This is a genomic window from Kitasatospora sp. NPDC088134, from assembly GCF_044741705.1.
Classification (GTDB): Bacteria; Actinomycetota; Actinomycetes; order Streptomycetales; family Streptomycetaceae; genus Kitasatospora.
This window is the reverse complement of the sequence record NZ_JBIUTD010000012.1, coordinates 1-57,671: the sequence shown is the minus strand read 5'-3', so window position 1 is coordinate 57,671 and position 57,671 is coordinate 1. Positions and strand designations below refer to the sequence as shown.

Genomic DNA, 57,671 nt, shown 5'->3' with positions numbered 1-57,671 from the left:
GACGGCGGAGGCCAGCGCCTCGGCGGAGACGTCGGCGTAGGCGCCGCCGTCGAGCAGGACCTGCGCCTCGACCTTGACCAGCCGGCCCTCGGCGTCGGCGTGGTGGCGGTAGCGCAGCAGCGCGGGGTGCCGGGTCGGGTGGGCCTGGAAGGACTCGGCGCGGGTCAGCACCATCTTGACCGGCCGGCCGGTGCGCAGCGCGAGCAGCGCCAGGGTGACCTGGAAGGACAGGTCCTCGCGGTCGCCGGTGGCGCCGGGCACGCCGGTGACCACCAGCCGGACCCGGTCGGGGTCGAGGCCGAGGCAGGCGGCGGTGCGGTCGCGGTCGCCGTGCGGGTCGGTGGAGGACAGGTGCAGTTCGACGCCGCCGTCGGGGCGGGGCACGGCGAGTCCGGCCTCGGCGCCGATCGGGGCCGGGTCCTGCCGGCCGACCTGGTAGAGGCCCTCGACCACGACGGCGCCGACCGCGTCGGGGTCGCCGGTGCGCAGCGGGAGGTGGCGCAGCAGGTTGCCGTCGGGGTGCAGCGGCGGGGCGTGGAAGGCGGCCTCGGGGTCGGTGACGGGCTCCAGCACCTCGTACTCGACCAGGATCGCGGCGGCGGCCAGCCGGGCGGTGTCGGGGTGGTCGGCGGCGACGGCGGCGACGGGTTCGCCGTGGTGGCGCACCACGCCGGCGGCGAGCACCGGCCGGTCGGGGACGACGCTGCCGGAGGGCGCGCCGTCGGGGGTGCCGTCCGGGCCGGGCGGCAGGTCGGCGGCGGTGACGACGGCGTGCACGCCGGGGACGGCGAGCGCGGCGGAGGTGTCGACCGAGACGATCCGGGCGTGCGGGTGCGGGGAGCGCAGCACGGCGCCCCAGAGCAGCCCCTCGGCCCACAGGTCGGCGGCGTAGGGGTAGATGCCGAGCGCCTTGGGCAGGGCGTCGCTGCGCAGCGGGGAGCTGCCGAGGCCGGTGGCGGAGTCCTCGTCGTCCGCGGGGGCGGCCGCCGGGAGCTCGGTGGCGGAGGTCATGCGTTCTCGTCCTCGGGGAGCCGGATGCCGTGGGCGGGGGTGGCGTCGTACCCGGCAGGGGCGTCGTACCCGGCAGGGGCGCCGTAGCCGACCGGGGCGCCGTACCCGGCGGGGTGGTCGTAGCCGGGGTACTGCGGGTACGGGTGGCCGTCGGTGGCGTAGACGGTGCCGTCGTAGGGGCCGGCGTCCTGGTGGGGGGTGCCGTGCGGCGGGGTGGGGAGGTACGGGGTGCCGTGGGCGGGGGTGCCGTGGGCGTCGGCGCCGGCGGTGCCGTGCGCGGGGGTGGGCTCCCAGCCGCCGGCCGGGGCGGCGGTGCCGTGCGGCGGGGTGGGCGGGTAGGCGTAGCCGCCGGCCCGGGCGGTGGCCTCGCCCTGCTGCTGGGCGGGGATCAACTGGTCGGCCTCGTGCCAGAGTTCGGCGTCGGCGTAGAGCGGGAGCTCGCCGGCCAGCGCGAGGTCGGCGAAGGACTGCTCGGTGGGCCGGGCCGGGACGGGCGCGGCGGCGGTGGGCGCGGGGGTCTCGCCGGCGGCCTGCTCGGCGGCGGCGAGCTCGGCCTCCAGGGCGGCCTCGCGGGCGTCGGCGACGGTCTGGACGGCGTTCAGCGCGGCCCGGTAGCCGGTGCAGCGGCAGAGGTTGCCGCAGAGCGCCTGGCGGGCCTCGACCTCGCTGGGGCGGTGGTTGCGCTGCAGCAGGTCGTGCACGGCCATCGCCATGCCGGGGGTGCAGTAGCCGCACTGGACGGCGCCGGAGTCGGCGAGCGCCCGCTGGACGTCGCTGGCGCCGCCGGGGCCGGACAGTCCCTCGACGGTGGCGATCTCGCTGTCGGCGGCGAGCGCGGCGGGCACCAGGCAGCCGTTGACCAGCTGGCCGTCGACCTGGATCGAGCAGGCCCCGCACTCGCCCTGCTCGCAGCCGTCCTTGGCGCCGGCCAGGCCGAGCCGCTCGCGCAGCACGTACAGCAGGCTCTCGCCGATCCAGGCGTCGGCGACGGGCCGTTCGACGCCGTTGACGCGCAGCGTGTACGAGGTGGTGGGGCGCACGTCGCCGGTGAGCGCTCCGGGGTGGTTCAGCAGTTCGTCCGTCACTTCAGCGCCCTTCCCAGTGCCCGGCGGGCCAGCACCGCTACGGTACGCCGCAGGCGGGCCGCTGCCGAGCCCGCCCCCTCGGCGGGGTCGCCGTTGTCGGGGACGCAGGCGCCGGCCACGTACTCGCCGAACGCGGCGACCGCGGCGGGGTCGATCAGCACGGCGCCGTCCTGGCCGCGGGCGTCCCAGTCGATGCAGCCGGCCACCCAGCTCTCGGCCTCCAGCGGGCGGAGCGGGACGGGGGCGACGGCGCCGACGGCGCAGCGCACGCCGCGCCGGGCGGGGTCGAGAACCAGGGCGACGGAGGCGGCGGCGCGGGCCGGGCCGGAGCGGCCGGTGGACTTGAGGAAGACCTGCGGGGCGTGCAGCAGCGGGACCCGGACCCAGGTGAGGAGTTCGCCGGGGCGCAGCGGGTCGAGGCCGGTGAGCAGGTGGCTGATCGGCACCTCGCGGCGGCTGCCGGGGCGGACCAGGGTGGCGGTGGCCTCCAGGGCGGCGAGCACGGGGAGGGTGTCGCCGGCCGGGTCGCCGGTGGCGACGTTGCCGCCGAGGGTGCCGACGTTGCGCACCTGCGGGGGTCCGGCGGTGCGGGCGGCGTCCGCGAGGGCGGGGATGAGCGCGGCGAAGTCGGGGCGGTCCATCCGGGCGTGGGTGAGCCCGGCGCCGAGGACGGCGGTGCCGCCGTCCTCGTAGCGCCAGCCGCGCAGTTCGGTGATCCGGCCCAGTCCGATCAGCGCGGCGGGGCGCAGCCGTCCGGCGTTGACGGCTTCCATCAGGTCGGTGGCGCCGGCCACCGGTACTGCTCCGGGCACGGCGGCCAGCGCTTCGACCGCCTCGTCGACCGAGGCCGGCATCATGATCGTCCGGTTCACCAGGTTCCCACCGTGCTCCATCTTGCAGTGCGGCCTGCCGCCCGTAGGGTACGGGCGATCGGTGCGGGTTGGGCAACTCTGGCACACAAAGACCGCTGATCATTTCCCGGGTCTCGGACAGGTCCGAACAACTCGGGACAACTCCGGTCCCGACCGCGCCCCGACCGTCGCCGGAGTGGTCGTTTCCCCTCCGGTGACGACGTGCGGGCCGGGTCCGGAGTTCCGCCGGGCCGGCGCCGGGTCAGGGCGCGGTGTGCGGCCCCGAGGGTCCGGGGGCGCCGTCCAGCGGGCGGCCGACGATGCCGGGCTTGCGCTGCCAGGGCAGCGGGCCGTCGGGGTGCCGGTACTCGACGCCGAGGGCGTCCAGCCGGGCGTAGTGGCCGGCCATCCGGGCCTGGAAGCCGGCCCAGTCCCGGGCGGCGGGGTCGCGCGGCAGGTCGGACCAGGCGACCTCGGCGAACGCGGCGAGCCGCGGGAACGCCTTGTAGTCGACCTCGCGGGCGTCGTCCATGAACTCGGTCCAGATGTTCGCCTGGGTGCCGATCACGTGCGCGGCGGCCTCCCCGTCGAGCTGCGGCGGGACGGGCTCGAAGCGGTAGACGTCCTCCAGGGTGCGCACCCAGCCGACCGGGACCGGCTCCTCCTCGCCGTCGGCCTGCCGGTGGTCGAGGTAGACGTGCTGCTCGGGGCACATCACCACGTCGTGCCCGGCCTGCGCGGCGGCGATCCCGCCGTCGTAGCCGCGCCAGGAGGAGACGGCGGCGCCGGGGGCGAGGCCGCCCTCCAGGATCTCGTCCCAGCCGATCAGCCGGCGGCCGCGCGCGGCGAGCCAGCCGTCGAAGTGCCGGATGACGTGGCTCTGCAGCTCGAACTCGTCCTTCAGGCCGAGCTCGGCGATCCGGGCCTGCGCGGCGGGGCTCTGCTTCCACTGCTCCTTGGGGCACTCGTCGCCGCCGAGGTGGACGAAGGTGGAGGGGAAGATCTCCAGCACCTCCTCCAGCACGTGCTCGTAGAACCGCAGGGTGGCCTCGGACGGGTTGAGGATGTTCTCGCTGACGCCCCAGTCGGTCCAGGTGCCGAGCGCGGCGGTGTCGACCACGTCGGTGTTGCCGAGCTCGGGGTAGGCGGCGATGGCGGCCTGGTTGTGGCCGGGCAGGTCGATCTCGGGCAGCACGGTGATGTGCCGGGCGGCCGCGTAGGCGACGATCTCGCGCAGGTCGTCCTGGGTGTAGTAGCCGCCGTGCGGCTGGTCGTCGTGCCGCCCGCCGGCCCGGTAGCCGACCATCGAGTAGGCCCGCCAGGCGCCGGCCCGGGTGAGCTCGGGATAGCGCCGGACCTCCATCCGCCAGCCCTGGTCGTCGGTCAGGTGGAAGTGGAAGACGTTGAGCTTGTGGGCGGCGAGCTGGTCGATGAACCGCAGTACGCCGGCCTTCGGCATGAAGTGCCGGGAGACGTCCAGCAGGGCGCCGCGCCAGCCGAACCGGGGCGCGTCCCGGATCTCCACCGCGGGCACCGTCCAGGCCGCGCCGGGCAGCGGGGCGGTCCGGTAGGCGGCCGGGCCGAGCAGCTGGCGCAGGGTCTGCGTGGCGTGCGAGAGGCCGGCCGCGCTGCCGCCGGTGAGGCGGACGGCGTCGGCGCCGGCGTCGAGCCGGTACTCCTCGGCGGCGAGCTCCCCGTCCAGGGCGAGCTCCAGGTCGCCGGCCCGCCCGGCGGGTGCCGGGTCGAGGTCGAAGCCGGTGGCGGCGGAGAGTTCGGCCCGCAGCCGGCGGGCGACGCCCTCGGTGCCGGGCCCGGCGGCGATCCGGGCGCCGGCCTGCAGGACGAACGGGGCGGCGTCGACGCGGGTCCGGACGTGCGACGGGGCAGGGATGAGGTCCATGCGCCTCATCCTGCCCCGGACCACCCCGAGTGGTCTATGCCAATCGGGAGGTATTCGGGCCGCCGCGCGGTCAGTCCTTCTTGTCGTCCCCGCCGGGGTTGTTCAGCCCGTCGAAGATCTCCTTGCACATCGGGCAGACCGGGTACTTCTTCGGGTCGCGGCCGGGGACCCACACCTTGCCGCAGAGCGCCACCACGGGGGACCCGGAGAGCGCGCTCTCCATGATCTTGTCCTTCTGGACGTAGTGGGCGAAGCGCTCGTGGTCGCCGTCCCCGTGCGAAGTCTGCGGGACGGGCTCGACCAGGGTGCCGGTGCCGAGACCGCGCTCGGGCTCAAGAGTGCTCATGAGTGCCAAGTCTATGGGCGCGGCCCGGAACCGGGCCACCGTCCGGGCGCGGTCCGCGCTCAGTTCAGCAGCGGGTCGTCGGGGTAGGTGGCGAGCATCGCCAGCGGACCGCGCTGGCGGCGCAGCACCGCCCGCCACAGCCGTTCCGGGCGGTCGCAGGAGACGTCGCCCGCCTCGCAGTCCACCAGGTGCCAGGCGCCCTCGGCGATCTCCCGCTCCAGTTGCCCGGACGACCAGCCCGCGTAGCCGGCGAACACCCGCATCCCGCCGAGCACCCCGGCCAGCACCTCGGGCGGCGCCTCCAGGTCGACCAGGCCGATCGCGCCGTGCACCCGCCGCCAGCCGAGCGGCCCGTCGTCCTCGCCGGGGACGACGGCCAGCGCCAGCGCGGAGTCGAGCGCCACCGGGCCGCCCTGGAACACCACCGCCGGGTCCCCGGCCAGCCCGGCCCAGCCGTCCAGCACCGCGGCCACCTCGACCGGGCTGGGGCGGTTGAGCACCACGCCGAGCGCGCCCTGGGTGTCGTGGTCCAGCAGCAGGACCACCGACCGGGCGAAGTTCGGGTCCGTCAGCAGGGGCGTGGCGACGAGCAGTCGGCCGGTCAGCGCGGGGGCCGCTTCCATGCCTGCCATCATGCCCCGGCGGGGGCCGCTCCGGACACCCGGCGACACGCCGGGGACCCGCCGCGGCGCACCACCCGAACGGCGCAATGGCGGTGCTCCGGGGCACCCCTTACAGCATGATCACCAATAGGGCACACGGGAACCAATCGCCCACCCTCTACCATCTATGGAATGGTGAAGGGCTCTTCCCTCGGCCCGGCTGCCGAAAACCTCTCCTGCGCACCCGGATTGCGAGAACGATGACCGACGACGTCCTGCTGGTCCACGGCGGAAACCCGCTCGAAGGCGAGATCCAGATCCGGGGTGCGAAGAACCTGGTCCCCAAGGCCATGGTCGCCGCACTGCTCGGCCAGGGCCCCAGCAGACTGCGCAACGTCCCCGACATCCGGGACGTCAAGGTCGTCCGCGGCCTGCTGCAGCTGCACGGGGTCACCGTCCGCACCGGCGACGAGGACGGCGAGCTGATCCTCGACCCCTCGCACGTGGAGAGCGCCAACGTCGCGGACATCGACGCGCACGCGGGCTCCTCGCGGATCCCGATCCTGTTCTGCGGCCCGCTGCTGCACCGCCTCGGCCACGCCTTCATCCCGGGCCTGGGCGGCTGCGACATCGGCGGCCGGCCGGTCGACTTCCACTTCGAGGTGCTGCGCCAGTTCGGCGCCACCATCGAGAAGCACCCGCAGGGCACCTACCTGGTGGCCGCCCAGCGGCTGCGCGGCACCAAGATCGAGCTGCCGTACCCGTCGGTCGGCGCGACCGAGCAGGTGCTGCTGACCGCGGTGCTCGCCGAGGGCGTCACCGAGCTGCGCAACGCCGCGATCGAGCCGGAGATCGTCGACCTGATCTGCGTGCTGCAGAAGATGGGCGCGATCATCTCGCTGGGCACCGACCGCACCATCCTGATCACCGGCGTGGACGAGCTGGACGGCTACACCCACCGGGCACTGCCGGACCGCCTGGAGGCGGCCTCCTGGGCCTGCGCGGCGCTGGCCACCAAGGGCGACATCTACGTCCGGGGCGCCGAGCAGATCCCGATGATGACCTTCCTGAACACCTTCCGGAAGGTCGGCGGCGCCTTCGAGATCGACGACGCGGGCATCCGGTTCTGGCACCCGGGCGGCGAGCTGAAGGCGATCGCCCTGGAGACCGACGTGCACCCCGGCTTCCAGACCGACTGGCAGCAGCCGCTGGTGGTGGCGCTGACCCAGGCCACCGGCCTGTCGATCGTGCACGAGACGGTGTACGAGTCCCGGCTGGGCTTCACCGGCGCGCTGAACCAGATGGGCGCGCACATCCAGCTGTACAGCGAGTGCCTGGGCGGCACCCCGTGCCGGTTCGGGGCCCGCAACTTCAAGCACTCCGCGGTGGTCTCCGGCCCGTCCAAGCTGATGGGCGCCGAGCTGGTCATCCCGGACCTGCGCGGCGGCTTCTCGTACCTGATCGCGGCGCTGGCGGCCGAGGGCACCTCCACGGTGCACGGCATCGACCTGATCAACCGCGGCTACGAGAACTTCATGGACAAGCTGCGCGACCTGGGCGCCCACATCGAGCTGCCGTCCGCGGCCGAGGTGGCCGAGGTCCGGCTGACCGCCTGAGCCCGCAACGCCGAAGTGGGGGGGCGCCCCCCCGGGGGGGGCGCCCCCCGGGGGGGGGGGGCGGGGGGGGGGGGGGGGGGCGGGGCGGGGGGGGGAGCCCCCCCCCCCCCCCCGGGGGGCGCCCCCCCCGGGGGGGGCGCCCCCCCACTTCGGCGTTCTCAGCGGCGGAGGGTCACTTGCCCTTCGCGGCTTCCTTCAGCTTCGAGCCGGCGCTGACCTTGACGCTGTAGCCCTCGGCGATCTGGATCGGCTCGCCGGTCTGCGGGTTGCGGGCGGTGCGGGCGGCACGCAGGGTGCGCTCGAAGGTCAGGAAGCCGGGGATGGTGACCTTCTCGTCGCCCTTGGCGACGACCTCGCCGGTGATCTCGGCGAAGGCGGCCAGCACGGCGTCGGCGTCCTTGCGGGTCACCTCGGCGCGCTCGGCCAGCGCGGCCACCAGCTCACTGCGGTTCATGTGTACTCCTGTGGTCTGTTGCTCTGCCGTGCGCGGAGGCGGGGCCGGTCCGCGCGACGGTGCTCGTTCAGGCGAGGGGTGGTCAGGGGCCGGCCTCGTACGCGAAGCGCCGCAAACTGCCCGCCTGGGTACGAATCCTGCCCCGACCGGCACTGAGAAAGCCAATCGGGCACCGGCGTGGTTGACCCGAACAGCGCCCGCCCGACCGAGGTGTGACGCTCCGTCGGCTCCGGCTGACCGGGGCGGGCGGCGGCCGGGACGACACGCCGTGGCGCAACAGGGGACGTACCGTACTTGTCGGACACGCCTCCCCGCCGCAGGGCTACCGTACGCCCTGGCACCGACAAGCCCAAACACGCCCCTTGCCCTTGTGTCGCAAGGGCTCCGGCACGTTCGCCGGGATCGGGGCGCGGCGGGCGCGCCCCGGACCCGCCGGACTCAGAGCTGAACGGCCGGGAACGCGGCGGTGTCGAGCGTTCCGACGATGCCCGAGGTGGGCTTCGCCGGGGCCTCCTCCGCGCCGCCACGGGCCGCCACGGCGGCGTCCCGGACGGCCGCGGCAACGGTCTTGGCCACGCCCGGGTGGAAGACGCTCGGGATGATGTAGTTCGGGTTGAGCTCCTCGGCGGTCACCGTGGTGGCCAGCGCGCGGGCGGCGGCCAGCATCATCTCGGTGTCCACGCTGGCGCTCTGGGCGTCCAGCAGGCCGCGGAAGACGCCCGGGAAGACCAGTACGTTGTTGATCTGGTTGGGGAAGTCGCTGCGGCCGGTGGCGACCACCGCGGCGGTCTGCCGGGCCACCGCCGGGTCGACCTCCGGGTCCGGGTTGGCCAGCGCGAAGACGATCGCGTCCTTCGCCATGGTGGCCAGGTCGTCGCCGTCCAGCACGTTCGGGGCGGAGACGCCGATGAACACGTCGGCGTCGGCCACCGCCTCCTTGAGGGTGCCGGTGCGGCCCGAGCGGTTGGTGTTCTCGGCGATCCAGCGCAGGCTGCCGTCCAGGTCGTCCCGGCCCTCGTGGACCACGCCGCGGACGTCCGCCACGGTGGCGTGCGAGACGCCCGCGGCCATCAGCAGCTTGAGGATCGCGGTGCCCGCGGCGCCGGCGCCGCTCATCACCACCCGGATCTCGCCGATCTCCTTGCCGACCACCTTCAGCGCGTTGGTGAGCGCCGCCAGCACCACGATCGCGGTGCCGTGCTGGTCGTCGTGGAAGACCGGGATGTCCAGCGCCTCGCGCAGCCGGGCCTCGATCTCGAAGCAGCGCGGCGCCGAGATGTCCTCCAGGTTGATGCCCGCGAAGCCGGGCGCGATCGCCTTGACGATCGCCACGATCTCGTCGGCGTCCTGGGTGTCCAGGCAGAGCGGCCACGCGTCGATGCCCGCGAACCGCTTGAACAGCGCCGCCTTGCCCTCCATCACCGGCAGCGCGGCCTTCGGGCCGATGTTGCCCAGGCCGAGCACCGCCGAGCCGTCGGTGACCACCGCGACGCTGTTGCGCTTGATGGTCAGCCGGCGGGCGTCCTCGGGGTTCTCCGCGATCGCCAGGCAGACCCGGGCCACGCCCGGGGTGTAGATCATGCTCAGGTCGTCGCGGTTGCGGATCGGCAGCTTCGAGGACATCTCGATCTTGCCGCCGAGGTGCATCAGGAAGGTCCGGTCCGAGACCTTGCCGATCGTCACGCCGTCGATCGTGCGGAGCTTCTCGACGATCTCCTGGCCGTGCGCCACCGAGGAGGCCGCCACGGTGACGTCGATGCGCAGCGCCTCCAGGCCGGAGGCCGTGACGTCCAGGCCGGTGACCGAGCCACCGGAGGACTCGACCGCCGTGGTGATGGAGCTCACCGCGTTTCCGGTGGCCGGGACCTCCAACCGGACCGTGATCGAGTTCGAGACACTTGGCACCGTCGCCATCGACGTCCTTCTTCCTGAATCAACAAACTGTTGAAGATGTGTGACCGCTCGGCATGCTAGACCTCGATGGTCGCACCGACCAAGGCCCGGCCAGAAATAACGTTCATAGAGTGTGCGGACCCGACAAACCCGCCCGCCCGATCGGCGATCTCCTTGCCCGTCGGCGCGGATGCGTTACATTGGAACGGCACCGGCTCGATCCAAGCCCCCGGGCCCAACCTTCGTCCCTTCGAGGGACCACTTGCCGCGAGGCGAGCATGGCGGGTCGGTGTACTACGTGACGAAGGCCCCCACCCGAACGGGTGGGGGCCTTCGGTCTTCCCGGCCGCTACTTCAGCAGCGCGGGGACGCCCGCGGCGTCCGGCAGGTCGTCCGGGCCGGACAGCACCGTCAGCCGCTGGGTGGCGCGGGTCAGCGCCACGTACAGCACCCGCAGGCCCGCCTCCGACTCGCCCGCGATGCCGGTCGGGTCGGCGACCACCGTGGCGTCGTACTCCAGGCCCTTCGCCTCCAGGCTGCCGAGCGCCACCACGCGCTCCCCCAGCCCGGCGGTCCAGCCCGCCGCCTCGGCCCGGCGGTCCATCGGGACCACCACCGCGACCGTGCCGTCCACCTCCGCCAGCAGCCGCTCCAGCTCGGCCCGGGCCGCCGCGCCGAACGCCGCCGGTTCCGGCTCCCGGACCGCCGCGAACCGCGGCCGCACCCCGGTCGCCCGCACCGCGGACGGCGACGGGGTACCCGGCGCGGCCAGCGCCAGCACCTTCGCCGCCACCTCGGCGATCTCCGCCGGGTTGCGGTAGTTCACCGTCAGCGTGTGCCGGCGGCGCGGCTTGCCCGCCAGCACCTCCTCCATCGCCGCCTGCGCCTCCTGCGGGAACGGCCAGGAGGACTGCGCCGGGTCGCCGACGATCGTCCAGGTCGCCGACCGGGAGCGGCGGCCGATCATCCGCCACTGCATCGGCGTCAGGTCCTGCGCCTCGTCGACGATCACGTGCGCGTACTCGCGGCGCTCCTCCGGCACCGCCTCGCGCTCGCGCCGGCCGTACGCCCGCTCGCCGTAGGTGGTCACCTCGTCCAGGCCGGTCAGCAGGTCCACCGCGTCCACCTCGCGGACCTTCGGCCGGGCCGGCTCACCGAGCAGCAGCCGCAGCTCGTCCACCAGCGCCACGTCGTGCGCCGACAGCGCGCCCGCGCCGCGGTCGTCCAGGTGCCGCCAGGACGCCGCCAGCAGGCGGGCCTCCTCCGGGGTGACGGCGCGCCGGGCGATCCGGTTGACGTGCCGGTGCTGCCGCATCGTCGCCAGCACCCCGCGCGGGGTCACCGCCGGCCACCACGCCTCCAGGAAGGCCAGGAACGGCGCCTCGTCGGACACGTACTCGTCGAAGGACTCCCGCTCGTCCTGGCGCTGCTCGCGCTCCGCGTGGGTGGTCGGCTTCGGCAGGTCGCGCACCGCCTCCGACCAGAGCGCGTCCAGCAGCAGCCGGCGGGCCCGCGGGCGCAGCAGGTTCAGCGGCGTGCCGCCGCCGCCCACCACGTGGCCGCGCACCGCCTTCAGCCGGGCCGCGTCCAGCCGCAGCGCCCGGCCCCGGGCGAACACCTTCAGCTCGGTCGGCGCGCCCAGCTCGACCGCCCCGCGGGCGGCCCGGCGCAGCAGCTGCACCATTCGGGCCGAGCCCTTGATCCGGGCCACCTCCGGGCTGTCGTACCGCTCCGCCTCGATGCCGTCCACCAGGCTGCCGACCGCGCGGATCGCCACCTGGCCCTCCTCGCCCAGCGCGGGCAGCACGCCCTCGGTGTACGAGACCAGCAGCGGGGTCGGGCTGACCACCAGGATGCCCCCCGCGTACCGGCGGCGGTCCTGGTACAGCAGGAACGCGGCCCGGTGCAGCGCCACCGCGGTCTTGCCGGTGCCCGGTCCGCCGGTGACCAGGGTCGCGCCGGCCCCGGGCGCCCGGATCACCTCGTCCTGCTCCTTCTGGATCGACGAGACGATGTCGCGCATCGAGTGGCCGCGGGCCCGGCCCAGCGTCGCCATCAGCGCGCCGTCGCCGACCACGGCCAGCTCGGCGCCGTCCAGGGTCGGTGCCAGGTCCGGGCGCAGCAGGTCGTCCTCGACGCCGATCACCTTCCGCCCCTTCGAGCGGATCACCCGGCGCCGCAGCACCCGCCCCGGCTCCAGCGGCGTCGCCCGGTAGAACGGGGCCGCCGCCGGGGCCCGCCAGTCGATCACCAGGGGGCCGTACTCGGCGTCCAGCACGCCCAGCCGGCCGATGTGCAGGCTCTCCGCGACGGCCGGGTCGGCCGGGTCCAGCGGCGTCTGCGACGGAATTCCGTGCTCCTCCGGCGCGTCGGCCCGCTGCAGGTCGATCCGCCCGAACAGGAAGTCCTCGAACTCGTTGTTCAACCGCTGCAGGTGCGCCCCGGCGCGGTACACCTGCGCGTCCCGCTCCGCGAGCGCGCCGGGCGTACCGACCTGCACCCGCTTGGCGGCGTCCTCCAGGATGTACTCGGCCTCGGCGAGCTTCTCCTCCAACCGCCGGTAGACGGTGTCGAGGTGCCGCTGCTCCCCCGCGATCTCGCGGTCGCGGACAGTGTCGTTCTGGTGCCGGGCAGAGCCGTGCGCGCCCAAGGAGCCCCCAAAGGTGCGGAGAAAAAGGCGGACGGACGATCTTAAGGGATGAACACCGCCCCGCACGAGAAGGGGTCCCGCCCCGGGAGCGAAGCTCCAGGGCCCGGGGAACGGCGGAGCCGAGTGGCTGGTGACCGACGGGCCGCGAAGCGCCGACCCCGTTCCGGGCCGGAGGCCCTCGGCTTCAGTGCTCCAGGGTCAGGCGGTAGCCGCGCTTGACCACCGTGGTGATCAGGCGGGGCGCGCCGAGCGCTTGGCGGAGGCGGGTCATCGCCGTTTCGACGGCGTGTTCGTCGTCGCCGCTGCCGGGGAGGGCGCGGAGCAGGTCGGCGCGCGGGACGACCCAGCCGGGGCGGCGGGCGAGGGTGCGCAGCAGGGCCATGCCGGCCGGGGGGACGGGGCGGAGTTCGCCGTCCACGAGGGCGGCCTGGCCGCGGAGTTCGAGGGCGTGGCCGGCCACCTGGAAGCGGCGGGCGCGTTCGGGGAGGGCCGCGGTGAGGGTCTGGACCATCGCGCCGAGGCGCATCCGCTCGGGCCACACGGTGGGGATGTCGCGCTGGTCGAAGGGCGCGGCGGTGACCGGGCCGACGCAGACCGCGAGCACGTCGCGGCGCAGCGCGTGCAGCAACTCCGCGGTGCGGCCGCGCTGTTCGGCCCGCTCGAAGAGGCTGATCGCGGCGGGCGCGGAGGTGAAGGTGACGGCGTCGAGCGCGCCGGCGCAGGTCGCGTCGAGGAGCCGGTCCAGCGGGGCGAGGTCGGCGGGCGGCAGCCAGCGGTAGACCGGGACCTCGACGACCTCGGCGCCGGCGGCGCGCAGCGACTCGACGAAGCCGGCCAGCGGGGCGCCGTGCAGCTGGACGGCGATCCGGCAGCCCTCGACGCCCCGGTCGAGCAGGTGGGAGAGGACCTCGGCGGAGGATTCGGTGGCGGCGGAGAAGGACTCCCGCAGCCCGGCGGCGCGGATCGCGCCCTTGGCCTTGGGGCCGCGGGCGAGGACGGCGCCCTCGCCGAGGACGGCGCGCAGGTCCTCGCCGAGGTCCCAGCCGTCGGCGGCCTCCAGCCAGCCGCGGAAGCCGATGCCGGTGGTGGCGACGGCGAGGTCGGGCGGGTCGGCGATCAGCGCCCGGGTGGCGGTGAGGAGTTCGGTGTCGTCGGCGAGCGGGACGATCCGCAGGGCGGGCGCGCGCAGCACGTTCGCGCCGCGGCGCTGGAGCAGGGCGGCCAGCTCGTCGGCGCGGCGGGCCGCGGTGATGCCGACGGTCCAGCCCGCGAGCGGGCCGGTGGTGGGGGGACCGGGTTCGTCCTGCAGGCGTCGGGTCGGGTCGGCCATCCGGTGTCGTCCTTAGCTGCGCCGCCCGGGGTGTCCTGGCTGGGGACGGGGCGGCGGTCGGGTGGGTGGGTGATCAATCGTCGCCGGTCGGGGTGTCACCCCCGGGTCGCTCCCATTACCGGAGTGTTTCACCGCTGGTCGGGGCGGTCCGTGGGTGACGGTGCGTCAGACCCGGGCCAGCGCGGGGGTGTCGGCGCCCGGCCGGGCGGCGGTGGGGCGGCGGAGGTAGACGGCCCAGGTGAGGACGGAGCAGACGGCGTAGGCGGCGAGGAAGGAGGCGAAGGCGGGGGTGCCGGACCCGGCGGTCAGGAAGGACTCGCGGAAGGCGAGGTTGATGAAGAGCCCGCCGAGGGCGCCGACGGCGCCGATGACGCCGATCGCGGCGCCGGACATCCGGCGGGACCGGGCGGCGGCGTCCTCGGGGGTGCGGCCGGCCGCGATCAGGTCCTGGGCCTGGGCGTCGAAGATGCCGGGGATCATCTTGTAGGTGGAGCCGTTGCCGAGTCCGGCCAGCGCGAACAGGGCGACGAAGCCGGTGAGGAAGACCGGCAGCGAGCGGACCGACGAGGCGTAGGTGACCAGGCTCGCGGCGGCGGCCATCGCGCCGAAGTTCCACAGCGTGATCCGGGCGCCGCCGAACCTGTCGGCGAGCCTGCCGCCGAGCGGGCGGACCACCGAGCCGAGCAGCGGGCCGAGGAAGGTGAGCTGGGCGGCCTGCAGCGGGGTGCGGCCGAACTGGTTCTGCAGGACCAGGCCGAAGGCGAAGGAGAAGCCGATGAAGGAGCCGAAGGTGCCGACGTAGAGCACCGACATCAGCCAGGTGTGCTTCTCCCGGACGACGGCGGCCAGGGCGCCGGTGTCGGCCTTCATCGGGGCCAGGTTGTCCATGAACAGGGCGGCGCACAGCGCGGCGACCACGATCAGCGGCAGGTAGACGGCGAGCACGACCCGGGGGTGGCCGGCCCCGGCCCAGGCGATCACGGCGAGCGCGACCAGCTGGATCACGGGCACCCCGATGTTGCCGCCGCCGGCGTTCAGGCCGAGCGCCCAGCCCTTGAGCCGGGCCGGGTAGAAGGCGTTGATGTTGGTCATCGAGGAGGCGAAGTTGCCGCCGCCGACGCCGGTGAGCGCGGCGACCAGCAGGAAGGTGGAGTAGGAGGTGCCGGGGTGCATGACGTACGCGGCGGCCAGCGTCGGCAGCAGGAGCAGCAGCGCGGAGACGACCGTCCAGTTCCGGCCGCCGAACCGGGCCACCGCGACGGTGTAGGGGATGCGGACGAAGGAGCCGACCAGGGTCGGCACGGCGACCAGGAAGAACTTCCCGGCCGGGTCGATCCCGTACTCCTTGCCCATGAACAGGACCATCACCGACCACAGGCTCCAGATCGAGAAACCGATGTGTTCGGAGAGCACCGAGAAGGCGAGGTTGCGGCGGGCCACCGCGCGTCCGGTGCCCTCCCAGAACGCGGGGTCCTCCGGCTCCCAGTGCCGGATCCAGCGGCCGTCCGTTCTGCCGCCCGTTCTGCCGCGCGTGGTGGTGCCGTCCATGGGCTCGCTCCTTCGAGTGCGGGTCTCCGGACCCTGGGGGACCGACGTTAGGAGTCCACGATTTCGGGTCCGTTGTGCGGTGTGAAGGGTGCGGAACCGTCCTCTCACCCGGCGGGCGGCGGGCGTGTGAGGGCCCGGGAACGCACGAGAGCCGCCCTCCGGGACGGAGGACGGCTCTGCGATGCACATGGGGCGGTGGAGATGCCGGGAATCGAACCCGGGTCCAGTGAAGTGGATTCAGGACTTCTCCGAGCGCAGTCCGCTGTGATTTTCTCGGCCCTGGCGGTCACGCGGACAAGCCGCCAACAGGCCCAGTCACTGTTTGATTTCCCCGCCACCCCCGCGACCGGGGTGGAAGGTTGAGTTCCCTAGATTATGCCAGGATCCGGGTCGGGAACTTCCCGGGCTGACACCCATTCACTCTCGCAGATCAGGCTGCGAGGGCGAACTGCTGGGAATCGCGCTTAGAGTTGGCGATTATTTTTTTGCGACACGTGGTTAACGAGATCATTGCCGCGTTCCTCGGCTCGCTTCTCCTGTTTCGACTGTCACTGTCGAAACCGATCATCCCCATGTTGATTTGACAAACAGCACCGGCGGGCGGGCCCGCCGGGTGGTGCGCTGCCATAGTACTCACCCGGCCCGTCAAGGGTCCAGCGCATTAACGGGCGGTCAACCGGTGGCCCCCGGCAGGCCGATCCGCTGGGCCAGCCAGGGCAGCGACTGCTTGAAGGCGAAGGCGCCGAACTGCCAGTCGTGCTTGCCGGGGTGGACCTCGAGCTTGGTGGTCATGCCGGCGGCCTGGGCGGCCCTCTCCACGGTCTGGGCGTCGGAGAGGTGCTTGCCGCCCTCCTCGCTGCCGACCAGGAAGTAGCCGGCGGAGTTGCGGTAGGTGTCCTTCTTGGCCCGGCCGAGCACGGTCACCGGATCGTGCGCCTCCCAGGCCGCCAGGTCGCCGCCGAACAGCTGGTCGACGGTGGTCTGCTTGCCGCCCAGGTTGGGCGAGGCGTCGCCGGAGATGTCGACGAAACTGCCGAACACCTGCGGGTGCACCACGGCCAGGCCGACGGCGCAGGTGCCGCCCATCGACCAGCCGACCACGCCCCAGGAGCGCGCCTCGGAGGCGCTGCCGAAGGTCTTGGCGATGTACGGCGGGATGTCCTTGACCAGGTGGTCCTCGGCCTTGCCGGGCTTGCCGTTGACGCACTCGGTGTCGGTCTTGAAGTTCCCGGTGGCGTCGGCCATCACCAGGATCGGGGCGTAGCCGTTGTGCGCGGCGGCGTAGTCGTCGGCGGTCTTGATCACCTGGCCGGCCCGGATCCAGTTGTCGGGGGCGGCGAACTGGCCGCCGATCATCTCCAGCACCGGCAGCTTGGGCCGGGTCTTGCTGCGGAACCAGGCCGGCGGCAGGTAGATCAGCTCGCGGCGGTGCGTGAAGCCGCTCGGCTCGGCCGGGATCTCGACCGCCACCACCCGGCCCCCCGAGGACTTGCCGACGGCGGCGAGCGCCTCGTTCAGACCCATCTGCTGCGGCACCGGCGCGTCCGAGAGGTCACCGACCGCGGCGTCCACGCTCGGGTAGTAGCCGGTGGAGATGTTCACCGAGTTGGCGGCGCACACCAGGGAGAGCAGGACCGCGAGCGGGACCGCCGCCAGGTTCCACCAGCTGGACTGCCGGACCCCGGCGGCCAGGCCGCCCAGGCCGAGCAGGGCGGAGCAGGTCCAGAACCAGACGCCGACCGGCAGGCCCTCGTCGGCTACCCCGGAGACGGTGACGAGCAACGCGATCAGCGCCGTGCCGACGAGGGCGCCGCCGGCCACCCAGGGCAGCCTGCGGCGGAGCCAGAACGGGCTGACCCTGAACAGGGCCGCCGCGACCGCTGCCACGGCCAGTATTCGCAGGGTCCACGGGAGCCAGCCACTGATCAGTGAGGTGTCCACCCGGAGATGGTACGGAAGCGTCCGACAGGCGTACGCAACTGGGGTGCCGCCGTACCCCTTTGACCCGTTTTCAGCCCTGTCGGCGGCGGGCCGCGGCGACCGCGCGGTCGGTCTCCCGGCGGTCCTGGCGCTCGCGCAGGGTCTGCCGCTTGTCGTAGAGCTTCTTGCCGACCGCGAGGGCGAGTTCGAGCTTGGCCCGGCCGTCCTTGAAGTACAGCGTCAGCGGGACCAGGGTGTGGCCGGTCTCCTTGACCTTGGACTCGATCTTGCGGATCTCCATCCTGTGCAGCAGCAGCTTGCGCTTGCGCCGCGCCGAGTGGTTGGTCCAGGTGCCCTGGGCGTACTCGGGGATGAAGACGTTGTCGATCCAGGCCTCGCCGCCCTGGATGTACGCGTAGCCGTCGACCAGGTTGGCCCGGCCCTCGCGCAGCGACTTGACCTCGGTACCGGTGAGCACCATGCCGCACTCGTAGGTGTCGAGAATGGTGTACTCGTGCCGCGCCTTCTTGTTCTGCGCGACCAGCTTCTTGCCCGTTTCCTTTGCCATAGCCCGGCCATTCTCGCACTTCGAGGGCGGGCTCGGCAGCCCCTTTACCGCGCGCCGGGGGTGGCGGGCGCCGAACTGCTCAGCCCGTCCAGCACCTTGAGGGCGAGCGCGACCGGGTCCTCGGCGCCGGCGGGCACGTCGGGCTGGACGCCGGTGCCGTCCGGGGAGCGGCCGCCGGGGGTCTGGTAGCGGCCGACGGTGAGTTCCAGCACCGAGCCGTCGGCGAGCCGGCTGGGCTGCTGGACGGTGCCCTTGCCGAAGGTGCGGGTGCCGACCAGGACGGCCCGGCAGCGGTCCTGGAGCGCGCCGGCCAGCAGTTCGGCGGCGCTCATGGTGCCGCCGTCGACCAGCACCACCAGCGGGACGGCGGTGGCCCGGCCGGCGTCGGCGGTGAGTTCGCGGTGCTCGCCGCGGACCTGGTAGCTGGCGACCGGCCCGCCGTCGAGGAAGACCGAGGCGGTGTCCACCGCCTCCTCGACCAGGCCGCCGGAGTTGCCGCGCAGGTCGAGCACCACGGCGCGGGCGCCGGCCGCGGCGGCCCGGACCTGGTCGCCGACGCCCTCGGTGAAGGCGTGCACGGAGATCCGCACCACGCCGGGCCGCGGCCGGTCGGCCTCCACCTCGCGGGCGGCCAGTTCGGCCCGGGTCAGGGTGAGCTGCCGGGCGGGCCCCGGCCCGGCGGCGACCGTGACGGCCACCGCGCTGCCGGCCGGGCCGCCGCGCAGCCGGGCGACCAGTTCGGTGACCGGCAGCTGCTCGGCGGGCGTCCCGTCGACGGCGAGCAGCCGGTCCCCGGGCGCGATCCCGGCCCGGGCGGCGGGCGAGCCGGGCTGCACCTCGGCGACCTCGGTGGGCCCGCCGGCCGCCCGGTCCACCGTCAGGCCGACGCCCGCGTACCGGCCGCCGGTGAGGTCGGCGTACTGCTGCGGGCTCAGGTAGGCCGCCCAGCGGTCGCCGCTGGCGCCGACCAGCTGCCGGGCCTCCTGCGGGCTGAGGTCGGCCCCGGAGAGGTCGGCGGCGGGGACGGCGTCGGACGACGAAGGGGCCCGGGAGGAACCGTTCGATTCCCCCCAGGCCCCGGAAGCGGCCCCGGCGAAGAGCACGGCGCCGAACACCAGGCCGAGCGTCATCCCCTGGCGTACCCGCGGTGCTGTCGGCATGCCGTCGAGTCTAGGCCGGGCGGCGCACCGGCCGGTAGCACCGTCCGACGGTCCGTCAGACCTTCAGGTACTTGCGCAGGGTGAAGAACGCCGCGATGCCGGCCATCAGCATGCCGACCACGACCAGCAGCGGGATCACCGACAGCACCGAGGACAGGCCGATGAAGTGGATGAACGCCACCTTCTTCTGCAGCCAGCCCTGGACGAAGAAGTGCCCGCCCACCAGCAGCAGCGAGGCCAGGCCCGCGCCGAGCAGCGCGGCGAACGCGGCCTCCGCGATGAACGGCATCTGCACGTAGAAGTTGGAGGCGCCGACCAGCCGCATGATGCCGGTCTCGCGGCGGCGGCTGAACGCGGACACCCGGACGGTGTTGACGATCAGCAGCAGGGCCACGAACAGCATCAGCACCATGATCACGAAGGCCGCCGTCTGCAGGCCGCGGAGCAGGCCGAACAGGTTCTCCAGGATCTTCCGCTGGTCCTCGACCGACTTCACGCCGGGCTTGCCGGCGAAGGCGCTGGCGATCACGTCGAACCGGGTCGGGTCGCTGAGCTTGACCCGCCAGGACTGCGGCATCGCGTCCGGGCCGACCGCCGCGAGCAGCGGGTTGTCCGGGTTGCTCTGCTTGAAGTGCTGGTACGCCTCGGCCGAGGACTCGAAGGTCGCGGTCTGCACCAGCGGGGTCATCTTGTCCAGGTCGGTCTTGACCTGCTTGATCTGATCGTCGGTGGCCGCGCCGGCCGCGCACTGGGGCGACGTCATGTCCGCCTTCGTGCAGAAGTAGATGCTGACCTCGACCTTGTCGTACCAGTAGTCCTTCATGGAGTTGACCTGGTCGCGGACCAGCAGCGAGGCACCGGCGAGGGCGAGCGACAGCGCGACACTGACCACGACGGCGATGGTCATGGTCAGGTTGCGGCGGAGACCGACACCGATCTCCGACAGGACGAACTGGGCGCGCATGCTTCTCTCTTCTAGCTCTGGTAGCCGTAGACGCCGCGGGCCTGGTCACGGACCAGCAGGCCCTTGTCGAGCTCGATGACGCGCTTGCGCATCTGGTCGACGATGGCCTGGTCGTGGGTCGCCATCAGCACGGTGGTCCCGGTCCGGTTGATGCGGTCGAGCAGCTTCATGATGCCGACCGAGTTCTGCGGGTCCAGGTTGCCGGTGGGCTCGTCGGCGATCAGCAGCATCGGGCGGTTCACGAACGCCCGGGCGATCGCCACCCGCTGCTGCTCACCACCCGACAGCTCGCCGGGCATCCGGCCCTCCTTGCCGCCGAGGCCGACCAGGTCGAGCACCTCGGGCACCACCTTGTTGATGGTGCCCTTCGGCTTGCCGATCACCTCCAGGGCGAACGCCACGTTCTGGCCGACGGTCTTGTTCGGCAGCAGGCGGAAGTCCTGGAAGACGGTGCCCAACTGGCGCCGCATGTGCGGCACCTTCCAGTTGGAGAGCTTGCCCAGGTCCTTGCCGAGCACGTGCACCGCGCCGGTGGAGGGGCGCTCCTCGCGCAGGCACAGGCGCAGGAAGGTCGACTTGCCGGAGCCGGACGAGCCGACCAGGAAGACGAACTCGCCCTTCTCGATCTCCAGCGAGACGTTGTCCAGGGCCGGACGGTTCTGCTTGGGATAGGTCTTGGAGACGTTGTCGAATCTGATCACGGCTGCATCACGGGGGCCATCCTAGGTGGATCGAGGGCAGTGACCTTACGCGATGCCCATGCGCACCCGCAGTGACCGGACGCCTACTGACCGGGGTTTCATCAGGTGTCGTTCCGGTTCGGACCGGAAATTGCGAGGTACGTCACAGATCGGTAACCCTTCGGCTCCGGGGGCCGGAGGGTGGGGAACCTGGCAGAGTGGTGGGCGGACGGAACCGAATCCGCCTCCGGGACGTTGGCTATGCAGCAAGGAGGAGATCGCATGACCTGCGACCAACTGGTGTGCGCCAACTGCAACGGCCGCGTCGTCGACGGCCGCTGCCCGGTCTGCCGCGCCAACCGCGCCCGGCTGCAGCAGGAGCAGCACGGGCCGTTCGCCGCGCTCAACCCCGCGGTGCTGCTGGCGGTGCTGTTCGCCGCGGTGCTGGCGATGGTCCTGCTGACGACGCTGACGCGCTAGGGCCCGCGGGCCCGGGCGACGCGAAAGGGCCCCTCAGGACGGGAAAGGGCCCCTCCGCCGCGGCGGAGGGGCCCTTCGTCGTGCCTCGGCCCGTTACGCCTCGCGCTGCTTGCGCCAGCGGATGCCCGCCTCGATGAAGCCGTCGATGTCGCCGTCCAGCACGCCCTGCGGGTTGCCGACCTCGTGCTCGGTGCGCAGGTCCTTGACCATCTGGTACGGGTGCAGGACGTAGGAGCGCATCTGGTTGCCCCAGGACGAGCCGCCGTCCTTGAGGGCGTCCATCGCGGCGCGCTCCTCCTGGCGGCGGCGCTCCAGCAGCTTCGCCTGGAGGACGTTCATCGCCGAGGCCTTGTTCTGGATCTGCGAGCGCTCGTTCTGGCAGGAGACCACGATGCCGGTGGGCAGGTGGGTGATCCGGACCGCGGAGTCGGTGGTGTTGACGCCCTGGCCGCCGGGGCCGGAGGCGCGGTAGACGTCGATCCGCAGGTCGCCCTCGTCGATGTCGACGTGGTCGGAGGTCTCCACGACGGGGAGCACCTCGACGCCGGCGAAGGAGGTCTGCCGGCGGCCCTGGTTGTCGAACGGGGAGATGCGCACCAGGCGGTGGGTGCCCTGCTCGACAGAGAGGGTGCCGTAGGCGTAGGGGGCCTTGACGGTGAAGGTCGCGGACTTGATGCCGGCCTCTTCGGCGTACGAGGTGTCGTAGACCTCGGTCGGGTACCCGTGCCGCTCGGCCCAGCGCAGGTACATCCGCATCAGCTGCTCGGCGAAGTCGGCGGCGTCGACGCCGCCCGCCTCGGCGCGGATGTTGACCAGGGCCTCGCGGGCGTCGTACTCGCCGGAGAGCAGGGTGCGCACCTCCAGCTCCTCGACGGCCTTGCGCACGGAGACCAGCTCGGCCTCGGCCTCGGTGCGGGTGTCCGCGTCGTCCTCGGCCTCGGCGAGTTCGAACAGGACGCCCAGGTCCTCGACCCGGCCGCGCAGGGTCTCGACCTTGCGCAACTCGCCCTGGAGGAAGGAGAGCCGGCTGGTGACCTTCTGCGCGTTGGCGACGTCGTCCCACAGGGTGGGGGCGGCTGCCTCCTCCTCGAGGGTTGCGATGTCGGCCCGGATCTTGTCCAGGTCGAGGACTGCCTCGATCGACGACATGGTCGAGTCGAGGTTCTTGAGCTCTTCGGAAGGATCGACGGCTGCCACGCCACCAGGGTAATGGTTCGAAGGGGGGGCTCGGCTACCACCTCGGCTGCGGGCTCGGGTGCAGGAGGGCGTGCGGGCCCGCGGGGCGCCCCCCGGCGGGCGGTTCGGCGGCGAACGCCGACCAGGCGGCGGCCGCCCCGGCCAGCAGCAGGAGCACCGCGACCAGCACCGCGAGGGTGCGGCGGCGGCGGATCGCCTGGGCCCGGGTGCGCCGGTGCGAGGCCGGGGCGGCCTGGGTCCGCTGGGCCCGGGACTCCTCGGCGTAGGAGGCCAGTTCGGCGGCGGACGGGCGGCGCAGGCTGGTGTGGGTGTCGCGGGTGGAGTCGGGCTGCGGCCCGGGCACCAGGGCGACGGCGGGGCCGCGCCGGCGGCGGTGCGCGCCGCCGGCGTCCACCTCGGCGTAGACCGCCTCGCCCGGGGTGGGCAGCTCCTCGGGGGCGGTGCGCGGGGCGGGCGCCGCGAGCGGGCCGACGCCGGCCAGCTCGGGCAGCAGGCCGCGCAGCCGGGCGGCGAGTTCGGCGGCCCGCAGCCGGGAGGCCGGGGCCTTGGCCAGGCACTCGGAGATGATCCGCCACAGCTCGTCCGGCATGCCCTCGACCGGCGGTACGTTCTCGGTGACGTGCCGGCGCAGCACCGCGCCGGTGTGGCCGCCGCCGAACGGGGTGGCGCCGGTGAGCAGTTCGTAGAGCACGGTGGCGAGGGCGTAGATGTCGACGGCGGCGCGCGGCTCCAGGCCCTCGATGATCTCGGGGGCCAGGTAGTCGGGGGTGCCGATGATCCGGGTCGCCCTGGTCCGGCGCGGGGCGTCGACCAGCCGGGCGATGCCGAAGTCGGTGAGCTTGGCGCGCGGGGCGCCGCCGGGGCCGGGCGGGGCGGCGAGGTCGAGCAGCACGTTCTCCGGCTTGACGTCGCGGTGCACGATGCCGGCGGCGTGCGCGGCGGCCAGGCCGTCGGCGACGTCGGCGATCACCGAGACGGCGGTCAGCGGGTCGAGGACGCCGTCGCGCTCCAGCCGGGTGCGCAGGTCGCTGCCCTGGACCAGGTCCATCACCAGGGCGAGGTCGCTGCCGTCGACCACCATGTCGTGGACGCCCACCACGTGCGGGTGGTCGAGGCCGGTGAGGGCGGCGCGTTCCTGGACGAAGCGGCCGACCAGCACCTGGTCGGCGGCGAGGTCCTCGCGCAGCAGCTTGACCGCCACCGGCCCGTCCGGGCCCTCCCCGAGCCACACGGTGCCGGCCGATCCCCGGCCGATCACCCGGTGGACGGTGTAGCGGCTGCCGATCTTGCGTGCCAATGCTGCTCCGTGGGCTCGTGAGGTCGGTGCCGACGACCAACCTACGCGTCCGAAGGGCCTCCGGGGGCCGCGGAGGGCCCCCGGAGAGGTACCGATCCGGTGGAATTTCGCTGGATTGTCGACAAAGCGTCAATCCCGTTGTCAGGTATGGCTGCCGACCCAGTCGGAGGCGTCGTGGTACCAGCCGACCACGTTGTCCCAGTAGTGCGGCAGCGGCGTGAAGTTCCACAGCGCCAGGCAGCCGAGCGCCAGCACCACCAGCACCAGCAGGCAGCCCTTCAGGCAGCCCAGGCCGGGGATCCACATCCGGTTGCGGCTGCGTCGCCGCGGCTCCCGCTCCCGGGGCGGCTGGCGGGGCGGCTCCGGCTCCCGGTACGGCGGCTCCTGGCGGCGCGGCGGGGCCGGCTCGGCCCGGCGCTGCGGCGCCCCGTAGCCCTGCGGCTGCCCGCTGTACGCGGGCGGCGGGCCCGGTTGCTGGGCCTGGTACGGCGGCGGGGCCACCGGCGGGCGGCCGCCCCGGCCCGGCTGCTGCCCGGGCCCCTGCTGGGCGTGCCCCTGCGGCGGGTACTGGCCGCCCTGCGGCGGGCGGCCCGGCGGCTGCTGCGGCCGGTACGGGCCCTGCGGCGGGGCGTACCGGCCGGGCTGCGGCGGCTGCTGGGCCTGGTACGGCGGCGGGGCCACCGGCGGGCGCTGCCCGGGCGGCGGGTACTGGCCGGCCTGGTAGGGGCGCGGGGCGACCGGCGGGGCGGCCAGATCCTCGGGCTCGAAGTAGCCGATCCGGGTCTGCGCGTTGCGGTCCCGGGCGGCCTGCAGCTGGTTCTGCCACGGGTGCGGGTCCTCGGCCGGGGGCTGCCCGGGGGCGCCCGGCGGCATCGCGGGCATCACCGCCGTCCGGTCGGCGGGCGGCTGCGCCGGGGGCTGGGGGGCCATCAGGCGGGTGCTGTCCTCGGCGCCGGGCACCGCCTGACGGCTCGTCATGACCTGGGTGGCGGCGGCCGGGTCGAAGGCCCCGGCCAGGGTGGCCTCGTGCGGGTCGACGGCGGGCGCGGCGGGGCGGGCCAGTGCCGGGTCGGGCAGCAGCAGCGCGCCGACGGCCAGCGCGGCCTCCACCGCGCTCGGGGCGGCGTGCACGCCGACGCCGGCCGCGACCACCCGGAGCGCCTCGGCCAGCGAGACCGCGGTGGGCCGCTCGGCCGGGTCCTTGCGCAGGCAGCGCTCCACCACCGTCCACAGCGGCTCGGACATGCCGCGCGGGCGCTCCGGCTCCTGGGCGAGGTGCGCCTGGAGCACTGCCATCGGGTTGTCGCCGCGGAACGGCGGGCGGCCGGTGACCAGTTCGTACAGCAGGATGCCGGCGCCGTAGACGTCCACCGCGGCGGTCTGCGGGCGGCCCTCGGCGGACTCCGGGGCGACGTAGGCGGGGGTGCCGACGAACTCGTGGGTGCGGGTGATGCCCGGGGAGTCGGCGAGCCGGGCGATGCCGAAGTCGGTGAGCATCGGGTGCATCCGCTCGCCGCCGTCCACCGCGACGGTGGCCAGCAGCACGTTGGCGGGCTTGAGGTCCCGGTGCACCACGCCGTCGGCGTGGCTGGCGGCCAGCGCGTCGGCGATCTGCGCCATCAGCAGCGCGCCGGCGATCGGCGACAGCGGGCCGGACTCGCGCAGGTAGCGGTACAGGTCGGGGCCGTCGACCAGGTCCATCACCAGGGCCAGCAGCTCGCCCTCGACCACCAGGTCGCGGGTGCGCACGATGTTGGGGTGGGTGAGGCGCAGCAGCACCGAGCGCTCGCGCAGGAAGCGCATCACCACGTCCGGGTCGGCGGCGAGCTCCTCGCGCAGCACCTTGACCGCGACGGCCTGGCCGGGCTGCAGGCCCGGCACCGCGGCGTCCTCGCGGACCCGGCCGCGCCAGACCGTGCCGGTCGCTCCGCGTCCCAGGCTCTCTTCCAGCACGTACTTGCTGCCGACAGGCCGCACTGTGCACTCCGTTCGGTCACCCGGCGCCCGCTGCCGGGGCCGCGATCCGGCACTCCCCCGTTCCCGTGAACGGCGCCGGGGCCTTGCGGGAGCCCGCTGGCGCGGGCTCTCCGGTTTTCGGCAACTCTAACGGTGCCCGAGCGGGTTTCCGAGGTGCCGCCGGGTCGGGACGCGCGGGGTCGGGCCGGGGAGGTCCGGGGGTCCTTGACCCGGCCACCCGCCGGACCCACCATGGCGATGATCGCAAGATCGTCAAATCCGGTACCGTGCGCGGACTGTCCGTCCCGGGTGGCAGGATGGCACGCACCACCCGTGTGCAGAAGGGACCCCGGGCGAGATGCAGATCCGGCTCACCGTCCTTCGACCGCGCAGCGGCCCCGCCGCGCCCGGCAGTTCTGCCGACGTGCTGGTCACAGCGCCGGCCGGCACCACGCTCGGCGCCGTCGCCACCGCCCTCGCCGGCGCCGTCGGCATCCGCGGCCCGCGCTCCGCCACCCACGTCCATCTGTACGACGGCGAACGGCGGTTGGACGAGCAGACCCCGCTCGGCCGGCCCCCGCTGGTCGACGGCGCGGTCCTCGCCCTCGGCGAGCCCGGCCCCGGCGGCGCGGGCGCCGACGAGCCGTCCGCCGCCGAACTCCGGGTGGTCGGCGGCCCCGACGCCGGCGGCGTCCACCGGCTGCACGGCGAGCGGGTCCGGGTCGGCCGCTCCACCGAGGCCGACGTCCCGCTCGACGACCCCGACGTCTCCCGCCTGCACCTCGCCCTGCACCTGGCCGCCGACGGCCGCGCCACCGTCCAGGACCTCGGCTCCACCAACGGCACCCTGCTGGACGAGCGCTACCTGCCCGAGGAGGGCGCCGAACTCGCCCCCGGCGCCCTGCTGCGGATCGGCGAGTCCACCCTCCAACTCGCCCGCCCCGACGGCATACCGCCCCGCGCCACCGTCCCCGACGGCGAGGGCCGGCTCCGGCTCGCCCCCCGCACCGGCGCCCGCCCCGGGCCCGGCCGCGGCCCCGGCCCGGCGCCCGCCGAGCCGCCCGCCGCCGAGACCCCCGCCCCGCGCGGCCGCTGGCTGCGCCGCGGCCGCAGCGAGCCCGCCGCCGTCGACACCGACCGGCAGCACGCCGCCGCCCGCGCCCGGCAGGCCGCCAACCAGCGCGAGCGCTGGCCCGACCCGGCGGCCCTGCTGCTCACCGCGCTCGGCACCGGCCCCCGGCTGTGGGAGCGCGGCCCCGACCACCCCGACGCGCTCACCCTCCGGCTGGGCACCGCCGACCTGCCGGCCGGCCCCGGCACCGCGCCCGGTACCCTGCTGCCCGCCGTCCCGGTCACCGTCGACCTGCAGACGGCCGGCAGCCTCGGCCTGGCCGGTCCCCGGCACCGGCTGGCCGGCCTGGCCCGCGCCGCGCTGGCCCAACTCGCCGTCCTGCACCCGCCCGGCGGCCTCGCCCTGGTCGTGGTCGCCGCCGACCGCCCCGCCGAGGACTGGGCCTGGGCCCAGTGGCTGCCGCACCTGCGGCCCGCCCACGGCCAGGCCTGCCGGCTGCTGTTCGGCCTCGACCCGGCCCAGGCCGAGGCCCGGCTCACCGAACTCGCCGCCGCCACCGCCGGACCGCCCGCCACCGTCGTCCTGGTCGACGGCGACCCCGGCACCCCGGCCGGGCGGGACGCCCTCGCGCTGCTGCTCCGCCAGGGGCCCGCCGCCGGCGTCTTCACCCTCTGCCTCGCCGAGGACGCCGCCGAACTCCCCGCCGGGCTCGGCTCGGTGGCCCGGGTCACCGGCGAGGTCGCCACCCGCCTCACCCTGGACCGCCCGGCCGGCGGCACCCGCGAACGCCTCACCGACATCACCCTGGACGCCGTCTCGCCCGCCTGGGCCGAACGGCTCGCCCGCACCCTCGCCCCGCTCACCGAGGCCGAGACCGGGGCCGCCCCGCGCGGCCCGCTCCCCGACGCGCTGCGCCTGCTCGACCTGCTGCGCGCCGAATCGCTCTCCCCCGCCCGGCTCGCCGAGTCCTGGCACGCGCTCCCGGACGGGGCCGGCGGCGCGGCCGCGCTGCTCGGCACCGCGCGCGGGGCCGGCGGCGAGGAGACCTGCGCCCTCGACCTCGCCGAGGACGGCGACCACCTGCTGATCGGCGGCGGCCCCGGCTCCGGCAAGTCCGAACTGCTGCGCAGCCTCGCCGCCTCCCTCGCCGTCTCCGAACGCCCGGACCGGCTCGCCCTGTTGACGGTCGACGGCGCCCGCACCGAGGACGGCGGCCTGGCCGGCTGCACCGACCTCCCGCACGTCACCGCCCACGTCAACGCCGCCGAGGACCCGCGCGGCGCGCTACTCGCCGCCGAGCGCCTGCACGACGAACTCGCCCACCGCGAGGCCCTGTTCGACGGCCTCACCTTCACCGAGTGGCACACCCGCCGGCTCTTCGACAAGACCCCCGCGCTGGTCGGCGGCCCCGCCCCGGACAGCACCGCGCAGGTCCGGGTGGTCGAGCCCCGCCGCTCCCCCGACGCGCCGTCACCGGACGCCGCGCCCGCCCGGCTGGTCGTCCTGGTCGACGACTACGACGCGCTGCTCGGCCCCGCGAGCCCGGGCGGCCGCCCGCTCGCCCGCGCGCTCGCCGCCGTCGCCGTGCACGGCGCCCGGCTCGGCGTCCACGTGATCGCCGCGACCGGGTCGCCGGAGGCTACCGCCGACACCGAGATCGGCGAGTCCGCGCAGCTCAGGATCGCCCTGCGGACCGAGCAGGCCGGCGACTCCGACCTGCTGATCCACCTCCCGGACGCGGCGGCGCTGCCCGTGGGGACGCCCGGCCGCGGGTACCTGCGGCGGGCCGACGGGGAGGTCACCGCCTTCCAGGGGGCCCGGGTCAGCGGCCGCATCCCCCGCACCGCGACGCTCCGCCCCACCGTGGTCGCCCAGCGCCCCGAGGAGCACGGCACCGCGCCCTCACCCCGGCCGGTCCGCGAACTCGGCAACGGGCCGACGGACTTGGCCCTCCTCGCCTCGGCCCTCCGCCGGGCCACCGAGAACTGAGCGGGAGCGCATTCGGGGGCCCGGGGAACGGCGGAGCCGAGGGGCAGGCGTCCAACGGGCTGCGAGGCGCCACCCCGTTTCGGGCCGAAGGTCTTTCGGCCGACGCCCCGTAGCGCCCCACTGTCCTCCGGCGATCAGCCCCTCGGCTCCGCCCTTCCCCGGGCCCCTAAGAACGGTAGCGGGGCTGCGGGTGGCGCCAGGTGAGGTCGAGGAAGAGCGGGTAGTCGACCCGGTCGAGGCAGCGCACCAGGAAGGCGGGGAAGGTGCCGCGGGTGGCGTACCACTGGCCGGTGTCGCTGAACACGGCGATCGGCCAGCGGTCGGGGTCGGGGCCCTGGGCGAGGAAGAACCAGGCGCCGCCGTAGCGGTCGGCGCCCCAGCCGATCAGGCCACCGGGTTCGGGGTGGTACGGGAACGGGTCGAAGTCGGGGTTCCGGTCCTGGCCCTGTCGCCAGCCGTACCAGGTGCCCCAGAGGGCGCGGGCCTCGTGCGCGGTGCCGTCGACCGGGCCGAAGACGGTGAGGAAGTCGTCCAGCGCGCCGGGGCCCCAGCGGTCGACGAAGCTCTTGTAGCCGGTGGGCAGCGTGACGCCGAGCAGGCTCTCGGCGGCGTCCCAACTCGCCCGCGGGGCCTGCCGGCCGGGCGCACCGAGCAGCTCGGCGAGGCGGTCGAACGCGGGGTCGGACGCGGCGGGGTCGGTCACGGCGGCCATTGTGCCAGGACGGCCGGAGGGGCCCGGGCGGATGCCCGGGCCCCTCCGGTTGGTGCCGGGTCAGCGGCCGTTGCGCAGCAGGGTGCGGATCACCCGCATGGCGACGGACAGGCTGGACAGCTCGTAGGTGTCCGAACCCCTTATGTCGTCGAGGGTGGTGCGGGCCCGGCTGAGCAGGGTGCTGTTGAGCTCGGCCCAGGCGTTGTACCGCTCCTCGGGGCTGGAACCGGCGGGCCCGGCGGCGAGCACGTCGGAGGTGAGGGCGGCGTGCGCGGCGAACAGGTCCTCGCGGATCGCGGCGCGGGCCATCGAGGACCAGCGGTCGGTGCGCGGCAGTTCGATGATCTGGTCGAGCAGGTGGCTGATCTGGAGCCGGTCGCCGAGGTCGTAGTACAGCTCGGCGACCTCCATCACGTCGGCCTCCGAGCGGTCCGCGACGCCGACGATGTCGAGGGTCGGGAACGCGGAGGACAGGCCCGCCATCCGGGAGGCCAGCTCGTCGGGGACGCCGGCCCCGGAGAGCTCCTGGTAGACCGACTCGTACCAGGCCAGGTCCTCGCCGCAGAGCGGCTTGGGCAGCGAGTCCCAGACCTGGTTGACCCGGTCGTGGAAGAACGCGATGGTGTCGGCGATGTCGAGCGGCTGACGCTTGTTCAGCATCCACCGGGTGGCGCGCTCGACCAGGCGGCGGGCGTGCAGCCGCATCTTGGTCTGGACCCGGGCGGGGACCTTGTTGTCGAGGGCCTCGACGTCGTCCCAGAGCTGCTCCAGGCCGAACACCGCGCGGGCGGCGGCGTGCGTCCGGGCGATCTCCTCCATGGTCGCGCCGGTCTCCTCGCGGAGCCGGAACGCGAAGGTGCAGCCGCCGCGGTTGATCGTGTCGTTGACGATCAGGGTGGTGATGATCTCGCGGCGCAGCGGGTGGTTGTCGATCTGCTCGGCGAACTTGGCCCGCAGCGCGCTCGGGAAGTAGGCGTGCAGGGCGTCCCGGAAGTACGGGTCGTCGGGCAGGTCGGTGGCCAGCAGCTCGTCGGCCAGGGTGATCTTGGTGTAGGCGAGCAGCACCGACAGCTCGGGCTGGGAGAGGCCGCGGCCGGCCTGCTGGCGGTCGCGGATCTGCTTCTCGGTGGGCAGGTACTCCAGCGCCCGGTCGAGCTGGCCGTTGGCCTCCAGCCGGTTGATCATGCGGGCGTGCACGTTGACCATGCTGGCGGCCTGGGCGACGGCGTTGGCGAGCACCACGTTCTGCGCGTAGTTGTTGCGCAGCACCAGGTGGCCGACCTCGTCGGTCATCGCGGCGAGCAGGGTGTTGCGCTGCTTGACCGTCAGGTCGCCGTCGGCGACCACCTGGTTGAGCAGGATCTTGATGTTCACCTCGTGGTCGGAGGTGTCGACGCCGGCCGAGTTGTCGATGGCGTCGGTGTTGATCCAGCCTCCGGTGCCCTGCGGGCCGCCGGTGGAGGCGAACTCGATCCGGCCGAGCTGGGTGCAGCCGAGGTTGCCGCCCTCGCCGATGACCCGGGCGCGGACGTCGCCGCCGTTGACCCGGATCGCGTCGTTGGCCTTGTCGCCGACCTCGGCGTTGGTCTCGGTGGACGCCTTGACGTAGGTGCCGATGCCGCCGTTCCAGAACAGGTCGACGGGGGCCTGCAGGATCGCCTTCATCAGCTCGGCGGGGGTGAGCTTGGCGGCGTCGATGCCGAGCCGCTCGCGGACCTGCGCGGAGAGCGGGATGGACTTCGCGGAGCGGGGGAAGACGCCGCCGCCCGCGGAGATCAGCGACTTGTCGTAGTCGTCCCAGGAGCTGCGCGGCAGGTCGAACAGCCGGCGGCGCTCGGCGAAGGAGACCGCCGCGTCCGGGTTCGGGTCGAGGAAGATGTGCCGGTGGTCGAAGGCGGCGACCAGGCGGATGTGCTCGGACAGCAGCATGCCGTTGCCGAACACGTCGCCGGACATGTCGCCGATGCCGATGACGGTGAAGTCCTCGGTCTGGGTGTCGACGCCGAGTTCGCGGAAGTTGCGCTTGACCGACTCCCAGGCGCCGCGGGCGGTGATGCCCATGCCCTTGTGGTCGTAGCCCGCGGAGCCGCCGGAGGCGAAGGCGTCGCCGAGCCAGAAGCCGTACTCCTGGGCGACGCCGTTGGCGATGTCGGAGAAGGTCGCGGTGCCCTTGTCGGCGGCGACCACCAGGTAGGTGTCGTCCTCGTCGTGGCGCACCACGTCGACGGGGTGCACGACCTCGCCCGCGACCAGGTTGTCGGTGATGTCGAGCAGCGCCGAGATGAAGGTCTTGTACGAGGCGATGCCCTCGGCCAGCCAGGCGTCGCGGTCGACCGCCGGGTCGGGCAGCTGCTTGGCGACGAAGCCGCCCTTGGCGCCGACCGGCACGATGACGGTGTTCTTGACCATCTGGGCCTTGACCAGGCCGAGGATCTCGGTGCGGAAGTCCTCGCGCCGGTCGGACCAGCGCAGGCCGCCGCGGGCGACCTTGCCGAAGCGCAGGTGGACGCCCTCGACGCTGGGCGAGTACACCCAGATCTCGAAGGCGGGGCGGGGCGCGGGCAGGTCCGGGATGGCCTTCGGGTCGAACTTCATCGACACGTAGGAGTGCCAGCGGCCCTCGGCGTCGTGCTGGAAGAAGTTGGTCCGCAGGGTGGCCCTGATCAGGTGCAGGAAGGAGCGCAGGATGCGGTCCTCGTCCAGCGAGGCCACCTCGTCGAGGGCGCCGGACAGCTCTTCGAGGATGCCCTCGGTGAGCTCCTCGCTGCCGGACCGGTGGCTGGGCGAGAGCCGGGCCTCGAACAGGTTGACCAGCAGCCGGGTGGTGTGGGTGTTGTTGCGGAGCGCGTCCTCCATGTAGTCCTGGGAGAACGTGGAGCCGGCCTGCCGCAGGTACTTGGCGTAGGCGCGCAGCACCACGGCCTGGCGCCAGGTCAGCTTGGCGGTGAGGACCAGCTCGTTGAAGCCGTCGTTCTCGGCCTGGCCGAGCCAGGTCGCCGAGAAGGTGTCCTGGAAGCGCTCGCGGTCCTCCTCGGTGAGGTCGGTGCCCTCGCGGAGCTTGAGGCCGAAGTCGACCACCCAGGCGGTGCTGCCGTCGGTGCGGCGCAGCGCGTACGGGTGCTCGTCGAGCACCTCGACGCCCAGGCGCTGCAGGACCGGCAGCACCTCGGTGAGCGAGATCGGGCCGCCGACCCGGTAGATCTTGAAGCGGCGCTCGTCGTCGCCGGCGCCGACCGGCTGGTACAGGTTGAGCCGGAAGTCGCCCTCGCCGCTGAGCGACTCGATCTGCTTGAGGTCGGCGACGGCGGTGCGCGGCGGGAAGTCGGCGCGGTAGCCGTCGGGGAAGGCGGTGGCGTACTTGTGGGCGAGCTCGGCGGCCCGCTCCTCGCCGAACTCGGTCTGCAGCTGGTCGTTGAAGCCGTCCATCCAGAACCGGGCGGCCTCGGCGAGCCGGTTCTCGATCCGCTCGACGTCGGACTCGGAGAGCTGCGGCAGCTCGGTGCCGGGGGCGACCCGGACCACGAAGTGCAGGCGGGTGAGCACCGACTCGGTGGCGTGCACCGTGTAGTCGATGGTGTCGCCGTTCAGCTCGGTCTTCAGGATGTCGGTCAGCGCGAGCCGGATGCGGGTGGTGTAGCGGTCCCGCGGCAGGTAGACGTACGCCGAGTAGTAGCGGCCGTACTCGTCCTGGCGGAGGAACAGCCGCAGCCGGCGGCGCTCCTGCAGGTAGAGGACGCTGGTGGCGATCGACTGGAGCTCGGCGGCGGCGGTCTGGAACATCTCGTCGCGCGGGAAGGTCTCCATGATCTGGAGCAGGTCGCGGCCGTCGTGGCTGTCGCTGGAGAAGCCGGCGCCGTCGATGACCTCCTGCACCTTGCGGCGCACCACCGGGATCCGGGTGACGGACTCGGTGTAGGCGGCGGAGGAGAACAGGCCGAGGAAGCGGCGCTCGCCGACCGGCTCGCCGGCGGCGTTGAACCGCTTCACGCCGACGTAGTCGAGGTAGGCGGTGCGGTGCACGGTGGCGCGGCTGTTGGCCTTGGTGAGGACCAGCAGCTTCTTCTCGTGCGCCTTGGCGCGGACCGGGGCGGAGAGCCGGCCGAAGGCCTCGGAGACCGGGTGGTGGTCGGTGTCGTGGCTGAGCGGGTCGGCCCGCAGCACGCCCAGGCCGGTGCCGGCGACGGCCTTGAGGACGTCCTCGCCCTCGTGCTCGACCAGGTCGTACTCGCGGTAGCCGAGGAAGGTGAAGTGGTCGTCGGCCAGCCAGCGCATCAGCTCGGCGGCCTCGGAGACCTCCTGCCCGGGCAGGTGCGCGGGGGGTTCGGCGTCGAGTTCGTCGGCCAGCCGGACGGCGGAGTCGCGCATCTTCGACCAGTCCTCGACGACCTCGCGGACGTCGCCCAGCACCCGGCGCAGGCTGGCCTCGATGGTGCGCAGGTCGTCGCGGTCGGTCTCGCGGTCGATCTCGATGTGCATCCAGGACTCGACCACCGCGTCGGCGGGCCACTCGGCGCCGGCCGCCTGCGCGCGGTTGCACGCGTCGACGTCGAGGATCTCCAGCAGCTTGCCGGTGATGTCGCGGCGCACCGCCAGCTGCGGGTGCACGACGAGGTGGATGGCGCGGTCCAGGCGGGTCAGCTCGTTGGTGACCGAGTCGACCAGGAACGGCATGTCGTCGGTGACGACCTCGACCACGGTGTGGCCGCAGGACCAGCCGTTCTCCTCCACGGTCGGGGTGGAGACCCGCACCTCGGCGGTGCCCTGCGGGCGCTTGAGGCCCAGCCGGTAGTGGGAGGCCGCGGCCCCGTAGACGTCCACCGGGTCCCGGCTGATCACGTCCTCGGGCGCCGTGTGGAGGTAGTAGTGGTGCAGGTAGGCGGCCAGAGCCCCGTTGCTCAGGCCCTCCCCCGGCGCCGCTCCCCCCACCTGGCTGTTCTCAGCGGCTGCTGCTGCTTTCCTGAGCAGGTCGGCCTTGGCTGCGTCCAGCTTGGTCTGCATGGCTGTTTGGCTCCTGTCGCGCGCCGTTGCGTGACTCGGTGATGACTGTGGGTGCACCGCCGGGCCCCGTTCGGCAATCCTCCCGTACGCAAGGGGTGAAAAGCGCTCAAGGCACGCATGAGTCGCGTTCCGCCCGGGTACGACAGCACGTTTGGCCTGCCTGACCGATAACCGGCGACGCCGTCAGCCTAGCCTGACGAAACGAAGGTGTCAGGGGACACGGAGGCGCAAACCCGCAGGAGGAGCGGGCCTTCCTGGACAGCTTGTCCAATGCGCCCCACCTGGGGTGTCCGTCATTCGGGTGACCGCTCAATGTGGGGCCATGTAAGGACGGACGTAGTCGGTCGGCGGGGTGAACGTCTCCTCGATCGACCGGGCGGAGGTCCAGCGCGGCAGGTCCCGGCCCGGGTCGGGCCGGTCGACGGACGGCTCCCCGTTGATCCGGAGCCGGTCGGCGGCGAACCGCAGCCGCTCCAGCGCCTCCGCGATCGCCCCCCGGTCCCGGGCGAACACCGCGCCGCCGCCGGAGCCGCCGGGACCGCCGGGCGCCGCCTCCGCAGCGGCCCGCTCCAGCGCGCCCGTCCAGTCCCCGTCCTCGTACAGCCGCACCGACAGCACCGGCCCGGGGCAGCCGCCGTGCCGGCCGGCGCCGTCCAGCAGCACGGTGGGGCGGACGAACCAGCCGATCGCGCCGTCGTACTGGCCGCCCGCCGACAGTTCGGCGGCCGGGTCGGCGGCGGCCCGGCCGAGGGCCTCTACGGTCCGATCGAAGGCCCGGGCGTCGACCAGCGCGCCCATGAAGGCGCCCGGGTCGCCGGGGTCGCCGACGGGCAGCGCGTCCACCTCGCCGAGCAGGTCGTCGGCGATCCGCCGCCACAGGCCGCGCGGCAGGTGGGCCCGGGACAGCGCCGCGCCGCCCTGGCCCTGGTACTCGAAGGCGCCGCGGATCAGCGCGGTGCGCAGCGCCGCCGGGTCGGCCGACGGGTGGGCGACCAGGAAGCCCGCGCCGCGGGTCTCGCCGACCAGCCGCGGGTAGCTCCGGTAGCGGGCGACGTCGCGGCCGATGTCCCGCCACAGCCGCCGGAACACCTCGGCCGGGCCGCCGAAGTGCAGCCCCGCCAGCGCCGGGTGGGCGAGGACGGACCCGGTCACCGCCCCGCCGTCCCCGGTGACCAGGTTGACCACGCCGGGCGGCAGGCCGGCCTCCTCCAGCAGGCGCAGGGTGAAGTGCGCGGCCGGGGTCTGGGCGGGCGCGGGCTTCCACACCACGGTGTTGCCGAGCAGCGCGGGCACGGTGGCCAGCCGGGCCGCGGCGGCGGTGGAGTCGAACCCGGAGACCGCGCAGACGAAGCCCTCCAGCGGGCGGTGGTCGGCCCGGCGCCACCCGCCGGGTCCGGAGCGCGGCCGCTCGGCCCCCAGGGCGCCGGCGGCGTGCGCGGCCCCGCGCCAGGCGTCGGCCGTCGCGCAGGCCGCGTCGGCCTCGGCCAGGTGCAGGGTCTTGGACTGCCCGAGCACGGTGGCGGCGACCAGGGTCTCCCGCCAGGGGCCCGCCAGCAGGTCGGCGGCGCGCAGGAACACCGCGGCCCGGTCGTCGGGGGACAGCGCCCGCCAGGCCGGTCCGGCCGCCAGCGCCGCCTCCACCGCCTGCTGCCCGTCGGCGGGGGTGGCCGCGCCCAGCACCCCGAGCTTCGCGGCGTGGTGGTGCGGCTGCGCGGGCTCGGTCCGGGGGCCGCCGCCGAGCCGTCGCCGGCCGCCGATCACCATCGGGAACTCGGTGTGCTGCCCGGCCAGTTCGTCCAGCCGGCGGACCAGTCGGGCCCGCTCCGGGCTGCCCGGCGGGTACGTCCGGGCCGGTTCGGCGGCGGGTGTCGGGACGGTGGTGACCGCGTCGATCGGCATGGTGCTGGGCTGCTCCGTACGGTGGTGCGTGCTGTACCCCTCCCAGGGTGAACGCGCACACCCCCTCCGACGTGCCGGGACACGCCTGCGGGCGGTCTCAGCCGGTCAGTTCCCCGGCCAGCGCGACGGCCTCGGCCAGGGTGTCCACCACCGGCACGCCGACCGGCAGCAGCTTCTCCCGGGTGTGCGAGCCGCCGGTGTACAGCACCGCGCCGATGCCCGCCGACAGCGCCGCCTCGGCGTCGTCCGCGGCGTCCCCGATCAGCACCGTCCGGGCCCGGTCGACCTGCCCGCCCAGCGCGTCCAGGTGCGCGGCCAGTTCCCCGGCCTTGCGCCCGCCGGCGTCGCCGCGCCGCCCGTCCACCCGCAGGAAGTGCCCGGTCAGGCCGAACGCGTCCACGGCCGGCACCAGCTTGTCGTGCGCGTACATCGACAGCACCGACTGGCTGTGCCCCGCCGCCGTCCAGCCGGCCAGCAGTTCCTCGACGCCCGGGGTCAGGCCGCAGCCCGGGAACAGCTCGGTGTACTTGACGTGGAACGCGTCGTCCAGGGCCAGCCACTCGGCCGGGCTGGGCATCCGGCCCATCAGCCGCTCGTAGAACCGCGGGATCGGGATCTCGTACTGCGCCCGGTACTCCTCCAGCGTCATCGGCGCGATGCCGACGGTGGCGAACGCCGCGTTGCTGGCCCCCACCACGGCCGCCATGTCCGACAGCAGGGTGCCGTTCCAGTCCCAGACTATGTGTGTGCGCACCCGCCAAGGGTACGCGCGGGCCCGGCGCCGACCCCCGGGGGGCCGGGCCCGCTCAGTGCGCCGGGACGGGCACCCGGGCGGCCGGGGCACGACGCTCCAGGGCGGCCGAGAGCAGGGCCAGCAGCAGGGCTCCGGCGGCCATCAGGGCGCCGACCCAGGCGGGGGCGGTGTAGCCGAGGCCGGCGTCGATCGCGGCGCCGGCCAGCAGCGCGGCGAGCGCGTTGCCCAGGTTGAAGGCGCCGATGTTGACGGCGGAGGCCAGGGTGGGGGCGCCGTGCGCCTGGTCGAGGACCCGCTTCTGCAGCGGCGGGACGGTGGCGAAGCCGAGCGCGCCGACCAGCAGCAGGGTCGCCGCGGCGGCGACCGGGTGGTGGGCGGTGACGGTGAAGGCGGCGAGCACGACGGTGAGCCCGCCGAGGGTGGCGAACAGCATCGGCATCAGGTGCCGGTCGGCGAAGCGGCCGCCGAGCAGGTTGCCGAGGAACATGCCGACGCCGAGCAGCACGAGCAGCCAGGTCAGCGCGCCGGCCGGGTACCCGGCCACCTCGGTCATCAGCGGGGCGATGTAGGTGATCGCGGCGAAGACGCCGCCGAAGCCGAGCACGGTCATGCCCATCGCCAGCACCACCTGCGCGTTCCTGAACGCGGCCAGCTCCCGGCGCAGGTGCGCGCCCTCGGGGCGGGGCAGCGCGGGGACCAGCCGGGCGATGCCGAGGACCGCGACCAGGCCGAGCGCGGCGACCAGGGCGAAGGTGGCCCGCCAGCCGGCGCTCTGGCCGATCCAGGTGCCGAGCGGCACGCCGACGATGTTGGCGACGGTCAGGCCGGTGAACATGGTGGCGATCGCGCCGGCCTTCCGGTCGGGGGCGACCAGCTCGGCGGCGACCACGGCGCCGATGCCGAAGAACGCGCCGTGGGCGAGCGAGGCGACGATCCGCCCGGCCAGCATCACGGCCATCCCGGGGGCGAGGGCGGAGAGCAGGTTGCCCGCGGTGAACAGCACCATCAGCAGCATCAGCATCCGCTTGCGGTCGATCCGGGTGCCGAGCGCGGTCATCAGCGGGGCGCCGAGCACCACGCCGACCGCGTAGCCGGTGACGAGCAGGCCGGCGGCGGGGATCGTGACGCCGAAGTCGGCCGCGACCTGGGGCAGCAGGCCCATGACCACGAACTCCGTGGTGCCGATCCCGAACGCCCCGATGGCCAGGGCCAGTAGCGCGAGAGGCATGACGCGTTCCTCCAGAGATTGCCGATGCGCCTAACGTGCTTCGACAATAGTTGCAGACACATCTACTTGCAAACGCAATGATTGCAGGCGCGTGCCATCCCTCCCGGGGGAACGCGGAGGACCCCGCCGCCGACCAGGGGCCGGGACGGGGTCCTCCGCGCGGAAAGGGTTCAGCCGAGCAGCGCGGCGATCTCCTGGGTGGCGAACCAGAGCAGCTCGTGGTCCTCGGCGCCGTCCACGGTGAACTGCGCGTCCTGGTCCCCGGCGTCGGCGGCCGCCACCGCGGCGACCGCGGCCGCGACGTCCGCCAGCACGTCCGGGTCGGTGTCGTCGGCGTGCACCGCCGCCGCCTTGGCCAGCCGGACCGGACCGGCCAGCACCACCCGGCCCAGCGTGGCCTGGTCCTGGTACTCGTCCCCGGGGAACGGCGACACCGCGGAGTCGGCCACCTCGACCGCGACCACCACCCGGCGGCGCGGCGCCTGCGGGTCGGCCGCCAGCATCCGCAGCGAGGAGAGCGCCGCCCGGTTCAGCGCCGCGTACTCCAGCTCCTCCAGGTCGTCGCTGACGTACCACTCGCGCAGCGCGGGCGTCACCGCGTAGGCGGTGCCCGGCTCCAGGACGCCCCCGGGGTGCGCCGCCGACAGGTCCTTCAACGTGGTCGGCACGTACACGCGCATGCGGGGCACCCTTCTTCCTCGGTCACTGCGACGGGTCAAGAATACGCAGCCCGCACCGGGCCCCCGGCCCGGTGCGCCGATCGGGTCTCCCCCGGTCCCCCTACGGACCGTCCGCTCCGCCGACGCCCCGTCAACCCCCGTCCCCGGCACGGGGGCGCGCTGCCCTTGCCGCAGCCCGGCCGCCACCCGCACGGGTGGATCACGGGGCGTCGCCGGGGCGGCCCGGACGGCCTTGGGCGCGGGCCGCCGCGGCCGGTACCAAGAGTCTCGGCCCCGTCCGCCCGACCACCGAGAAGGACCCGATGACCGAGCACCTCCCCCGGCCGTCCGGCCCCCGCGTCCGCCCCCTGGTGCACGCCCCGGGGCACCCGGCCGGCCCCCGCCCGGCCCGCCGCCCGCACCCGGTCGGCGACGGCCCGCGGACCGCCCGCAACCCGCGGGCCGGCTGCGCGCCCGCCGGGGTGCCGCCGCGGCCGCGGACGGCCGCCCCGGGCGGCGCCGGCCACACCGAGCTGGCCGCCCGCTTCGCGCACCGCCTGGTCGAGGTGCTGTGCGGCACCCGCCCGGTCCACCAGTTGCAGCGGCACACCACGCTGCCGGGCTTCCACCAGCTGGCGGCGCTGGTGCGCAGCGGCCCGCTGCGCCCGCGCGGGCGCTCCCCGCACCCGCGGCTGGGCCGGGTGCACGACTCGGTGCCGGTGCCGGGCGCGGTGGAGGCCTGCGTCCGGGTCGAACTGGGCCCGCGCCACCACGTGCTGGCGTTCCGGCTGGAGCGGCACACCCGCACCGGCCAGTGGCAGTGCGCCGCCGTGGAGACCCGGTGAACGCCGACGGGGCGCCGCTCCGGAGGGAGTGGCGCCCCGTCGGTGACGGACCGTCAGGCCTTGCGGCGCCGACCGCCCTTGGCGGCCTTGGCGGCCTTCCGGCGCTCGGCCCGGGTCAGGCCGTCGCCCTCGTCGACCAGGCCGTCCTCGTCGAAGTCGCCCTCGATCACGCCGCCGCCGATCTCGTCGGACGGGGCGGTGTAGTGCAGCTTCTTCCGCTCGGGGGCCTCCAGGCCCTTCGCCCGGATCTCCGGGCGGGCGGCCGGGACGGCGTCCTTCGCCAGCTTGTCGAGCAGCACCTGCTCGTCGTCCGGGACCTCGACCTCCTCGACCTGCTGCTCGACCTGGACCTCCAGGTTGAACAGGTAGCCGACGGACTCCTCCTTGATGCCCTCCATCATCGCGGAGAACAGGTCGAAGCCCTCGCGCTGGTACTCGACCAGCGGGTCGCGCTGGGCGTAGGCGCGCAGCGCGATGCCCTCCTGGAGGTAGTCCATCTCGTAGAGGTGCTCGCGCCAGCGGCGGTCCAGCACCGAGAGGACGACCCGGCGCTCCAGCTCGCGCATGATCTGCTCGCCGAGCTGGTCCTCGCGGCGGCCGTAGGCGGCGGCGATGTCCTCCTGGAGGACCTTGGTCAGGTACTCGGGGGTGAGGCCGCCGTTCTCCGCGGCCTCCTCCTCCAGCTCCTCCAGGTCGAGCTGGATCGGGTAGAGCTGCTTGAGCGCCGTCCACAGCTTGTCGAGGTCCCAGTCGTCCTCGAAGCCCTCGCCGGTGGCGGCGGCCACGTAGGCGGCGACGGTGTCGTCCATGAAGTGGCCGACCTGCTCCTGCAGGTCCTCGCCCTCCAGGACGCGGCGGCGCTCGCCGTAGATGACCTCGCGCTGGCGGTTGAGGACCTCGTCGTACTTGAGGACGTTCTTGCGGATCTCGAAGTTCTGCTGCTCGACCTGGGTCTGCGCGGAGGCGATGGCCCGGGTGACCATCTTCGACTCGATCGGCACGTCCTCGGGGACGTTCGCCATCGACAGCACGCGCTCGACCATGCCGGCCTTGAACAGGCGCATCAGGTCGTCGCCCAGCGAGAGGTAGAACCGGGACTCGCCCGGGTCGCCCTGGCGGCCGGAGCGGCCGCGCAGCTGGTTGTCGATCCGGCGGGACTCGTGCCGCTCGGTGCCCAGGACGTACAGGCCGCCGATCTCCTGCACCTCCTCCTGCTCCGCCTTGACCGCGAGCTTGGCCTTCTCCAGCGCCGCCGGGAAGTTGGCCTCGTACTCCTCCGGGGTGTCCTCGGGAGTGATGCCGCGCTGGGCCAGCTCGGCGGCGGCCAGGTGCTCGGAGTTGCCGCCGAGCATGATGTCGGTGCCGCGGCCGGCCATGTTGGTGGCCACGGTGACGGCGCCCTTGCGGCCGGCCTGCGCGACGATCTGCGCCTCGCGCTCGTGGTGCTTGGCGTTCAGCACCTCGTGCGGGATGCCGCGCTTGCGCAGCTCCTGCGACAGGTACTCGGACTTCTCCACCGAGACGGTGCCGACCAGGACCGGCTGGCCCTTCTCGTGCCGCTCGGCGATGTCCTCGACCACGGCGGCGAACTTGGCCGGCTCGGACTTGTAGATGAGGTCCGGCTGGTCGATCCGCTTCGGGTTCTTGTTGGTCGGGATCGGGACCACGCCGAGCTTGTAGATCTGGTGGAACTCGGCCGCCTCGGTGGTGCCGGTGCCGGTCATGCCGGACAGCTTGTCGTAGAGGCGGAAGAAGTTCTGCAGGGTGATGGTGGCCAGCGTCTGGTTCTCGTTCTGGACCTCGACGCCCTCCTTGGCCTCGATCGCCTGGTGCATGCCCTCGTTGTAGCGGCGGCCGGCCAGGATGCGGCCGGTGTGCTCGTCGACGATCATGACCTCGCCGTTGATCACGACGTAGTCCTTGTCCCGCTTGTAGAGCTCCTTCGCCTTGATGGCGTTGTTCAGGAAGCCGACCAGCGGGGTGTTCACCGACTCGTAGAGGTTGTCGATGCCCAGGTAGTCCTCGACCCGGGTGACGCCCTCCTCCAGGATGCCGACGGTGCGCTTCTTCTCGTCGACCTCGTAGTCCCGGTCGATCTTGAGCCGGACGACCAGCTTGGCGAAGTCGTTGTACCACTTGGTGGCCTGGTCGGCCGGGCCGGAGATGATCAGCGGGGTGCGGGCCTCGTCGATCAGGATCGAGTCGACCTCGTCGACGATCGCGAAGTTGTGGCCGCGCTGCACCAGTTCGTCCTGCGACCAGGCCATGTTGTCGCGCAGGTAGTCGAAGCCGAACTCGTTGTTCGTGCCGTACGTGATGTCCATCCCGTACTGGCGCTTGCGCTCGGCCGGCGACATGTTCGCCAGGATCACGCCGACCTCCAGGCCCAGGAAGCGGTGCACCCGGCCCATCCACTCCGAGTCGCGCTCGGCGAGGTAGTCGTTGACGGTGATCAGGTGCACGCCCTTGCCGGTCAGCGCGTTCAGGTACGCGGGCAGCGTGCCGACCAGGGTCTTGCCCTCGCCGGTGCGCATCTCCGCGACGTGCCCGTAGTGCAGGGCGGCGCCGCCCATGATCTGGACGTCGTAGTGGCGCTGGCCCAGCACGCGCTTGGCGGCCTCGCGCACCGTGGCGAACGCCTCGGGGAGCAGCGCGTCCAGGCTCTCGCCGTCGGCGAGGCGGGTCTTGTACTCGTCGGTCAGCGCGCGGAGCTCGTCGTCGGTGAGGTTGACGAAGTCCTCTTCGATCGAGTTGACCTGGGCGGCAATCCGCTGCAACTTGCGGAGGATCTTGCCCTCACCGGCGCGCAGGATCTTGTCGAAGACGGACACGTGAGCGGGCTCCTTGCCTCATTCGGCTCTGGATGACTGCCGGCGGGGAGTCCACCCCACCGTACCGGCCATCGTATGCGAGGAGTCCGAGCGGCCGGGAGGTCCGTCAGCACGGTATTCCTGTGTCACCCGTGGGAGCACATCGGCCGATGCCGGGTCCAAACGGTCGAATCGCCCCTCCGGCAACCGGTTGTCAGTGCCTTCGCCTAGCCTCGCCCCATGGCCGCGACCCCTGCCCCGACCGTCCGGATCTCCGCCGACCACGCCCGCCGGCTCGCGCTGCGCGCCCAGGGCCTGCTCGGCGCCCCCGACCGCCGCGCGGGCGCCCGCGGCGTGCTGCGCCGGCTCGGCGCCGTCCAGTTGGACACCATCTCGGTGCTGGCCCGCTCGCACGAACTGGTGCCGTACGCCCGGCTCGGCGCGCTCGGCCGCCCCGCGGTCGAGCAGGCGTACTGGGGCCGCGGCACCGCGTTCGAGTACTGGTCGCACGCGGCCTGCGTGCTGCCGATCGAGGAGTGGCCGCTGTTCGCCTTCCGCCGCCGCGCCTACCGGGCCCGCGGCAACGTGTGGGGCAGCCAGCCGGTCTCCCCCGCCGCCTACGCCGAGGTGGTCGACCGGCTGCGCGCCGAGGGCCCGTTGACCTCCACCGGGCTCGGCGGCGCCAAGCGGACCGCCGAGTGGTGGGACTGGTCCGACACCAAGATCGCGGTGGAGCAGGCACTGGCCCTGGGCGACGTGGTGGTGACCGAGCGGCGCGGCTGGAAGCGGGTCTACGACCTGGCCGAACGGGCCGTCCCCGGCGAGCTGTTCGGGCAGGACCTGACGGACGCCGAGTGCCTGGCCCGGCTGGTCGCGCAGTCCGGGGCCGCGCTCGGCGTCGCCACCCGGGCCGACCTGATGGACCAGCACCGCCTCAAGGGCGCCCAGGTGGACGCCGCGCTCCCGGCCTCGGGCCTGGTCCCGGTCGAGGTGGAGGGCTGGTCGGCCCCGGCCTGGGCCGACCCGGCGGCACTGGAGTCCGAGCCGTCCGGCCGGCACCGCACCACCCTGCTGTCCCCGTTCGACTCGCTGATCTGGGACCGCGCCCGCACCGAGCGGATCTTCGGCATGACGCACCGGCTGGAGGCGTACACCCCCAAGCACAAGCGGGTGCACGGCTACTTCGCCATGCCGCTGCTCACCGGCGGCCGGCTGGTCGGCCGGGTCGACCCGGCCCGCGAGGGCAGCGTCCTGGTGGCCCGTCAGGTCTCGCTGGAGAGCGGGAGGTTCGTCCCGGCGCTGGCCGAGGCGCTGCGCGAGGCCGCCGCCTGGGTGGGCTGCTCGGCGGTGCGGGTGGAGCGGCTGGACGACGAGGCGCTGCGGCCGGAGCTGGAGAAGCTGCTCGGCTGAGGCCCGGGGCCGGGGCCCGGCGGCGTTCAGCCTATTTCGAGGATCTTCTCGCGCATCGCGTAGACCACGGCCTCCATCCTGGAGTGCAGCTGCAGCTTCTCCAGGATGTTGCGGACGTGGTTCTTCACGGTGTTCTCGCTGATGAACAGCTCCTTGGCGATCTCCCGGTTGTTCATCCCGGTGGCCACCAGCTTGAGCACCTCCAGCTCCCGGTCGGTCAGCCGGGGCGCGGGCAGCAGCTCCCGGTCGTCCGGGCGGCGCTGGATCATCGACTTGAACTCGGTCAGCAGCTTGGCCGCCATCGACGGGCTGATCTGCGACTGGCCGTCGGCCACCGCCCGGATCGCGGTGGCCACCTCGTGCGTGGAGATCTCCTTCAGCAGGTAGCCGGTGGCCCCCGCCTTGATCGCCTCGTAGAGGTCGGCCTCCTCGTCGCTCATCGTCAGCATGATGATCTTCGCGCTGGGCACCACGTCCTTGATCGCGGTGCACGCCTCGATCCCGCTGCGCCGGGGCATCTTGACGTCCATCAGGATGATGTCCGGCAGCAGGTCGGCGGCCTTCAGCACGGCCTCCGCGCCGTCCCCGGCCTCGCCGATCACCCGGATGTCCGGCTCGTCGGCGAGCACGATCTCCAGGCCGCGGCGGAACAGCGCGTGGTCGTCCACCACCAGCACCCGGATCGGCTCCGCCCGGCGCGGCGGGTAGCCCGCGCCCTCCGGGCCCAGGCCCTCGCGCGACAGCTCCACCATGCGCTCCTCCCCCGGCAGGCGGTCAGTGACGGGCCCATCATTCCACGGCCGGACCGCCCCGCGATCACCCTCCGCCGCCGAACCGCCCGGCTGGGTGACCCGTGCGCGCCGGTGACCCCGGCGGCCGTCGCGGCCGCCGGGGTCACCGGCTCCTCGGTGGACGGGGTCCGCCCCGCCCGTCGGTCCTCAGTCCTCGTCGGGCCCGTTGAGCGCGCCGCCCGCGCCGGAGACGTCCGCCGCGGCGGCCAGGTCCTCCTTGAGGTGGATCACGCCGTAGTGGTAGCCGTGCCGGCGGTAGACCACGCTCGGCAGACCGCTGTCCTTCTCCTGGAACAGGTAGAAGTCGTGGCCCACCAGCTCCATCGCGTACAGCGCCTGGTCCAGCGACATCGGCGCGGCCGCGTGGGTCTTCTCGCGGACCACCAGCGGCCCGTCGCCCTCCACCTCCAGGCTGCCCGCCAGCGTCTTGCGGGCCGCGCCGTCGGCGGCGGCGGGGGCGGTCGGCTCCGGCAGCTCGGCCAGCGCCGCCGTCGCCTCGGCCACGCTGATCGGCGTCCGCCCGTGCGTGCCGCCCTTGTGCACCCGGCGGCGGTCGGCGGACTTGCGCAGCTGCGCCTCCAGCTTCGCCGAGGCCAGGTCGAGCGCGGCCCACGGGTCGTTGGCGGACGCCTCGGCCCGGACCACCGGGCCCCGGCTGCGCAGGGTGATCTCCACCCGGTCGGAACGGTCGGCCTGCCGCGGGTTGTGCTCCTTGGACACCTCGACATCCAGGCTGATCGCCTTGGTGTCGAACTTCTGGACCATCTCCAGCTTCTCGGCCACGTGCTCGCGGAACCTCTTGGGCACCTCGGTCTTGCGGCCCTTGACGACGATGTCCACGCAGAACTCCGATCCCTTGTGCTGACCGGCCCGGAGCGCGTCCCGGACCGGCGTGAGACCCAGCCGGACCAGCGGACCGCCGCCGCCCCCGGGACGACCGCCCGGGGAACCCGCGAGGACCACCGGCCCCTTACCCCACTTCCTCCCCACCAGGAGCGAACGAAACCCCTGGAAGCCTCATGCAACACCTCACCGGGAGATCCCGCCTCCCGGGTCGAACGAACGTACCGGCGGGTGTCCGGCGGTCCGGCTGTTCCCCCCTGTTTACCCTCCTACGGGTGAACAAACGGCGAGCGTCTGGACAACACGCCTGACACCGCCCACCGTATGGCTGAAGTCGCCGCCCGGCGAGCGTTCCGGAGGGGTTCCGTGACGAGTCGCAGCACCGCCCACCCGCCCGCGTCCGGCCCCGCCCCGGCCCTCGCCGCCCTGCTCGACCTGCTGCTCCCGGTCCGGTGCGCCGGCTGCGGGACGGGGCGGCTCGGCCTCTGCGCCGACTGCCGGGGTCTGCTCGACGGCGCCGCCGCCGGGCCCGCCGGGCCGCTGCGCCCGCCGCCCGGACTGCCGCCCGTGCACGCCGCCGCCGGCTACGCCGGGCCGGTCCGGCAGCTGCTGATCGCCCACAAGGAGCGCGGCGCGCTCCGGCTGGCCGGCCCGCTCGGCGCCGCGCTGGCCGCCGCGGTGCGCTCCGCCACCGGCGCCGGGGCCGCCCCGCTGCTGCTGGTCCCGGTGCCCTCGGTGCGCGCCGCGACCCGGGCCCGCGGCCACGACCCGACGCTGCGGCTGGCCCGGGCGGCCGCCCGCGAGCTGCGCCGCGGCGGCGTCGCCACCCTGGTCGCCCCGGTGCTGCGGCACGACCGGCCGGTCGCCGACCAGGCGGGCCTGCGGGCCGCCGAGCGGCTGCGGAACCTGGACGGCGCGCTGAGCGTGCCGGCCCGGCTGGCGGGCCGGCTGGCCGGGCACCGGCTGGTGCTGGTCGACGACCTGGTGACCACCGGGGCCAGCCTGGCCGAGGCGGCCCGGGCGCTGCGCGCGGCGGGCTGCCCGCCGCGGGCCGCGGCGACCGTGGCGGCCACCGCGCGGCGCGGCCCGGGCCGGGAGCGGAGCGGGCCGGTGCCCGGGGAGGCCGGGCTCAGCCCGGGTAGATGAACGCCTGGGCCCTGGTCTTCCCCAGCAGCACCTCGTGCCACTGGTTGTCCTTGAGCCGGTACAGGTGCCGGTCGGCGCCCCGTTCGGCGGTGGTGAGCACGGCCGGCCCGGCCTGGTCGTCCCGGGAGCGGGCCTCGGTCGCCGACAGCTCGGTCATCGACTCGCCGCCCTGCAGCGGGGAGTCGGTGGGGCGCGAGCCGTCGGTGCCCAGGAAGTGCAGCTGCTGCAGCCGGTCGCTCTCCTTGCCGAGCACCACCAGCTGGTCGGTGTCGCCCCAGGAGACCGCGGCGACCTCGGTGAGCTGCGGGGCGATGTCCCCCAGCGAGACGATCGAGGCGGTCGGCGCGGTCGCGGTGCCGCCGTGCCGGACCAGGCCGATCGCCAGCCGGACCGAGCCGTCGGCGCCGCGCAGCAGCAGGGCGATCCGGGTGCCGTCGGAGGAGATCCGCAGCGACTGCACCGTCCGGCCGTTCAGTCCCTCGACCTGCACCGGGACGACGGTGCGGTCGCGCACCATCAGCACCCGGGGCGCGGCCGGGTCGCGGTCGACCAGCCAGAGGTCCTGCCGGCCGTCCCAGCTGGGCGAGGCCAGGCCCTGGTCGGGCTTGGGGGCGCGGCTGGTGACGACCGGGTCGCCGTACTTGCCGCTCTCGGCGATGTCGACCCGGTACAGTCGGCCGCCGTCCTCGCCGATCAGCGCGGCGGCGGCGCCGTCGCGGCGGACCGCGACCGCGCCGGGTCGGGGCTGCCCGGCCTGCGGCACCTGGCCGAGCACGCCGGGCACCGGGATCGGGTCCGGGCCCTCCTGGTAGCGGGTCAGCCGCCCGTCGGCGAGCTGGACGTACGCCTGGGTGCCGGCGTCGCCGCCGGCCGGGGCGCCGGGCGCGGTCTGGGCGGCCTCGGTGCTGCCGAGCGCGCAGGCGCCGTGCGGCGCGGAGAGGTCCAGCCGGTCGAGCTTGCCCTGCTGGTCGGCGACGGTCTGGAAGAGCTGCTGCGCCATCTGCTTGCAGCGGCCGGGGTCGGCGGCCAGGTCGACGCCGTCCACCTTGACGGTGGCCACCCGGTTGTCGCTGACGGTGACAGAGGAGACGGTGACCCCGTCGAGCCGGGAGTAGACCACCGCGCCGAGCCACTGCGAGGGGCCGTCGGCGGTGGCCTGGGCGGCCTCGGTGAGCGGGTCTATTCGGCGGCGCAGGTAGATCGGGTCGGGCACCAGCACCGGCGCGGCCTGCGGGCGGGTCGAGGACGGGTCCGGCTGGGCGAAGAAGTACCGGTGCACCGGCCGGTAGCCGTTCTTGAAGTTGGTCTGGTCGACGATCAGGCCGTTCGGCAGCGTGTTGATCCGCCACTCGCCCTTGTCGGGGCCGTCGGCGAGCTTCACGAAGGTGAAGGACTCCCGGTACCGGCCGCCCGAGCGGGCCTGGTAGGTGTGCTGCCGGTCGAGCTCGGCGACCTGGTCGCCGCGGACCGCCAGGTCGACGCTGGTCACCTCGGGGGCCGGCTCCGCGATGGTGGTCAGGGTGGGGGCCCCGGCCAGCACCACCACCCGCTCGTCGGGCTTCCAGGACTTCGCCGCCGCCGGGGTCAGGTACTGCTTGGCGGTGTCGTAGCCGGCCTGGTCGGCGTTGGACGAGTCGAGGAACCCCGCGAGCAGGTCGTAGGGGCTCTCGCCCTTGTGCGGGGCGACCGGGTAGACGTGCACCTGGACGCCGTCGGCGGCGCCCTGCGAGGCGTCCAGGCGCTGCGGCGGGCCGCCGGAGGGCATCGAGACGCAGCCGGTGGCGGCGACCGCCAGCAGGGCGGCCCAGCCGATCGCCAGGGCCCGCCGGTCAGCCGTCCTGTCGGTGCTGCCCACCGGCGGTCCCCTCCTGGTCGGTGTCGGCGCCGTCCGGTGCGGGCGGGGCCGACTGGGTCGGGCGGCCGCGGTCCACCACGACCTGCGCGCCGGTGGCGGCGTAGCCGACCGCCGCGGCGCGGACGTCCGACGGGTCGGCGACCGGGGCGGCGCTCGGCCGGCCGAGGCCGGGGCCGATGCTGAGCACCCCGCCGAGGCCGGAGCCGAAGGTGTGCCGCTCGGTGTCCGGGGTCTCCGGGACGGCGCCGGACTCGGCGCCGCGCACCGCCCGGCGGTAGGGCGCGCCGGCCGAGGACATGCCGCGGTTGTGCCGGGAGTCCTCGGGCTCCAGCCGGAACGGGGCCCGGGAGATCTCGCCGCCGCGGGTGCGCGGCAGGGTGAGCCGGAAGTGCGAGCCGCCGCCGGGCTCGCCCCAGGCCTGCAGCCAGCCGCCGTGCAGGTGGGCGTCCTCGACCGCGATGGACAGGCCGAGGCCGGTGCCGCCGGTGGTGCGGACCCGGGACGGGTCGGCCCGCCAGAAGCGGTGGAACACCCGGGACGCCTCGCCGGGCTTGAGGCCGATGCCGTAGTCGCGGACGCCGACGGCGACCGCGCCGTCCGCGGAGCCGAGCCGGATCACCACGTCGCGGCCCTCGCCGTGCTCCAGCGCGTTGACCACCAGGTTGCGCAGGATGCGCTCGATCCGGCGGCCGTCGACCTCGGCGATCACCGGGTTCTCGCCGCCGCGGATCAGCACCGCGCTGCCCTTGGCGCGGGCCAGCGGGTCGGCGGCCTCCACCACCCGGGTCACGATGTCGCGCAGGTCGACCGGTTCGGCGTCCAGGATCGCGGCGCCGGCGTCGAAGCGGCTGATCTCCAGCAGGTCGGCGAGCAGCGACTCGAAGCGGTCCAGCTGGTCCTGGAGCAGTTCGGCGGAGCGGGCCGCCATCGGGTCCAGGTCCTCGCGGCTGTCGTAGATCAGGTCGGCGGCCATCCGGACCGTGGTCAGCGGGGTGCGCAGCTCGTGCGAGACGTCGGAGACGAACCGGCGCTGCACCCGGGACAGCTCCTCCAGCTTGTGGATCTGCGCCTGCAGGCCGTTGGCCATCCGGTTGAAGGAGTCGCCGAGGCGGGCGATGTCGTCGGTGCCGGTGACCTTCATCCGCTCGTCGAAGTGGCCGGAGGCGAGCCGTTCGGAGATCCCGGCGGCCATCCGGACCGGGGTGACGACCTGGCGGACCACCACCCAGGCGATGCAGCCGAGCAGGATGACCAGGAACAGCCCGGCGGTGGCCAGGGTGCCCACCACCAGGTTCAGGGTCGAGGTCTCCTGGTAGAAGGAGAACACGTAGTACAGCTGGTACTGCTGGCCGTCCGGGCCGGTGAACTGCTTGCCGATCGCCAGGCCCTTGTTGTCGTCCGGCTTGGCCTGGCTGTCCGGGGCGCGGTGCAGCTCGACCGGCTGCTCGTGCGGCAGCGAGGGCTCGGCGGCGACCATCTTGCGCATGTCCGGGGTGATGGTGTCCGGGAGGACGGTGCCGCTGTAGCGGGCGCCGCGCAGGCCGGCGCTGGAGGCGCTGGTCTCGTTGCCGCCGGGGGCGATGGCGATCACCGAGTAGACGCCGGAGCCGCCGGAGGCCAGGTCGGAGACCTGCTTGGTGAGCCAGGCGTTGATCTGGTCGCGGCTCGGGTCGGCGGCGGCGCCGGCCTTGGCCTGCAGGTTGATCGCCTCGTTGATCTTGTCCTGCTCGATCTGGAAGCCGCCGACGGCCTGGCCGTGCGCGGACTTCTGCTTGGTCTCCAGCAGGCCGGTGCGCACCTGGGCGACCACCACCACGCCGAGCACCAGCACCACGACGAAGGACAGCAGCAGCGTCGCCGCGACCACCCGGAGCTGGATCGAGCGGCGGTACAGCGCCAGCAGCCGCCCGACCGGGTGCCGGAACTGGCGGGCCACCGGCGCGAGCAGCACCGCCCACCAGCGGCGCCGGCGCGGCCGGCCGGTGGTGGAGCTCAGTACGTCGCCGCGCACAGCGGACTCCCCGCCGGACGGTTCGTCCGACGGGGAGGCGGCGGCCTGCAGGTCGTCCATCCTCAGCTGGGCCCGGCCTTGTACCCGACGCCGCGGACGGTCACCACGATCTCCGGGCGCTCCGGGTCCTTCTCGATCTTGGAGCGCAGGCGCTGCACGTGCACGTTGACCAGGCGGGTGTCGGCCGCGTGCCGGTAGCCCCAGACCTGCTCCAGCAGCACCTCGCGGGTGAACACCTGCCAGGGCTTGCGGGCCAGCGCGACCAGCAGGTCGAACTCCAGCGGGGTCAGCGGGATGCCGCGGCCCTCGCGCTTGACCGAGTGGCCGGCCACGTCGATCACCAGGTCGCCGATGGTGAGCTGCTCCGGGGTGGGCTCCTCGGCGCGGCGCAGCCGGGCCCGCACCCGGGCCACCAGCTCCTTCGGCTTGAACGGCTTGGTGACGTAGTCGTCGGCACCCGACTCCAGGCCGACCACGATGTCGACCGTGTCGGTCTTCGCGGTCAGCATGACGATCGGGATACCGGACTCGGCGCGGATCTGCCGGCACACGTCGATGCCGTCCCGGCCGGGCAGCATCAGGTCGAGCAGCACGAGGTCCGGCTTGGTCTCCCGGAAGGCGGCCAGCGCCTTGTCCCCGTCTGCGACGAAAAACGGCTCAAAACCTTCACCCCGCAGCACGATGCCGAGCATCTCGGCCAGCGCGGTGTCGTCATCGACGACGAGGACACGTCCCTTCATGTCTCCATCTTCTCATCACCCGAATGTGACCTGTCGCACAGCCCACCCGTCCGCCGGCCCCGACCACCCGCCGAAGCAGTCATACCATCGCAAAGTTCGCGGGTCGGGAGCCGTGCCCGGACCGTTGCCGATCAGCAACGGGATACCGGTGGGGTACGCGTGCGCACCATGGCACGATGGCCTCCCGACAGCACCCGCCCGAGGGTGCCCCGACGAGGAGCGTCGATGACCGAGACCCCGGGTTGGACCTCACCCGGTTCTCCCGAAGCCGCGCCCGGCCCGGCCGATTCCGGCCACCGGACGCCCCCGGCGGGCACCGCCACCGCGACCGCCGCCGGGCCCGGGGCGCAGCCCGCCGGCACCCCCGCGGTCGGGCCGATCCCGCTGCGGCCGCTCGGCGTCGGCGAACTGATGGACGGCTCCTTCGCCCTGGTCCGCCGGCACTGGCGGGTCGCCCTCGGCTTCAGCCTCGGCTTCGCCGCCTTCCTCCAGCTCGTCCAGGCCGGCGTCGACTGGTGGATCCACCTCAACGGCACCTCCGTCGAGGACCTGTTCTCCAACTACCTGACGCTGCCGCTGGCCCTGCTCCTCGGCACCTTCGTCACCGGGCTGCTCGCCCCCGTGGTCAGCGCCGCCCTGCTCGGCCGCGAGACCTCCCACGGCACGGTCTGGGCCCAGGTCCGCCCCCGGTTCGGCGCGCTCGTCGCGCTCTCCCTGCTGCACCTGCTCGTACTGGCCGTCGCCTTCGCCGCGCCGATCGTCCCGGTGCTGGCGCTGACCGGCTTCACCGCCGAACCGCTGCTGATCCTGCTGCTCCCGATCGCCGTCCTGCCCGGCGCCTGGCTGTGGATCGCGCTGAGCTGGACCGCGCCCGCGCTGATCCTGGAGAAGCAGTCCGTGCTCGGCGCGTTCCGGCGCTCCTGGCGGCTGGTCCGCGGCGCCTGGTGGCGCACCTTCGGCGTGATGCTGCTGTTCGGCCTGGTCTGCGGCCTGGTCACGATCTCCGTGATCGGCCCCGCCTCGTTCGCCTCCGACCTCCTCCGGGGCGACGACCCCTCCGACGGCACCGTCGCCCTCACCATCGCCCTCACCGGCGTGTTCGCGGCCTTCGCCAAGACCCTGACCCTCCCGCTCCAGGCCGTCCTGATCACCCTGCTGTACGTCGACCGGCGTATCCGCCGCGAGGCCCTCGACCTGGAACTCGCCCGCGCCGCCGGGCTCCCCGGCTACAGCTGGACCGACCGCCCCGCCGCGCCCGTCCCGGGCCCCGCCACCCCGCCGGGGGTCTGACCGCATGGGAATCCGGGGGGAGGGGGTGCTGCTCAGCGACGGCGCCCCCGTCGACATACCGCGCGACGCCGCCCGCGACGCCGCCCGGGAAGAACTGCGCAAGGCCGTCTACCACCAGGACGACCCCGGCCCGGTCGCCCGCTTCATGGACTGGCTCGGCGACCGGATCGGCCGGGCTCTCGACGCCGTCGCCTCGCCCTTCGGCGGGGGCGGCGGCACCGCCCTGATGATCCTGCTGGTGCTGGCCCTCGTCGTCGGCGCCCTGCTCTGGTGGCGCTTCGGCGCCCCCGGCCGGGAGGCCCGCGGCCCCGGCCGGCTCTTCGACACCGCCACCGCGCCCGACAGCTCCGCCCGGCACCGCGCCGACGCCGAGGCGCACGCCGCCCGCGGCGAGTGGGCCGACGCCGTCCGCGAGCGGATGCGCGCCGTGGTCCGCAGCCTGGAGGAGCGCACCGTCCTGCACCCCCGCCCCGGCCGCACCGCCGACGAGGCCGCCGCCGAGGCCGGCCGCGCCCTGCCCGACCGGGCCGCCGAACTCACCGCCGCGGCACGGCTGTTCGACGCCGTCGCGTTCGGCAACCGGGCCGCCGACCGGTCCTCCTACCAGACCCTGGTCGACCTCGACGACGCCCTGTCGCGCACCCGTCCCGTGCCCGTCCCGGCCGGCGGAGGAACCGCATGAGCACCATCGCACCGCCGCCCGCCCCCGCCCCGGAGACCCCCGCCGACGACACCCCGGCGTCCGCCCCGGCCCGCCACGCCACCGCCCGCGCGCTGTGGCTGCGCTGGCGCTGGTGGGGCCTGTGCTGCCTGGTCCTGCTGCTGGTCGGCGTCCTGATCGCCGGCATCCCCGCCAAGGAGGACCACCCGGCCCTCGACCCGCGCTCCGGCGCCGCCCGCGGCACCCGCGCCGCCGACCAGCTGCTCCAGCAGCGCGGCATCACCAGCGGCACCGCCGCCACCGCCGCCGAACTCGGCCGCGCCCTGCGCGAGGCCGACACCACCGTCGTACTGACCCGGCCCAACGAGCTGACCACCCGTCAACTCGCCGAACTGGGCTCGATCGGCCGCGGCGAGCACAGCCGGCTGCTCCTGCTCGCCCCCAACCAGTCCGCGCTGAACGCCTTCGCCCCCGGTGTCCGGGCCGACTACTCCGCACCCGACCTGAAGCCCCCGATCGGCCCCGGCTGCGACCTCCCCGAGGCCGTCGCCGCCGGCCGGGTCGAACTCGACAACCAGAGCTTCTCCGGCCGCCCCGGCGACACCGCCTGCTACCCCGGCAGCACCCTGCACGCCCTGCTCAGCCGCACCACCGGCACCCAGCAGGTGATCGTCCTCGGCTCCGCCGACCCGCTCACCAACGAGCGCCTGGCCCACGAGGGCAACGCCGCGCTCGCCCTCGGCCTGCTCGGCGCCCACCCCCGGCTGGTCTGGCAGGTCGCCGACCCGCACCCCCAGCAGGACGCCCCCGCCCCGGCCACTCCCACCACCGTCCCCACCGCCTTCCCCACCACCGGCAGCACCGGCGGCGGCTCCACCGGCGGGAACAGCGGCGGCACCACCACCGACGGCCCGGGCGACGCCCCCGTCGAACGGCACGGCGACCACCGCACCGCCCAGGGCGAACCCCGGAAGAAGACCCTCCTCGACCTGGTCCCGGCCGGCTGGCACTGGGCCACCTACCAGCTGGGCCTGGCCGCGCTGCTCGCCGTCGCCTGGCGCGCCCGCCGACTCGGACCGGTGCTCGGCGAACGGCTCCCCGCCGTGGTCCGCGCCTCCGAGAGCACCGAGGGCCGCGCCCGCCTCTACCACCGCGCCGACGCCCGCGGCCACGCCGCCGAGACGCTGCGCCGCGCGACCCGCCGCCGGGCCGCCGCCGCCCTCGGCCTCCCGCACACCTCCGGGGACCCCGACCCGGCCGCCCTCACCGAGGCCGCCGCCGCCCGACTCGGACGTCCCCCCGCCGACCTCCAGCACCTGCTGTACGGCCCGGCCCCCACCGACGACGCCGCACTGCTGCGGCTCGCCGACGAACTCGACGACATGGAATGGCAGGTACGACAGCCGTGACCGACCAGCTGCTCAAGACCGTCCCGGCCCGGCCCGGTGACGCCCGCGCCGCCCTCACCGGCCTGCGCGACGAGATCGCGAAGGCCGTGGTCGGCCAGGACGCCGCCGTCACCGGCATGGTGGTGGCCCTGCTCTGCGGCGGCCACGTCCTGCTGGAGGGCGTCCCCGGCGTCGCCAAGACCCTGCTGGTCCGCACCCTGGCCACCGCGCTCGACGTGGAGACCAAGCGCGTCCAGTTCACCCCCGACCTGATGCCCGGCGACGTCACCGGCTCGCTGGTCTACGACACCCGCACCGCCGAGTTCTCGTTCCAGCCCGGCCCGGTCTTCACCAACCTGATGCTCGCCGACGAGATCAACCGCACGCCCCCCAAGACCCAGGCCTCGCTGCTGGAGGCCATGGAGGAGCGCCAGGTCACCGTCGACGGCGAACCCCGCAAGCTCCCCGAGCCGTTCATGGTCGCCGCCACCCAGAACCCGGTCGAGTACGAGGGCACCTACCCGCTGCCCGAGGCCCAGCTCGACCGCTTCCTGCTCAAGCTGGTCCTCCCGCTGCCCAGCCGCGACCAGGAGTTCCAGGTGCTGTCCCGGCACGCCAACGGCTTCGACCCGCGCGACCTCGCCTCGGCCGGCGTCCGCCCCGTCGCCACCGCCGCGCACCTGGCCGCCGCCCGCGCCGAGGTCGGCCGGCTCACCGTCTCCCCCGAGGTCCTCGCCTACATCGTCGACCTGGTCCGGGCCACCCGGAACTCGCCCTCCCTGGCGATGGGCGTCTCCCCCCGCGGCGCCACCGCCCTGCTCAACACCTCCCGCGCCTGGGCCTGGCTGGCCGGCCGCGACTACGTCACCCCCGACGACGTCAAGGCCCTCGCCCTGCCCACCCTGCGGCACCGCATCCAGCTCCGCCCCGAGGCCGAGATGGAGGGCACCACGCCCGACAGCGTCATCCAGGCCGTCCTCGCCCAGACGCCCGCACCGCGCTGAGCCCGCCGCCGGGGGAACGGCCCGCCCGCTCCCCCGGCCCCCGCAGCACCGCGCCCCCGCCCTCAGAAAGCGAGCCCCGCACCCCATGGCCCTGACCGGTCGCACGGCCCTCATCGCTGCCCTCGGCGCTCTCCTGGTGGGCCTGCTCCTCCCCTCCTGGGCGGGCATCGGCCTGGTCATGCTGCCCCTGCTCGCCGCCGTGGTCGCCGACCTGGCGCTGGCCGCCCCCGTCCGCCGGCTCACCCTGGAGCGCTCCGGCGAGCCGACCGTCCGCCTCGGCGAGGCCGTCAACGTCGACCTGCTGCTCGGCAACCCCTCGCCCCGCCCGCTGCGGGCCCGCGTCCGCGACGGCTGGCTCCCCTCCGCCTGGGCCCCCGGCACCTCCTTCACCGCCGCCCGGCACACCGTCACCGTCCCCGCCGGCGAGCGCCGCCGCCTCACCACCCCGCTCGCCCCCACCCGGCGCGGCGACCACCACGCCGCCAAGGTGACGGTCCGTTCGCTCGGCCCGCTCGGCCTGGCCGGCCGCCAGGCCGACCTCGACGCCCCCTGGCGCATCCGCGCCCTCCCCCCGTTCCACAGCCGCAAGCACCTGCCGTCCCGGCTCGCCCGCCTCCGCGAACTCGACGGTCGCACCTCGGTCCTGACCCGCGGCCAGGGCACCGAGTTCGACTCCCTGCGCGAGTACCTCCCCGGCGACGACGTCCGCTCCATCGACTGGCGCGCCAGCGCCCGCCGCAGCACCGTCGCCGTCCGCACCTGGCGCCCCGAGCGCGACCGGCACGTCCTGATCGTCCTCGACACCGGCCGCACCTCCGCCGGCCGGGTCGGCGACGCCCCCCGCCTGGACTCCGCCCTCGACGCCGCCCTGCTGCTCACCGCCCTCGCCACCAAGGCCGGCGACCGCGTCGACCTGCTCGCCTTCGACCGCCGGCACCGGGCCGCCGTCGCCGGACGCTCCCCCGCCGAGATCCTCCCCGCCTTCACCGACGCGATGTCCCAGCTCGAACCCGCCCTGGTGGAGACCGACCTGCGCGCCATGGCCTCCACCGCCCTGCGGATGGCCCCCCACCGCTCGCTGATCGTCCTGCTCACCGGCCTCGACGCCCACCAGATCCAGGACGGCCTGCTCCCCCAGCTCCCCCTCCTCACCAAGCGCCACGAGGTCCTCCTCGCCTCCGTCGCCGACCCGCGCCTGGACGAACTCGTCGACACCCCCCGGATCACCGTCAAGGACGTCTACGGCGCCGCCGCCGCCGAACAGACCCGCGCCGACCGCCGCCGCGCCGCCGAACTCCTCACCCGCCGCGGCGTCACCGTCCTCGACGCTCCCCCGGAGTCCATCGCCCCGGCCCTCGCCGACGCCTACCTCGCCCTCAAGGCCGCCGGCCGCCTCTGAGCTCCGCTCCGCGCCGCCTTCTCACCGCCCCCTCCGGGTCCTCTCCGGCGGGGGCGGACTGCTGTCCCGCCCGGCGGCCCGCAGAGCCATCAGCGGCACAACCCTCCTGAGCCAGTGCGGCCCGGCACCGCTCCACCTGCTCGGCCACCTGCTCCATGAACCAGCGCACGATCTCGTACGGGATGACGTGCTCGTCGTGGCTGTGGATGTGGACGCTCGGCTCCAGGTCCGGATCCTCGTCGGGAATCACCGCCACGACGAAGGCGGCTCCGGGAAGGTGGGTCACAGCGTTGGGAATCTCGCTCCCCGCGGCCGGCGCCGGAACGGCCTCGCTCAACTCCACGCACCAGGCGTCGTCGGGCAAGGCGTAGTGGAACTGGACGGCGTAGTGACGGCCTGCATGTTCTCGCAGCTCTGGCATGTCCGCAGGCTGCCACAGCCGCCGGGCTGGAGTCGCGTGGATATCGGCGAGGCCGACCGGTCGCCGCCGGGCCTGTCGCTTTCTTCGATCCCCGGAAATGCGAAAAGGGCCCCGGCCTTTCGGCCGGGACCCTTCCCTGAATAATTGTTCGGCGGCGTCCTACTCTCCCACAGGGTCCCCCCTGCAGTACCATCGGCGCTGTGAGGCTTAGCTTCCGGGTTCGGAATGTAACCGGGCG

General features: G+C 74.2%; 43 protein-coding genes, 1 rRNA gene and 1 other RNA gene (1 of these 45 running past the window's edge). 11 read left to right on the top strand and 34 right to left on the bottom strand.

From position 1 onward, the window contains the following. The 6 genes from ACIOHG_RS20045 to ACIOHG_RS20020 all read right to left on the bottom strand — a co-directional run. A protein-coding gene (locus tag ACIOHG_RS20045; RefSeq protein WP_400952316.1) for a xanthine dehydrogenase family protein molybdopterin-binding subunit crosses the window boundary here: on the bottom strand, positions 1-1,011 show its start. 1,311 nt of this gene lie to the left of the window's left edge; 1,011 of the gene's 2,322 nt are visible here — the first part of the coding sequence; the start codon lies at positions 1,009-1,011; the stop codon falls past the left edge of the window. After that, positions 1,008-2,096, bottom strand: a complete 1,089-nt coding sequence (locus ACIOHG_RS20040; RefSeq protein WP_400952314.1) for a (2Fe-2S)-binding protein — start codon at positions 2,094-2,096, stop codon at positions 1,008-1,010. Before ACIOHG_RS20040 ends, ACIOHG_RS20045 begins: the two co-directional genes overlap by 4 nt. Next, on the bottom strand, positions 2,093-2,989 hold the full coding sequence (locus tag ACIOHG_RS20035; protein WP_400952312.1) for an FAD binding domain-containing protein: 897 nt from the start codon (positions 2,987-2,989) through the stop codon (positions 2,093-2,095). Before ACIOHG_RS20035 ends, ACIOHG_RS20040 begins: the two co-directional genes overlap by 4 nt. Before the next feature lie 220 nt (positions 2,990-3,209). Further along, a complete protein-coding gene (locus ACIOHG_RS20030; RefSeq protein ID WP_400952309.1) occupies positions 3,210-4,847 on the bottom strand; it encodes a beta-N-acetylhexosaminidase in 1,638 nt (545 codons plus the stop codon). A gap of 70 nt (positions 4,848-4,917) precedes the next feature. After that, positions 4,918-5,193, bottom strand: coding sequence for a DUF3039 domain-containing protein (locus ACIOHG_RS20025; RefSeq protein ID WP_030459614.1), 276 nt, complete (start codon positions 5,191-5,193; stop codon positions 4,918-4,920). A 59-nt stretch (positions 5,194-5,252) separates the two neighbouring features. Next, positions 5,253-5,816: a YqgE/AlgH family protein gene (locus ACIOHG_RS20020; protein ID WP_400952307.1), complete on the bottom strand. Its 564-nt coding sequence runs from the start codon at positions 5,814-5,816 to the stop codon at positions 5,253-5,255. A 239-nt stretch (positions 5,817-6,055) separates the two neighbouring features. Between ACIOHG_RS20020 and murA the strand changes: the two genes are divergently transcribed. Continuing rightward, complete coding sequence (gene murA, locus ACIOHG_RS20015) at positions 6,056-7,411, top strand: UDP-N-acetylglucosamine 1-carboxyvinyltransferase (RefSeq protein WP_400952305.1); 1,356 nt, start codon at positions 6,056-6,058, stop codon at positions 7,409-7,411. Between the two features lie 172 nt (positions 7,412-7,583). Here the strand turns inward: murA and ACIOHG_RS20010 are convergent, their stop codons facing one another. From ACIOHG_RS20010 to ftsE, 11 genes are all read right to left on the bottom strand, one after another. Then, the gene (locus ACIOHG_RS20010) at positions 7,584-7,865 is read right to left on the bottom strand and encodes an HU family DNA-binding protein (protein ID WP_030459611.1); all 282 of its coding nucleotides are present in this window, start codon (positions 7,863-7,865) and stop codon (positions 7,584-7,586) included. Positions 7,866-8,303: 438 nt separating this feature from the next. Beyond that, entirely contained in the window at positions 8,304-9,779 is a 1,476-nt protein-coding gene (locus ACIOHG_RS20005) for an NAD-dependent malic enzyme (RefSeq protein ID WP_400952302.1), read from the bottom strand. Positions 9,780-10,107: 328 nt separating this feature from the next. Beyond that, positions 10,108-12,408, bottom strand: coding sequence for a HelD family protein (locus ACIOHG_RS20000; protein WP_400952299.1), 2,301 nt, complete (start codon positions 12,406-12,408; stop codon positions 10,108-10,110). 184 nt (positions 12,409-12,592) lie between these two features. Then, complete coding sequence (locus ACIOHG_RS19995; RefSeq protein WP_400952297.1) at positions 12,593-13,738, bottom strand: uroporphyrinogen-III synthase; 1,146 nt, start codon at positions 13,736-13,738, stop codon at positions 12,593-12,595. Positions 13,739-13,903: 165 nt separating this feature from the next. Continuing rightward, positions 13,904-15,286 carry a nitrate/nitrite transporter gene (locus ACIOHG_RS19990; protein WP_400952294.1) on the bottom strand — a complete coding sequence of 461 codons (1,383 nt, stop codon included), beginning with the start codon at positions 15,284-15,286 and terminating at the stop codon, positions 13,904-13,906. Between the two features lie 193 nt (positions 15,287-15,479). Further along, positions 15,480-15,858: a transfer-messenger RNA gene (gene ssrA, locus ACIOHG_RS19985) on the bottom strand. A gap of 100 nt (positions 15,859-15,958) precedes the next feature. After that, complete coding sequence (locus tag ACIOHG_RS19980) at positions 15,959-17,227, bottom strand: alpha/beta hydrolase (RefSeq protein WP_400952291.1); 1,269 nt, start codon at positions 17,225-17,227, stop codon at positions 15,959-15,961. A 70-nt stretch (positions 17,228-17,297) separates the two neighbouring features. Next, positions 17,298-17,774: an SsrA-binding protein SmpB gene (gene smpB / locus ACIOHG_RS19975; RefSeq protein ID WP_400952288.1), complete on the bottom strand. Its 477-nt coding sequence runs from the start codon at positions 17,772-17,774 to the stop codon at positions 17,298-17,300. Between the two features lie 44 nt (positions 17,775-17,818). Then, on the bottom strand, positions 17,819-18,934 hold the full coding sequence (locus ACIOHG_RS19970) for a S41 family peptidase (RefSeq protein ID WP_400952285.1): 1,116 nt from the start codon (positions 18,932-18,934) through the stop codon (positions 17,819-17,821). A gap of 55 nt (positions 18,935-18,989) precedes the next feature. Further along, positions 18,990-19,898, bottom strand: coding sequence for a permease-like cell division protein FtsX (ftsX, locus tag ACIOHG_RS19965; RefSeq protein ID WP_400952282.1), 909 nt, complete (start codon positions 19,896-19,898; stop codon positions 18,990-18,992). Between the two features lie 11 nt (positions 19,899-19,909). After that, positions 19,910-20,599: a cell division ATP-binding protein FtsE gene (ftsE, locus tag ACIOHG_RS19960; protein ID WP_380237032.1), complete on the bottom strand. Its 690-nt coding sequence runs from the start codon at positions 20,597-20,599 to the stop codon at positions 19,910-19,912. A gap of 261 nt (positions 20,600-20,860) precedes the next feature. On the opposite strand from ftsE, the gene ACIOHG_RS19955 reads away from it, so the two are divergent. Then, positions 20,861-21,058 carry a hypothetical protein gene (locus ACIOHG_RS19955; RefSeq protein WP_400952280.1) on the top strand — a complete coding sequence of 66 codons (198 nt, stop codon included), beginning with the start codon at positions 20,861-20,863 and terminating at the stop codon, positions 21,056-21,058. Between the two features lie 93 nt (positions 21,059-21,151). Here the strand turns inward: ACIOHG_RS19955 and prfB are convergent, their stop codons facing one another. The 3 genes from prfB to ACIOHG_RS19940 all read right to left on the bottom strand — a co-directional run bounded on the left by prfB (position 21,152) and on the right by ACIOHG_RS19940 (position 25,529). Then, entirely contained in the window at positions 21,152-22,255 is a 1,104-nt protein-coding gene (gene prfB, locus ACIOHG_RS19950) for a peptide chain release factor 2 (RefSeq protein WP_400952277.1), read from the bottom strand. Positions 22,256-22,289: 34 nt separating this feature from the next. Next, positions 22,290-23,552: a protein kinase gene (locus ACIOHG_RS19945; RefSeq protein WP_400952275.1), complete on the bottom strand. Its 1,263-nt coding sequence runs from the start codon at positions 23,550-23,552 to the stop codon at positions 22,290-22,292. 141 nt (positions 23,553-23,693) lie between these two features. Continuing rightward, positions 23,694-25,529 (bottom strand): serine/threonine-protein kinase, encoded by a 1,836-nt coding sequence (locus ACIOHG_RS19940; protein WP_400952272.1) that lies wholly within the window; start codon positions 25,527-25,529, stop codon positions 23,694-23,696. A 337-nt stretch (positions 25,530-25,866) separates the two neighbouring features. On the opposite strand from ACIOHG_RS19940, the gene ACIOHG_RS19935 reads away from it, so the two are divergent. Further along, positions 25,867-28,569, top strand: a complete 2,703-nt coding sequence (locus tag ACIOHG_RS19935) for an FtsK/SpoIIIE domain-containing protein (protein WP_400952269.1) — start codon at positions 25,867-25,869, stop codon at positions 28,567-28,569. Between the two features lie 166 nt (positions 28,570-28,735). On the opposite strand, the gene ACIOHG_RS19930 is transcribed toward ACIOHG_RS19935, so the two are convergent. The 6 genes from ACIOHG_RS19930 to ACIOHG_RS19905 all read right to left on the bottom strand — a co-directional run bounded on the left by ACIOHG_RS19930 (position 28,736) and on the right by ACIOHG_RS19905 (position 38,840). Next, positions 28,736-29,272, bottom strand: coding sequence for a hypothetical protein (locus ACIOHG_RS19930; protein WP_400952266.1), 537 nt, complete (start codon positions 29,270-29,272; stop codon positions 28,736-28,738). A 69-nt stretch (positions 29,273-29,341) separates the two neighbouring features. After that, positions 29,342-34,279 (bottom strand): NAD-glutamate dehydrogenase, encoded by a 4,938-nt coding sequence (locus ACIOHG_RS19925; RefSeq protein WP_400952264.1) that lies wholly within the window; start codon positions 34,277-34,279, stop codon positions 29,342-29,344. Positions 34,280-34,588: 309 nt separating this feature from the next. Further along, on the bottom strand, positions 34,589-36,172 hold the full coding sequence (locus ACIOHG_RS19920) for an aldehyde dehydrogenase family protein (RefSeq protein WP_400952644.1): 1,584 nt from the start codon (positions 36,170-36,172) through the stop codon (positions 34,589-34,591). Between the two features lie 103 nt (positions 36,173-36,275). Next, the gene (locus ACIOHG_RS19915; protein ID WP_400952642.1) at positions 36,276-36,884 is read right to left on the bottom strand and encodes an HAD family hydrolase; all 609 of its coding nucleotides are present in this window, start codon (positions 36,882-36,884) and stop codon (positions 36,276-36,278) included. Positions 36,885-36,984: 100 nt separating this feature from the next. Further along, positions 36,985-38,160, bottom strand: a complete 1,176-nt coding sequence (locus tag ACIOHG_RS19910) for an MFS transporter (protein WP_400952262.1) — start codon at positions 38,158-38,160, stop codon at positions 36,985-36,987. Between the two features lie 170 nt (positions 38,161-38,330). Then, the gene (locus ACIOHG_RS19905; protein ID WP_400952259.1) at positions 38,331-38,840 is read right to left on the bottom strand and encodes a DUF6912 family protein; all 510 of its coding nucleotides are present in this window, start codon (positions 38,838-38,840) and stop codon (positions 38,331-38,333) included. Positions 38,841-39,142: 302 nt separating this feature from the next. On the opposite strand from ACIOHG_RS19905, the gene ACIOHG_RS19900 reads away from it, so the two are divergent. After that, entirely contained in the window at positions 39,143-39,664 is a 522-nt protein-coding gene (locus tag ACIOHG_RS19900) for an Rv3235 family protein (protein ID WP_400952256.1), read from the top strand. Positions 39,665-39,717: 53 nt separating this feature from the next. Here ACIOHG_RS19900 and secA read toward each other — a convergent pair whose 3' ends face one another. Then, on the bottom strand, positions 39,718-42,495 hold the full coding sequence (gene secA, locus ACIOHG_RS19895; RefSeq protein ID WP_400952253.1) for a preprotein translocase subunit SecA: 2,778 nt from the start codon (positions 42,493-42,495) through the stop codon (positions 39,718-39,720). Positions 42,496-42,714: 219 nt separating this feature from the next. Here secA and ACIOHG_RS19890 point away from each other — a divergent pair, with 219 nt between their 5' ends. Continuing rightward, a complete protein-coding gene (locus tag ACIOHG_RS19890; RefSeq protein ID WP_400952250.1) occupies positions 42,715-43,884 on the top strand; it encodes a winged helix-turn-helix domain-containing protein in 1,170 nt (389 codons plus the stop codon). Positions 43,885-43,910: 26 nt separating this feature from the next. On the opposite strand, the gene ACIOHG_RS19885 is transcribed toward ACIOHG_RS19890, so the two are convergent. Beyond that, a complete protein-coding gene (locus tag ACIOHG_RS19885) occupies positions 43,911-44,636 on the bottom strand; it encodes a response regulator (protein ID WP_400952247.1) in 726 nt (241 codons plus the stop codon). A 186-nt stretch (positions 44,637-44,822) separates the two neighbouring features. After that, positions 44,823-45,515 carry a ribosome hibernation-promoting factor, HPF/YfiA family gene (gene hpf / locus ACIOHG_RS19880; RefSeq protein WP_400952244.1) on the bottom strand — a complete coding sequence of 231 codons (693 nt, stop codon included), beginning with the start codon at positions 45,513-45,515 and terminating at the stop codon, positions 44,823-44,825. Between the two features lie 369 nt (positions 45,516-45,884). On the opposite strand from hpf, the gene ACIOHG_RS19875 reads away from it, so the two are divergent. Continuing rightward, a complete protein-coding gene (locus tag ACIOHG_RS19875) occupies positions 45,885-46,664 on the top strand; it encodes a ComF family protein (protein ID WP_400952241.1) in 780 nt (259 codons plus the stop codon). Here ACIOHG_RS19875 and ACIOHG_RS19870 read toward each other — a convergent pair. The 3 genes from ACIOHG_RS19870 to mtrA are packed head-to-tail and all read right to left on the bottom strand — an operon-like array spanning position 46,648 to position 51,270. Further along, positions 46,648-48,519 carry an LpqB family beta-propeller domain-containing protein gene (locus ACIOHG_RS19870; RefSeq protein WP_400952239.1) on the bottom strand — a complete coding sequence of 624 codons (1,872 nt, stop codon included), beginning with the start codon at positions 48,517-48,519 and terminating at the stop codon, positions 46,648-46,650. The two genes, ACIOHG_RS19875 and ACIOHG_RS19870, sit on opposite strands and share 17 nt — an antisense overlap. After that, positions 48,494-50,590 (bottom strand): MtrAB system histidine kinase MtrB, encoded by a 2,097-nt coding sequence (gene mtrB / locus ACIOHG_RS19865; RefSeq protein ID WP_400952236.1) that lies wholly within the window; start codon positions 50,588-50,590, stop codon positions 48,494-48,496. The genes ACIOHG_RS19870 and mtrB overlap by 26 nt, the downstream gene beginning before the upstream one ends. Positions 50,591-50,592: 2 nt before the next feature. Then, the gene (gene mtrA, locus ACIOHG_RS19860) at positions 50,593-51,270 is read right to left on the bottom strand and encodes an MtrAB system response regulator MtrA (protein WP_030459579.1); all 678 of its coding nucleotides are present in this window, start codon (positions 51,268-51,270) and stop codon (positions 50,593-50,595) included. Positions 51,271-51,495: 225 nt separating this feature from the next. Here mtrA and ACIOHG_RS19855 point away from each other — a divergent pair, with 225 nt between their 5' ends. The 5 genes from ACIOHG_RS19855 (at position 51,496) to ACIOHG_RS19835 (ending at position 57,012) form a co-directional block, all read left to right on the top strand. After that, on the top strand, positions 51,496-52,560 hold the full coding sequence (locus tag ACIOHG_RS19855) for a glycerophosphoryl diester phosphodiesterase membrane domain-containing protein (protein ID WP_400952234.1): 1,065 nt from the start codon (positions 51,496-51,498) through the stop codon (positions 52,558-52,560). A gap of 4 nt (positions 52,561-52,564) precedes the next feature. After that, a complete protein-coding gene (locus ACIOHG_RS19850; RefSeq protein ID WP_400952231.1) occupies positions 52,565-53,242 on the top strand; it encodes a DUF4129 domain-containing protein in 678 nt (225 codons plus the stop codon). Beyond that, positions 53,239-54,630, top strand: a complete 1,392-nt coding sequence (locus ACIOHG_RS19845) for a DUF4350 domain-containing protein (RefSeq protein WP_400952229.1) — start codon at positions 53,239-53,241, stop codon at positions 54,628-54,630. The genes ACIOHG_RS19850 and ACIOHG_RS19845 overlap by 4 nt, the downstream gene beginning before the upstream one ends. After that, positions 54,627-55,613, top strand: a complete 987-nt coding sequence (locus ACIOHG_RS19840) for an AAA family ATPase (RefSeq protein ID WP_400952227.1) — start codon at positions 54,627-54,629, stop codon at positions 55,611-55,613. The genes ACIOHG_RS19845 and ACIOHG_RS19840 overlap by 4 nt, the downstream gene beginning before the upstream one ends. 85 nt (positions 55,614-55,698) lie before the next feature. After that, positions 55,699-57,012, top strand: a complete 1,314-nt coding sequence (locus ACIOHG_RS19835; protein ID WP_400952225.1) for a DUF58 domain-containing protein — start codon at positions 55,699-55,701, stop codon at positions 57,010-57,012. On the opposite strand, the gene ACIOHG_RS19830 is transcribed toward ACIOHG_RS19835, so the two are convergent. Further along, positions 56,990-57,433 (bottom strand): hypothetical protein, encoded by a 444-nt coding sequence (locus ACIOHG_RS19830; RefSeq protein ID WP_400952223.1) that lies wholly within the window; start codon positions 57,431-57,433, stop codon positions 56,990-56,992. The genes ACIOHG_RS19835 and ACIOHG_RS19830 overlap by 23 nt on opposite strands. 146 nt (positions 57,434-57,579) lie before the next feature. Continuing rightward, positions 57,580-57,671, bottom strand: a 5S ribosomal RNA gene (gene rrf, locus ACIOHG_RS19825); the annotation flags it as partial.

Excerpts from the sequence above, each read along its gene's own strand:
- ACIOHG_RS20035 (WP_400952312.1), bottom strand. The coding sequence starts at position 2,989 with ATGGAGCACGGTGGGAACCTGGTGAACCGGACGATCATGATGCCGGCC.
- ACIOHG_RS20030 (WP_400952309.1), bottom strand. The coding sequence starts at position 4,847 with ATGGACCTCATCCCTGCCCCGTCGCACGTCCGGACCCGCGTCGACGCC.
- ACIOHG_RS20025 (WP_030459614.1), bottom strand. The coding sequence starts at position 5,193 with ATGAGCACTCTTGAGCCCGAGCGCGGTCTCGGCACCGGCACCCTGGTC.
- ACIOHG_RS20020 (WP_400952307.1), bottom strand. The coding sequence starts at position 5,816 with ATGGAAGCGGCCCCCGCGCTGACCGGCCGACTGCTCGTCGCCACGCCC.
- murA (WP_400952305.1), top strand. The coding sequence starts at position 6,056 with ATGACCGACGACGTCCTGCTGGTCCACGGCGGAAACCCGCTCGAAGGC.
- ACIOHG_RS20010 (WP_030459611.1), bottom strand. The coding sequence starts at position 7,865 with ATGAACCGCAGTGAGCTGGTGGCCGCGCTGGCCGAGCGCGCCGAGGTG.
- ACIOHG_RS20005 (WP_400952302.1), bottom strand. The coding sequence starts at position 9,779 with ATGGCGACGGTGCCAAGTGTCTCGAACTCGATCACGGTCCGGTTGGAG.
- ACIOHG_RS19995 (WP_400952297.1), bottom strand. The coding sequence starts at position 13,738 with ATGGCCGACCCGACCCGACGCCTGCAGGACGAACCCGGTCCCCCCACC.
- ACIOHG_RS19990 (WP_400952294.1), bottom strand. The coding sequence starts at position 15,286 with ATGGACGGCACCACCACGCGCGGCAGAACGGGCGGCAGAACGGACGGC.
- smpB (WP_400952288.1), bottom strand. The coding sequence starts at position 17,774 with ATGGCAAAGGAAACGGGCAAGAAGCTGGTCGCGCAGAACAAGAAGGCG.
- ACIOHG_RS19970 (WP_400952285.1), bottom strand. The coding sequence starts at position 18,934 with ATGCCGACAGCACCGCGGGTACGCCAGGGGATGACGCTCGGCCTGGTG.
- ftsX (WP_400952282.1), bottom strand. The coding sequence starts at position 19,898 with ATGCGCGCCCAGTTCGTCCTGTCGGAGATCGGTGTCGGTCTCCGCCGC.
- ACIOHG_RS19955 (WP_400952280.1), top strand. The coding sequence starts at position 20,861 with ATGACCTGCGACCAACTGGTGTGCGCCAACTGCAACGGCCGCGTCGTC.
- ACIOHG_RS19935 (WP_400952269.1), top strand. The coding sequence starts at position 25,867 with ATGCAGATCCGGCTCACCGTCCTTCGACCGCGCAGCGGCCCCGCCGCG.
- ACIOHG_RS19925 (WP_400952264.1), bottom strand. The coding sequence starts at position 34,279 with ATGCAGACCAAGCTGGACGCAGCCAAGGCCGACCTGCTCAGGAAAGCA.
- ACIOHG_RS19915 (WP_400952642.1), bottom strand. The coding sequence starts at position 36,884 with ATGGCGGCCGTGGTGGGGGCCAGCAACGCGGCGTTCGCCACCGTCGGC.
- ACIOHG_RS19910 (WP_400952262.1), bottom strand. The coding sequence starts at position 38,160 with ATGCCTCTCGCGCTACTGGCCCTGGCCATCGGGGCGTTCGGGATCGGC.
- ACIOHG_RS19905 (WP_400952259.1), bottom strand. The coding sequence starts at position 38,840 with ATGCGCGTGTACGTGCCGACCACGTTGAAGGACCTGTCGGCGGCGCAC.
- ACIOHG_RS19900 (WP_400952256.1), top strand. The coding sequence starts at position 39,143 with ATGACCGAGCACCTCCCCCGGCCGTCCGGCCCCCGCGTCCGCCCCCTG.
- ACIOHG_RS19890 (WP_400952250.1), top strand. The coding sequence starts at position 42,715 with ATGGCCGCGACCCCTGCCCCGACCGTCCGGATCTCCGCCGACCACGCC.
- ACIOHG_RS19885 (WP_400952247.1), bottom strand. The coding sequence starts at position 44,636 with ATGGTGGAGCTGTCGCGCGAGGGCCTGGGCCCGGAGGGCGCGGGCTAC.
- mtrB (WP_400952236.1), bottom strand. The coding sequence starts at position 50,590 with ATGGACGACCTGCAGGCCGCCGCCTCCCCGTCGGACGAACCGTCCGGC.
- mtrA (WP_030459579.1), bottom strand. The coding sequence starts at position 51,270 with ATGAAGGGACGTGTCCTCGTCGTCGATGACGACACCGCGCTGGCCGAG.
- ACIOHG_RS19855 (WP_400952234.1), top strand. The coding sequence starts at position 51,496 with ATGACCGAGACCCCGGGTTGGACCTCACCCGGTTCTCCCGAAGCCGCG.
- ACIOHG_RS19850 (WP_400952231.1), top strand. The coding sequence starts at position 52,565 with ATGGGAATCCGGGGGGAGGGGGTGCTGCTCAGCGACGGCGCCCCCGTC.
- ACIOHG_RS19845 (WP_400952229.1), top strand. The coding sequence starts at position 53,239 with ATGAGCACCATCGCACCGCCGCCCGCCCCCGCCCCGGAGACCCCCGCC.
- ACIOHG_RS19835 (WP_400952225.1), top strand. The coding sequence starts at position 55,699 with ATGGCCCTGACCGGTCGCACGGCCCTCATCGCTGCCCTCGGCGCTCTC.
- ACIOHG_RS19830 (WP_400952223.1), bottom strand. The coding sequence starts at position 57,433 with ATGCCAGAGCTGCGAGAACATGCAGGCCGTCACTACGCCGTCCAGTTC.